Here is a 55,646-nt window from a genome sequence, read left to right as displayed (position 1 = left end):
CACGGAGCGCCTCTCTGCCGAGGTCGTTCGGCGCGTGCAGCTCGATGTGGATGGCACCGCCGGAGATGTGCGCCCGCACGGTCACGGGACCGAGGTTCTCGGGGGACACCGTCAGGGTGAGGCTGTGGTCGCCGTCCGGAGCCTGGGCGAGCGACACCACGGGCGCGGCGATTTGCGGGAGCAGCGCGGGCCGGGCGGTGGGGACCGCGACCGGAGCCGCCACGGAGGTCACGGGCGCAGGGGCAGGCGTGGTGCCCACGGGAGGGAGGGCCGCGTCACCCGGCGTCGCTGTCGGCGTGGCTGTCGGCGAGGGAGACGCCGTAGCGACGGGAGTCGAGGTCGCCGCAGCAGCGGATGTCGCGGCATCCGGGAAGCTGTCGCCGACGGTCGCGGACGTCTCCGACGTTCCTGTCCGGGTTGTCGGGATCGGGGCTCCGGGACCGTCGAGGACGGTCGGGGTCGGATTCCCACCGACGCTGATGCGGGGGACGCTCGGAAGAGCCGGGTTCGCCGACGGCGCTGCGTGGCCGGCCGTGCCGATCGCGGCCGTCACCGCAGGCGCGACGCCTCCCGGAACAGGAGCGACCGTGGGTCCGGGGGTGGAACTCTGCGACGTCGCGAGCGCGGGGGTCTGCGTGTTCGCGGGGGCCGCTGCCGGGGCCGCCGACGAAGAAACCGGAGCGCCGTTCGACACGGTGTGCGTGGCGAGCCCTGCGGCACCGGCCTCGTCCTCGAGTGTCCCCTCGGCGGTCGTCGTCGGATCCGCGCCGTCCGGCGCAGGCCCCGGCACGAGGGGGGCTCGGGCCGCAGAGCCGTCGATGCCGACCACGGCACCATCCGGAGACGCCGGGTGACTCGGCGTGGGCGCAGGGAGGACAGCCGGGGGAGACGGGATCGGCGCGTCCGACGCCGAACCGTCCGCCGATGATCCGCCGGCAGATGATCCGTCGGCAGACGACGCGGCAGACGACGCGGCAGACGACGCGGCGGATGATCCGGCGAGAGCATCGGTCGAGGCGCGCGAGGCATCCAGGATGACGTCGGCGAATGCCGCAGCTCCCGGCGTGACCTGCCGGGAGTGTACGGGTGTACCCGATGCGCGATTCGTCCGCGCGCCGAGCAGATCCACGATGCCGAGAGACGTCATGCCTGGCCCTCCCTGTCCGTCTGGGCGCGCGCGCCGATCTCGTCGAGTTCGGCCTGCTCCGCGTGCAGCTCGGCGGCCCGCACCTGCAGTGCGTGCGCCTGGGCGAGCCTGTCGAGTCCGCGCATCGCTCGCCGCGCGTCCGCGTGCTCGGTTCGTGCCTGATCGACCGTCTGCTCCTGCATCTCCGAAAGCGTCGCGAGGTCGGCGAGCAGGGTCCGGCCGGCCACACGGGCGGCAGCGAGGGCGGCGAGGGAGCGCACGTCGACGGCCTCGCTCCCGACGCCCGACAGGTGCGCGCGCAGCGAGCGGTCGCGGGCCTCGGTGTGCTGGGCGTCGATCACGGCGCGCGAGAGCCGCTGAGCCGCCGCGCGCTCCTGGATCTCGCGTACGCGCAGCAGACCGGCCAGGGAGAAGGACCGCGTCATGAGACTCCTCCGAACGCCGTGACGAGTTCGTCCAGCCGCCGCCATGATTCGCCGATCTCGCTCGTCTCGTCGAGGGACTGGGTGAGGAAGGCGCTGATGGCCTTCTCGTGGGCGACCGCCGCGTCGATGCGGGCGTCCGCCCCGGCCTGGTACGCGCCGATGTCGATGAGATCGTTCGCGCGCCGCCGCGCCGCGAGCACGGCGCGCAGCGTGGCCGCATGCGCCCGGCGTTCGGGAGCGGTGACCTTGCCGGCCACCCGTGACACCGAGCCGAGCACGTCGATCGCGGGATGGTGACCGGAGAGAGCGAGGGCGCGATCGAGCACCACGTGACCGTCGAGGATCGACCGGACGGCGTCGGCGATGGGCTCGTTGTGGTCGTCGCCGTCGACGAGCACGGTGTAGATGCCGGTGATCGAGCCGCGGGTGTCGGTGCCCGCCCGCTCGAGCAGGCCGGCGAGGAGGGAGAACGTCGAAGGCGGATAGCCCCGGGTGGCGGGAGGCTCCCCGGCTGAGAGGCCGATCTCCCGCTGCGCCATCGCCACGCGGGTGAGCGAGTCCATCATCAGGATCGCGTGGGCGCCGTCGTCGCGGAACGCCTCGGCGATCCGCGTGGCGGTGTAGGCCGCACGGATGCGCGCCATGGCAGGCTGGTCCGAGGTCGAGACGACGACGACCGAGCGGGCGAGCCCGTCGGGTCCCAGATCGTCTTCGATGAACTCGCGCACCTCGCGACCGCGCTCGCCGACGAGGGCGATCACGGTGACTTCCGCCTCGGTGCCGCGCGCGATCATCGACAGCAGCGAGGACTTGCCCACACCGGAGCCGGCGAAGAGGCCGACACGCTGCCCGCGTCCGACGCTCACGAGCGTGTCGAGCGCGCGTACGCCGAGGGGAAGAGGCGAGTCGATCCGGTCGCGCCCCATGATCGAGGGCGGAGCATGGTCGAGGCTCACGGGGACGGCACCGGTCAGGGGCCCCTTCCCGTCGATCGGGCGCCCCAGCCCGTCGAGGACCCGTCCGAGCAGCGCGGTACCGGTCGGTACACGCAGCGCCCCTCCGCGTGCGCGCGCCGGAGCGCCGACCGTGAGGCCGGCGACGGGGGCGAGCGGCATGCATCGCAGTCCGCCCTCGCCGATCGCAACGACCTCGGCATCGATGCCGTCGAGGGCCACGACGTCGCCGACCGCTCCCTCGAGTCCGCGCACCTGCACACTCAGCCCGCGCACCTGGGAGACCTCCCCGACACGCTCCGGTCGCACCGCTTCGCGCACCGCGTCCCAGGCGTTCATGCACCGGCCTCGGCGAGGGCGCGGCGGGCGCGCTCGAGCGCACGGGCGACGCGGGCGTCGATGTGCCCGTGGGGCAGGGTCGCGATGGCGTCACCCCGGGCGAGCGTGTCGTCGGCGATGAGCGCGATGCCGGCCGGTTCGGCTGCCGATCCTCGAAGCGTCCGGAGGTCGTCCGGGTGCAGGCGCACCTCGCGGATCTCCGACGGGTCGACACCGCTGACGGCTCGTCGCGCGGCGGCTGCGGCGGAGGCGCCGGCATCGGAGAGCTCCCCGGCGACGATCAGCTCCGCGAGCTCGATCGCGCACCGCAGCACGTGGTCCTGCGCGGCCGTGGTCAGTTCGCGTTCGCGCTCGTTCAGCGACCGAGCGGCGGCGTGGAGCACGGCGACCGCGCGCGCGACCTCTCCGGCTTCGACCGCCTCACGGGCGGCCCATGCCTCCTCCGCCACGCGCTGTGCCGCCTCCGCCTCGGCGCGGCCGGCGCGAAAGCCTTCCGCGTGTCCGTCGGCATAGCCGCGCATTTTCGCCCTGGCATGCTCCTCTCCGCTCCCGCGTCCGTCGAGACGCGGGAACAGCACCGGAGAGAAGGCGTCAGTAGACATACTCGTCCTCGTCCGCGCGCTGCACGGTGATGTCGCCGGCCGCCTCGAGCGCGCGGATCGTGCGCACGATCTCGGCTCTGGCCTCCTCCACCTGGGACACACGCACCGGGCCGAGGGTGCGGGCTTCCTCGTCGAGGTTCTCCCTGTTCCGTTCGGAGACGTTGCGCCGGATGAGGTCGGCGATGGGCTGGTGCGCACCCTTCAGCGCGAGGGCGAGCGAGCGGATGTCCATGCCCCGCAGCACGCGCTGCGTGTCGCGGTCGTCGAGCTTGACGATGTCGGCGAAGGTGAACATGCGCGAGCGGATGTCCTCCGCGAGGGCACTGTCCCTGTCCTCGATGCTCGCCAGGAGGGCCTTCTCGACCGTCGCCCCGGAGCGGGCGATGATCTCGACGAGCGGTTCCACACCGCCGAGCACTTCGGGGGTGTCGCGTGCGGCGAACGTCCCGGTCCGCGCCTTGAGCGCATCCGCCACGATCGCGATGGCCTCCTGCGATGCGGTTCCCATCGTCGCGATCGCATGCGCGACATCGGTGCGGGTGGGGTCGGGAAGGGCGGCCAGCACCGCGGCGGCGCGGTCGGTCGGCAGGTGGGCGAGCACCAGGGCGACGGTCTGCGGGAGCTCGCCGTCCAGAAGGGTCGCCAGCTGCGCGGGGTCGGCGGATCCGAGGAACTCGAAGGACGACGTCATCGAGGAGGAACCGACTCTGCCGAGCACGGCGGCGGCACGTTCGGCGCCGAACGTCGCCTCCAGCAGTCCTGCGGCGATGTCGCGGCCGCCACGGGCGGGCGGCAGGTGGCCCGAGGCGATCCGGTGGAACTGTCCGAGAGCCTGCGCTGTGGTCGCCGCATCGAGGTTCTGCAGGTCGATGATCTCGGCGGCGACGGCCTCCGCCTCGGATTCGGAGAGGTGCTTCATCACCTCGATCGCCTGCGCGCGATCGAGGTTCATCAGCACGACCGCCGCCGTCTGCCTGTCGGTCAGTCCGGTCATACCTGCTGCCTGTCGTCGATGAGGGTCCGCAGCAGGTCGGCCGTGCGCTTCGGGTCCTGCCGGGTGAGGGAGTCGATCTCGGCGCGGCGGCGCTCGAGGCTGACCTGCGCGGGTTCCGGGTCGGGCTCCGGCTCCGGGTCGGGAGTCGTCTCGAGGAAGGCGAGCGGAGTGGTCGGCGCCTGGTCGATCGCCGCGGTGGCACCGGCATCGAGGACGGTGAGCGCGGGCGGGCGCTCGCCGAAGAGCTGGTCGAACTCGGTGTCGGCGCTGCTGCGTCGGCGTGCACGGATGATGAGGGCGGCGAGGCCGGCGAGCAGGGGGATGGCGATGGCGGCGGCGATGATGATCGTGTTCAGCAGCGCGGCCTGACGTGCGGCCCCCTCGGCGTCCTTCGCGGCCTGGAGCGCGGCCTGCGCCGCTTCGGAGCTGGTCTGGTTGAACGAGACGAGCTCGACCGCGATCGAGTCTCCGCGTTCGGTGTCGATACCGGCGGCGCTCTCGACGAGGTCGCTCAGCTGAGCGGTGCTCAGGTCACCGCCCGCCCCCGCGTCGACCGCGACCGAAACCGACTGGCGCAGCAGCGATCCGGCGGGAGTGGACGTGCTCTGCGTGCTCTTGTTGACGGCGTTGGTCTTCGAGGTCTCGGTGGACTCGGAGGTTCCGTCGCCGTCGGCCGACGGGACGGCGATGTTGTCGGGGCCGAGCACGCCGGCGTTCGAGCTCGAGCCGTTCTGCCGGTCGGTCCTGGTCTGCTCCGTGAGCGGGGGAGCGCCTTCGGCCGGGGTGTAGGTCTCTTCGACGCGCTCGTTGACCGAGTGATCGATCTCGGCGACGACGGTCACCTTGGCGTTGCCGGGCCCGACGACGGTGTCGAGCATCTGCTGCACGTTCGCGGTGACCCGCGCCTCGTAGTCGCTGGCCTGCTGGTCGATGCCGCCGGTGGTTCCGACGCCCGCGGCGGAGAGGGTCTGCCCGCTCTGGTCCACGACGGCGACGTTCTCGGGCTTCATGCCGCTGACCGCGGCAGAGGTCAGGTGCACGATCGCCTCGACCTGCTTCGGCGACAGCGTCGAGCTGCCGGAGGTCTCCACGAAGACGGAGGCGGTGGGATCGACGATCTCCGAGACGAAGACGCTCTCCTCGGGGATCGCGAGCTGCACCGATGCGGCGGTCACACCCTTGATCGAGGAGATCGTCGCGGCGAGCTCGCCCTCGATGGCCCGCTTGAAGGTCACCGACTGCTGGAACTCGCTCGTCGTGACGCCCATCTTGTCCAGCAGCGAGTATCCGCTGGAGCTGGTGCCGGGGAGCCCTGCCGACGCGGCGGCGAGCCGCTGGTCGTAGACGTCCTTCTCGGGGACGAGGACGGTCGCTCCTCCGTCGGCGAGCTCGTACGGCACCGATGACGACCGCAGCTGTTCGACCACGGCGTTCGCGTCGGAGGCGCTCATGCCGGAGAACAGCGGCGTGTACGTCGGGCGGCTGAGCCAGCTGGAGAGCGCGACGATACCGAGGGCGAGCACGGCGACGCCGATGATCGCGATCGTGCGCTGGGCGAGCGAGAAGCCCGCGATCACGCGTCCGATGCGCTGGAACACGTTCGTGACGGCCTGGGGCATCAGGCTTGCATCCGCATGATCTCGTTGAACGCGTCGACACCCTTGTTGCGCACGGCGGCGACGAGTTCGAGGGTCACGGATGCGCGCGAGGACGCGATCATCGCGGAGTGGATGTCGTCGAGGTCGCCGGTGACGGCCGCGACTTTGAGCTTGTCGGACTCGGACTGCAGCGAACGCAGCTCGTCGATGGCCCCGGTCACGCTGCTCGCGAAGGCGGTGTCGTCGGCGGCCTTGGTCGTCGCGGGGGCGGGCGGGGCGAGCGTGAAACCGGAGGAGATGGCTTCGATGCCGGGGAGTGAGGCCATCAGCTGCGTCCGATCTGGAGGGCGGATTCGTAGGAGTTGCGTGCGCGGTCGACGATGGCCGCACTCGCCTGGTAGCCGCGCTGGGCGAGGATGAGCTGGCTCATCTGGTCACCCAGGTCGATGTCGGGGTAGCGCACGTAGCCGTCCGCGTCCGCGAGAGGATGGTCGGGCTGATGGACGAGGCGTCCCTGCGCGCTGCCCTGCGCGGTTCCGGCCACGTACACGCCCGGGGACTGATCGCTCGTCTGGGCGAGGATGTACCTGGCGCGGAAGGCCGCCCCGTTGCTGGGGGCGGCGGTGTTGATGTTGGCGATGTTGTCGCTGATGGCGTCGAGCCACTTGCGGTGCACGGTCAGGCCGGTGCCGGCGATGCCGATGGCGTCGAAGGTCATGAGGTCCTCATCGCGGTGCGCATCGACGTGAACGATCCGTTCACGGCCTGCGTCGCGAACTGATAGCGCAGCATCGTGTCGATGCTGGACAGGGTTTCGGTGTCGAGGTTGACGTTGTTGCCGTTGAGGCGCGTGGGCTCGAGCGAGGTGCCGACCGTCGCGCCGACCCGTCCGTCGCCGGCATCGATCGAGCGGGCGAGCGCCTCTTCGAACTGCACGCGCTTGGCGTGATAGTTCGGGGTGTTGATGTTGGCGATGTTGTCGGAGATCGCGCGCTGGCGCTGCGCGAGGCCGTCGAGCGCACTCGTCAGTGCGTTGATGGTCACAGAATCGAACACGAACCGGCTCCCCGTGTGTGGCTGGTATGGCCGATCCATGGCCGAGTCTTGCGAGCCATCCGTGCTCGCCCTGCTCTATCGGCAGGGTCGTCCGCGATGTTAGGAAGCGGTTTCACCCGTCGACGTCGAGGTAGGCGGGCTCTTCGGGACGGCGCGTGCTCGGGATGCGGCTCACGGCGCCGAGATGCCGACGCATGCCGTCGAGGTCGGAACGGGCACGGTCCATCGCTGAGCGCTGGAGGTCGATCACCCGCCGGGCGTGGTCGGCGAGAGAAGGGGGAAGCGGCGTGCGCGGCGGCGTCCATGGGGCGAGGGTGGCCTCGGCGGCGGCACCGGGGGCGGCGTCGAGGATCTGCTCGGCCTCCTGCTCGAGTCGGTCGAGCAGCGAGGTCCACTCTTCCACGCTCACGCCCGCGCCTCGGCCACCGTGCGCGCGGCCTCGTGCCAGGCGTCGCGCAGGGGGGAGATGATCTCGTGGCAGGCGTGCGTGCGCTCGGGATCGCGACCGATGTTGGCCCCGATGAGCGTCTGCGACAGGAACACGTACAGCGAGCGCAGACCCGCACTGCCGTTCCAGTCGTCGGTGAGCGACGAGGACAGTTCCGAGACGATCGCCTGCGCGTGCTGCAGCTGGGCGTTCGCCTCCTCCCAGTCCTCGGCGCGCTGGGCGACCTCTCCGCGTTCGATGTCGAGCAGGAGGCGGTCGTAGAGCATCGTGACGAGACGCTCGGGCGGTGCCGACAGCACGGCGTCGTCACGGTAGCGCTGCTGGGCGCGCAGGGCGGCGTTCATGCTCACTTCCCGGAGTTCGAGCTCGAGCCCGGCAGGGCGGCGATCTGGGACGACAGGTACGAGGACTGCGACTGCAGTTGCGACAGCATGACCTCGAGGCGGGCGTAGGTGCGCTCGAGAGTGGACTTGCGCTGCGCGAGGCGGACGTCCCAGCGTTCCATCTGCTCGCCGAGACCCTTCACCTCGCTCTCCTGGCCGGTGATGCGCGTGGTGAGCAGGCCGTCGTACTTGTCGGAGTAGACCTTCGAGGTGTCCTGCACCCGCGCGGCGATGTCGGAGAACAGCCCGGCGACCGCGTCGGGGTCCTTCGCGAGTGCCTCGGCGAACTTCTTCTCGTCGAAGCTGAGCACGCCGTACATGTCGGTCGAGATGCCGATAGACGACGGGGAGACGCCGTTCACGGGGTGCTGCACCGCGTCGGCGAGGGCCGTGCGGAGTCCTCGGACCGCGCTGTCGCCGGTGAAGACGCCCAGTGTGGTCTTGTCGCCCTGCTTGGCGGCGACGGTCGCCTTCGAGCCGTTGTCGATGCGGGTCAGGATGTCCTTGACGGCGGCGATGAAGTCGGCGGACGCCTTGGTGCGTGCCGCGGTGTCGACGGCGACGCCGATGGTGACGGGGGCCGCGGAGACGGCGGAGACGGTCACGTCGACGCCGTCGAACAGGTCGGTGAACGTGTTGCTCGACGACGTCAGCACCTGCTCGGCGCTGGTGCCCGCCCACAGCCGCACCTGCGCATCGGCGCCGACGTCGATGACGGCTGCTCCTGCTTCGGTGGAGATGTCGGAGGCGGTGCCCGCAGCGACCGCCGCGGTGTCTCCGCGATAGGCGCGGAACTGTCCGGCTTCCCCGGAATCGGCGGCACGCAGCTGCAGGCGGTGCATGGGGTTGCCGTCGGCGTCGCGTCCGGCGGGAACGGCCGCGGCGACGATGCCGAAGCCCGCTTCGTTCACGGCCCGCGCGACATCCTGCATGGACGAGGAGTCGGCCGTGACCTGCACGCGCTCGCCCTTCGCGTTCTCGAGGGTGATCACGGGCGGGTCGACGGGCCAGCCGTTGGAGGCGGCCGAGACGATGGTGTGGTTCTTGGCGACCTTGTCGACGACGATGTCGGCCGCGAGCGGCGCCGCACCCTCGCGGGTGGCGACCGTGACCGTGGGAGAGGACGACGTGGTGGTGAAGCGGGCCAGCCCGTCGCGCGTCGCGGCCTTCTCCGCCGCCGTGGCGAGGTTCTGCACGGCGGTGTTCAGCGTCCGCAGCTGGGTGACGATGCCGTTCTTGTCATCCATCTTCGCCTTGAGCAGCGAACGGGGGATGGCCGCGACATCCATCAGCGCCTTGATGACCTCGGTGGTCTTCAGGCCGGAGACGAGGCCGTCGAGCGAGAGGGACATGGTCGCCTTTCCAGGTCGGGAGCGGACAGGGTCCGGGCGCCGGTGGGCGCCCGGACCCTATGGCATGGTTCAGCGCAGGAGCTGGAGCACGCCCTGGTTGGCCTGGTTGGCCTGGGCCAGCATCGCCGTACCTGCCTGGGACAGGATGTTCTTCGACGTGAACTTGACCATCTCGGACGCCATGTCGGTGTCGCGGATACGGCTCTCGGCAGCGGCGAGGTTCTCCGCCGACACGTTGAGGCTGTTGATGGTCGACTCGAAGCGGTTCTGCAGCGCACCGTAGCCGGCACGTGCGGTCGAGACCGCCTGGATCTGCGTGTCGATGCCCGCCAGTGCGGTACCGTACGTCGCCGCGTCCGTCATGGTCGCCGCGAGCGTCTTGATGTCGGCACCGAGGGTGGCGAAGTCGGTCAGGGCGACCGAGATCTGGTCCTCGGCGGCGACGGAGCCCGCACCGACCTGGAACGTCAGCGTGTCGCCACCCGAGAGCAGCTTGATGCCGTTGAAGTTCGTGCTGCCGGCGATCCGGGTGAGCTCATCACCGAGGGTGTTGATCTCCTTCTGGATCGCGTCGCGCGACTTCGCGTTGTTCGAGTCGTTCGCACCCTGAGCGGTCAGGTCGCGAACGCGCTGCAGGATCGAGTGGACCTCGGTCAGGGCGCCTTCCGCGGTCTGGATGACCGAGATGCCGTCCTGGGCGTTGCGTGCCGCGACGTTCAGACCGTTGACCTGCGAACGCAGGCCCTCGGAGATCGCGAGGCCTGCAGCGTCGTCGGCCGCGCGGTTGATGCGGAAGCCGCTGGACAGCTTCTCGAGCGACTTCGACAGGTCGTTCTGGGTGTTGGACAGGTTGCGGTAGGCGTTGAGGGCCGACACGTTCGTGCTGATCTGCATACCCATAAGGGTTCTCCTCCGTGAATGGTGTTGTGCGGGAGACCATCCGTGGTCTCCCGGTCACACCTATCGGCGGAGGGGACGCGGGCGTTAGCCGTGCGTATGGGAATCGACTCAGGCGGGTGCCGGATCGCGGAAGACCCCGGCGATCCGGGAACCCGCGACGTCGGCGATCCGTGTGAAGTAGGCATCGCGGGCGCCGGCGGAGACCCGCGTCGTGGTGGTCGGTGCGGTCCCCTCGGCGAAGAACCGATCCAGGGCGTCGCGCAACAACCGGATCGCCTCCGACCGCTGCTGCGACACGGCCGAGTGCGTCACGCCCAGCTCTTCGGCGATCTCCTTGACCGGACGCTCGTCGAAGTAGACGGCCTGCACGATCCGGCGCATCCGTTCGGGAAGGGCGGCGACGGCCTGTTCGAGCACCTCGCGCCGTTCCCCGACCAGAGCGGATTCCTCGGGGAGGGGGATGTCGGCGGCGACGTCCCGGGCCGAGGGATCGTCGATGGTGGTGAGCGTCCTGGCGGCATCGCCGAGCGCTTCGATGACGACCTCTTTCGGAACGCCCATCGCCGTGGCGACCTCGGTCGCCGTGGCGGTCCGGCCGAGACCGGCGGTCAGGGTCTCGCGGACGGCGACGGTCTCCTTGATGCGTTTGCGGATGCCCCGGGAGGCCCAGTCCATCGAGCGCATCTCGTCGGCGAAGGCGCCGAGGATGCGACGACGGGCATAGGCGCCGAAGGGCACTCCGAGCTCGGGGTCGAAGGCCTCGGCCGCGGTCACGAGCGCGAGCGCTCCGACGGCGGCGAGCTCGTCGCGGGGGATGTGGGTGGCACGGGCATGGGTCTCGGCGGCGAGGTATCCGACCAGAGGGAGGTTGCTCTCGATGAGCAGATTGCGCTCAGCGCGCGACGACATGGGGGATGATCCACCTCTCTGGATGCACTCCGGAAGTTCCGAGGAGATGAACAGATGCACATATCACACTTCTCGTGATCTGTACATGGGGAGAACTGTCCATCGCCGTTCCACATAGTAACGTTAGGCGAGCGCTGGCCGATAGTGACCTTTGGCCGCGTTGTCAGGCGGGGCGATCACTGGGGAAAAGGGGATCATGGGAGCCAACGAACTATCGATACAGCTGTGGCGCGAGCGTGAACTGCTCGAGATGCTGCTCTTCAAACTCGATGAGCAGCAGTTGCTGCTCGCCGCCGGAAGATCCCAATGGATCCAGTTTGCCGCGCGCGAGATCGATCAGGTACTCGACAGGCTGCGTGGCGCGGGGCTCGCCCGCACCGTCGAGGTCGCGACCGTCGCCGAGGAGTGGGGAGCTCCCGACGCGACGACCATCCGCGAACTGATCGCGCACGCCCCCGAAGGCGCATGGCAGGAGGTGTTCGCCGACCACCTGCGCGCGCTCACGAAGCTCGCCGCCGAGGTCGAGCAGATGCGCGACGCCAATGCCGAGCAGCTCAGCGGCGTGCTCCGCGCGACGCAGGAGACCATCGCCGCACTCGGACACGACACCGGCGAGTACACGACCAAGGGTGACCGCGCACGCGACGACGCTGCGCGCATCATCGACACCGAGATGTGACCGAGAGGGGATCATGTCGACCTTCAGTGGACTGAACACGGCGGCCAGCGGATTGGCCGCCGCCCGGCGCGGCATGGACGTGGTCGGGCAGAACATCGCCAACCAGAAGACCGAGGGATACACGCGCCAGCGCGTGACGACCTCCGCGGTCGCCGCGATCGCGCAGACCGGCCGTTTCAGCGTCGGTGCCCTCCCGGGGCACGGCGTGTCCATCGACGGGGTGGCGCGACTGGGTGACGCTCTTCTCGACGCCAGGGTGCGTGACGCCCTCGGTGCCTCGGGGTACTGGTCCACCCGGGCCGTGGCCGCGACCACGATCGAGGCATCGCTGGCCGAGCCGACCGCGAACGGACTCGCGGCGCGGCTGTCGAAGTTCTGGTCCGGCTGGCAGGATCTCGCGAACACCCCGGATTCGGGTGCGGCGGCATCGAGCATCCTCGAATCGGCGAAGGAGCTCGCCTCGCACATCGCCGGCGGGTATCGCAACGTCGCCACGCAATGGAGCAACGCCCGCGACTCCGCCGATCGCACGGTCTCGCAGGTGAATGCGACCGCCGACCAGATCGCGGTGCTCAACGACGAGATCCGCGACGCGCTCGCCTCCGGTCGCTCGGCGAACGAGCTGATGGATCAGCGCAGCGTCCTCGCGCAGAACGTGGCGAGGATGTCCGGGGCAGCGGCCACGATCGAGGCCGACGGCACGATGACGGTCCGCCTCGGGGGCAACGCACTGGTCTCGGGTTCCGACGCCCGCCATCTCGTGTTGACGGGCCCGGCCTCGATCGACTCCGGTCAGCGCTTCAGCCTTTCCTGGGCGTCCGCGCCCGATCTCCCCGTGTCGATCGACGGCGGTGAGCTCGGCGCCTCGCTCTCGGTTCTGGCACCCGCGGCCGACGGCGGCATGCTCGCCGGACTCGCGGCCACCTACGACACGGTGGCGACGGCCCTCGCCGACGCGATGAACGCGCAGCACCGGGCGGGCGTCACCTCCACGGGCCAGGCCGGCGGCGACTTCTTCACCCTCCCCGCCACCGGATCCGCAGCGCTCGGTCTGAAGGTCGCGGTCGGATCCGCCTCCGAACTGGCGCTCGCCGCCCCGGGGTCGGGGGCGTTGGACGCGACGAACGCCGACCTGATCTCCCAGATCGGCCGGCGGGCCGGCTCTCCCGATGCGATCTGGTCCGATCAGGTCACCCGGTTCGGCGTCGCGACGGCCGCCGACGTGCAGCGCGCCAAGCTCTCCGATTCCGCTGCGGTCGCCGCGGTCGGCGCACAGCAGTCGGTCGCGGCTGTCGACGGCGACGAGGAGACGATCAGCCTGCTCACCTACCAGACCGCCTACCAGGCCGCAGCCCGCGTGATGACCGCGGTGGATGAGGCGCTCGACGTGCTCATCAACCGCACGGGTCTCGTCGGACGCTGAGCGAAGGAGCACCGTGATCTCTCGAGTGACGTCATCCGCGATGACGCAGACGGCCATGCGCCAGCTGCAGTCCAACCTCTCCGAGCTGGCGCGTCTGCAGGAGCAGGCGACGTCCCAGCGCGCGTTCGCCGCCCCATCCGACGATCCGGCAGCCGCGGCAGCCGCACTGGCACTGCATGCCGAGCAGCGCCGCACCGAGCAGTACGCCCGCAACATCGACGACGGCCTGGCATGGGTCACCGCCGCCGACACGGCCATCACCGCGAGCACGGCTCTGCTGGGGCGCGTCCGCGACCTCACCGCCCAGGGCGCGAACGACGGCGCGCTCGACGCCACCGCCAAGGAGGCCCTCGCCGTCGAGCTCGAGGGCATCCGCAAAGAGCTCCTCTCCCAGGCCAACACCCGGCTGCTCGGACGCTCCGTGTTCGCCGGTACCTCCGACACCGCGGCCTTCGCTGCCGATTACAGTCACAGCGGGGTGCCCGGAGCCGAGGTCACCCGACGGGTGTCGGACGCGGCATCCGTCCGCGTCGACACCGACGGCGCCGCCGTGTACGGCACCGGAGACCACTCGGTCTTCGCCCTCGTCGACAAGATCGTCGCCGACCTCCGATCCGGCACGAACGTCGGTCCCCGTCTCGGCGAGATCGACGGTCGCCGTACGGCCATGCTCGCGGTGCAGGGCTCCGTGGGCACCAGACAGGCTCAGATCGAACGCGCCAAGGAGGCGGCAGTGCAGAATTCCGTGTCCCTCGAGTCCCGCAGGACGGCGGTGGAGGACGTCGATTCGATCGAGGTGCTCGTGCGCCTGCAGGCACAGGAGCTCGTGTACCGCTCGGCGCTCGCCGTGAATGCGCGCGTCCTCCAGCCCTCGCTCATGGACTTCCTCCGATGACCGCCGCACTGACCTTCCTCGCCCCGCCGCCGGGACTCGCCCCCCACGTCGACTTCGCGCTCGCACCCGTCGACGGATCCGACGGGCTCTTCTCGATGCGCGCCGTCGACGACTCCGCCTTGCGCCTCTACCTCGTCGATCCCCGGAGCGTCCTGAGCGAGTACGCGCCGACCCTGACCGACGAGCAGGCGGAGGGGCTTGCGCTGGGATCGCCGGATGACGCGCTGATCCTCGTGGTCGCCCATCCGTCCGCTGAGGGGGTGAGCGTGAATCTCCTCGCCCCGGTGATCGTCAACCGGACGACGGGAGCCGCATCGCAGGTGATCCTCGAGGATCAAGACTACCCGCTGCGCGCCCCGCTCGGCTGACCCCGGACCTGGGCTCCCGTCGGCCGCTCTCCTCAGGCGGCGGCGGCTAATCTGGAGTCGTGATCCTTGCCGTCGATACTTCCCTGGGCACGGCTGTCGCCCTCATCGATGCCGACGGGACGCGCCGCGCCGAAGCCGGTGCCGTCGACCCGCTCGGCCATGCCGAGGTCATCGGCGACCTCCTCGTCCGTGCTCTCCACGAGGCGGGCGATGCCCAGATCACCCACGTGGTCGCGGGCATGGGACCCGGTCCCTTCACCGGGCTGCGCATCGGCATCGCCGCAGCGCGCATCTTCGCCCTCGGGCGCGGACTGCCGGTGATCCCCGTCCCCAGCCATCTCGCGGCAGCACTCACCGCTCTCGAGACCGACGCCGTGACCGCGCCGTTCGCGATCGTGACGGACGCCCGCCGCCGCGAGGTCGCCATCACCGTGTTCCACGGCCTCGACGACGACGGCATCCCGGTGACCGTCTCCGACACCGTGCTCGTGCGGGCCACAGAGGCCGACGCGCACCTCGACGGCATCCGACGTATCGATGTGGCGACGCTCTCGGGGACGGATCTGGCGCGGGTCGGCGCACGCGCGCTCGCGGCCGGTCGCACCCTCGCCGGCGACGAGCCTCTCTACATGCGTCACCCCGACGTCACGCTCCCCGGCGCCCCGAAGAAGGTGGGCACATGACGCTTCGCCACGCCACCGTCGAAGACCTCGACGCGATCATGGCGATCGAGAACCGCTCGTTCCCGTCCGACGCCTGGAGCTCGGAGACCATGGCCGCCGAGCTGGCGAGCCCGCACGGACGGTACCTGGTCGACGAGCATGAGGGGGCGGTGGTCGGGTACGGCGGGGTGCGCGCCCTGCAGGGAAGCGCCGACGCCGACGTCCAGACCATCGCGTTGCTCGCCGAGTACCGCGGCCAGGGGCGGGGCAGGACGCTGCTGCGGGCGCTGCTCGCGGCGGCCTCGGAGCGTGGTGCGCGCGAGATCTTCCTCGAGGTGAGGGCCGACAACCCCTCTGCCGAGGGGCTCTACCGGGCCGAGGGTTTCGAAGAGATCGCCCGCCGCCCGCATTACTATCAGCCCGACGACGTCGATGCGATCGTGATGCGTCGAGAACTGCCAGGTCACCCGGTGCCGGGCACCACGGCCGAGGAGGCGAAGTCATGAGCGAACCGCTGGTCCTCGGCATCGAGACGAGCTGCGACGAGACGGGCATCGGCATCGTACGCGGACGTACCCTGCTCTCGAACACCATCGCCTCGAGCATGGACGAGCACGCGCGATACGGCGGCGTCGTGCCCGAGGTCGCCGCGCGAGCGCACCTCGAGGCGCTGCAGCCGGCGATCGATGCGGCACTCGCCGAGGCCGATGTGCGCCTGGACGACCTCGACGCGGTCGCCGTCACGAGCGGCCCTGGGCTCGCCGGCGCCCTGATGGTCGGCGTCGGCGCGGCGAAGGGCCTGGCGGTCTCGCTCGACAAGCCCCTGTACGCGGTGAACCATCTGGTCGGGCACATCGCCGCCGACATCCTCACCGCCGACTCCGCTCCGCTCGAATATCCGACCGTCGCGCTGCTCGTGTCCGGTGGACACACCTCGCTGCTGCATGTGCGCGACCTCACCACCGACGTCGAGCTGCTGGGGGAGACGATGGACGACGCGGCGGGAGAGGCGTTCGACAAGGTCGCCCGTCTGCTGTCGCTGCCGTATCCCGGCGGACCGGAGATCGACCGGGCAGCGGCCGACGGCGACCCGAACGCGATCCGGTTCCCCCGCGGGCTGTCCCGTGCCTCCGACCTGGCGAAGCACCGCTACGACTTCTCGTTCTCGGGGCTGAAGACGGCGGTGGCCCGCTGGGTCGAGCGCTGTGAAGCCGAGGGGGTCGAGGTCCCGGTCGCCGATGTCGCTGCGAGCTTCCGGGAAGCGGTGGTGGACGTTCTGGTCACGAAGGCGCTGGCCGCCTGCGCCGACCTCGGTGTGCCGCGGCTGCTGCTCGGAGGCGGCGTGATCGCCAACCGGCGTCTGCGTGAGGTCGCTCTGGAACGGGCCGGAGCCGCGGGGGTCACGGTGCGCATTCCGCCACTGTCCCTGTGCACCGACAACGGCGCGATGATCGCGGCGCTCGCCGCCGAGCTGATCTCGTCCGGCCGCCGTCCGTCCACCCTGGACTTCGGTGCGGACTCGACGCTTCCCGTGACCGAGATCCAGATCGCGGAGGCGGTGTCGGCATGAGCGACGTTTCCGGCTCTCCCGAGGCGACACCCTCGACGACGCCGGCGGCGCGCATCGAACGTCCCAGCGGCGAGGTCGAGCATCCGGCCGGGAACGCTCGTCTGCCCGGCGCCCGCCGTGACGGCTACACCAAGATGCCGACCGGGCCTGTCGGCATCGAACCGGTCGTCGCGACCGGTCCGGACATCGATGCGCCCGATGACACGGAGTGGGAGCCGTCGACGGGATCCGTGCCGATCGACGACACCCGTCTCGCTCCCTGGGCGCTGTTGGCCGCGATCGTGGCTCTCGGGGCATCGTTCTTCGTCGGCTGGGGCATCCCCGTCGCGGTGGTCTCGGTGATCGCGGCGATCATGTCGCTGCGTCGCCCTGTCGAGAGCCGGGCGATCGCGCGGTGGGCGCTCGTGCTCGGTCTCTGCGCGACGGTCTACAGCCTGGGCTGGCTGGTCTGGGCCGGCATGCAGTTCGAGAGACTCGGCTGACCGGTGCTGGACGCGGCGGAGCTCGAGGAACTGCGCTCCCTGCAGGCGCGGGCTTATGGGCGTGAAGCGTCCCTCACCGACGCCGATGCCGTTCGACTGCGTGAGCTGGAGGAGCGCCGGGTCGCGCGTCCGATCGCGCCGCACGGCGAGGCGTCACCCGTCGATGCCGTGACCTCCGCCGCGTCGGAGGCGGCTGGACGATCCCCGGTCGATCTCCCGGACGCCGGAACCGAGCGCCAGGGCACGCACGCCGCCGAGGTGTCGGATGCGGAGACGTCTGTTGCGGAGGGGGCGTCGGCCGACGCAGCCTCGCACGACATCGCCCCGCGCGTCCTCCCACTGCTGCGCGTGCACTGGCGGGCGGCCGCGATCGCCGTCGCGGTGCTGCTGGTCGTCGGTGTGGGGTGCGGCTGGATGCTCTTCGGCAGATCCGGCACCGCATCGGTCGCCCTGAGCGCGCAGCAGCAGGAATGGCAGAGCGCCCTGATCGCGGGTGGGCGCTACGATCAGGGATCCCTGCGCGCCCTCGCGGTGGAACAGGGCGCGGTCATCTGGGCGGCGACCAAGGACGACGGAGAGAGCACGTGCCTGCTCGTGGCGACATCCCCGTCGGCCCTGCCCACCTGCGAGCGTACCGAGACGGTCGAGAGGACGGGGCTCTTCGGCGCGGTCACGCTGGAGTCGAAGGACGAGATCAGACGCGAGCTCAATGTGCAGCTGATGTTCGCCCCCTCCGGGGAGCCCGCCGTCGCCGTCCACACGTCGGAGTACGGTCCCGGCACCACCAACGGCGTCATCTACGAGAACGCCGAGGAGGCGGAGAAGGCGAAGCGGATCGCCGGGCAGGGGTTCGAGATCAACTCGCTCTGGGTCATCGGCTACGACGGAGAGGTGCCGGTGTGGACGGGGATGGAGCTCGAGGGCTTCCAGACCTGCCTGATCTACGACGGCTCGGACGACCGCTTCCCGCGCGTCTGCGCGGATGCACTCACGATGCAGGAGCAGGGTGCCACGCTGGTGCTGAACGTGCTCGACGATGCGAGCGGCGAGCTCGTGCGCCTCGAGCTTCCGACCGCGAGCAACGGGAACTCCTCTCTGACGATCAGGCGTGAGGGGGGTGCTGGCCGTGCAGGGGGAGGCTGACGCCGACGAGCTCCGCGCGCTCCGGCGCAGGGCCTACGCCCGCGACGGTGTGGTGACGGATGACGAGATCCGGCGGTTGCGCGAGCTCGAGGATGCTCGACGATCCGCGATGTCGACGAGCACGCCGACTCCTGCGGAGCCACTCGCGGTGAGCATCGGCCCGGAGCGTCCTCTGTCTGAGTCTGAGCCGGTGGATGCGCCTGAGCCTGAGCCTGAGCCGGTGCCGGTGCCTGTGCCGGTGCCGGTGCCGGTGCCTGAGTCGGTGCCTGTGCCTGCGCCTGAGTCTGAGCCGGTGGATGCGCCACGGTCATGGGGCGCGGTTCGCCGTGCCCTTCGGCGCTATCGGTGGGGCGTGTCGGCGCTCGCCGTCCTGCTTCTGGCGCTCGGTACCGCCATCGGTGGGGCCGTTTTCGCGCCACGAGACGGGAGCATCCCGCTCACGGCAGCGCAGCAGGAACGCCGAGAGGTGCTCGCCGCGGCCGACTTCGACCCCGGCTCGATCCGCGCCGTCGCTCGGGACGAAGAGGCCCTGGCGTGGTACGCGACCAAGGACGACGGCAGCATCGTGTGCGTGATCCTCGATGCGGGCGAACAGTCGCAGTCGAACTGTCTGCCGGTCGCCGACACCGGACGCGGCCTGAGCGTGTCGTTTCCCGTGCCGCTCGCCGCGCCGGACGACGACCCGGACGGCGACCCGCGTGGCGTAGGGGGTGTGAACGCCACGATGCTCGTCTCGACGACGGGGGAGCCGATGGTCGTGCTCCAGCACTGGTCGATGCCCTCCACCGCGCCGTCGCAGTTCGCGGGCGGCGAGCGCACGCGGGCAGAGGAACTGGTGGATGAGGGGTTCGCGTTCACGATCGAGATCGTGGGCTACTTCCGCACGGCCCCGGTGTGGGTCGGTGACCGTCTCTCTCACGAGGGCGAGATCGAGAAGTGCCTCGTCGTCGACGCCGTCGATCTGACGGCGTGCGCATCTCTCGACGCGGCAGCGGAATCCGGGATCGAAGCGCGGATCGATGACGTCGACGGGGCTTCCGGCGGGGTCGTCGGCTCGTCGGTGCTCGAGGCGCGGTTCACGAGGTGGCAGACGCCCTATCTGACCATCACCGACGCGCCGGTGACCGGCGCGGAGCCGGGGGATACCGTCCGGGTCGACGCGCCTCCCGGTGACCCCATCGTGGTCGAGCCGCCGGGTCGCGACGCGGAGCGTTGAGCGGGGGTCAGTTCGCTGCGGGCACCCGGTCGGCGAGGATCGCGCGGCGCTGATCGCCGATGCGGGCCAGGATGAGTGTCGCCTCCTGGTCCCCACGCAGCGTGAGCTTCTTGCGGAACGCGGCGGGATCGACGTCGACTCCGCGCTTCTTGATCTCCAGGCGCCCGATGCCCTGCGCCTGCAGGGCGGCGTTGATCGCCTTGGGATGGGCCGGGAGGGTCTCGCGCACCCGGAAGGACTGCACGAAAGGACTCGTCAACGCCGCGTCGGAGGTCAGATAGGCGATGTGCTCGTCGAGCATCCCCGCCTCCAGGCTCCGGGCGACCTCGCCGATCAGCCGCGCACGGATCACGGCGCCGTCCGGTTCGTGCACGAATGCGCCGAGCTCGCGCACGGGTTCATCGGGGGCGTCCGCCGGCGCCGTCAGCTCGTGCGAGCGCTCGTCGCGGATCACGAGGGCCGCACGCCGCACCCCTTCCCGGGCGAGCGCGCCGCTCCAGACGACCAGTTCGACCACGCTGCCGTCGGCGCTGACCCACTGTGCCTCGGCGTCGTCCGGCAGGGCGTCGCGGTCGTGCGCCGGTCCGAGCTTGATACCGGTCGGATGGTGAGCCGCCACCTCGAATGCCCAGTCCAGCGAGGGGGAGTAGTCGTCGGCCGAGACGCGTCGGGTCTCGCTGTGACCCGAAGTGCGTCTGGCCGGGTCCATCCAGACCGCGCCCCCCGGGTCCAGCGACGAGAAGGCGTCTTCGGCCGTGCGATGGTCGACGACCGCGCTGTCGCCGAACGGGGCCAGGTTGTAGGCGGCGATCGCCGAGGTCACCTCGTCGGCGTCGACGGCGCGCACATCGAGTCCGGCGCCGGCGAAGGCCAGGGCGTCACCGCCGATTCCGCAGCCGAGGTCGGCGACACGGGTGAAACCGGCGTGACGGATCCGCTGCGCATGCCGGGCTGCGACGCCCAGCCTCGTCGCCTGCTCCAGCCCCGCGCGGGTGAACAGCATGCGTGCGGCGAAGGGCCCGAACTTCGCGGTGGCCCTGGAGCGCAGGCGGGCCTGGCCGACGACGGCGGAGACCAGCTCGGGGGAGTGGTCGCCCGCGCGCAGCCGCGAGACGGTGCGGGCGACATCGGCGGTCGATTCGATGGGCCCGACCGCGTCGAGCAGTTCGAGACCGGCGGGGGTCAGCAGGGCGCGCAGCTCGGACATCTCCACCCGCTCAGCCTAATTGCCCGTGCGAGTCGTCGAACTGCGGCGCGCACTGGCACTCGCATTGCGTGAGTGCCAGCCGAGCGCCTAGACTGGATTAGCACTCTCGGGTTGAGAGTGCGAACAAGTCTTTCGTGTCAGCGTCAAGAAAGAAGAGGTAGACCGTGTCGGTTTCCATCAAGCCGCTCGAGGACCGCATCGTCATCAAGCAGGTCGAGGCCGAGCAGACCACCGCGAGTGGCCTGGTCATCCCCGACACCGCCAAGGAGAAGCCCCAGGAGGGCGAGGTCGTGGCGGTCGGCCCCGGCCGCATCGACGACAACGGCAACCGTGTTCCGCTCGACGTCGCTGTCGGCGACCGCGTGCTCTACAGCAAGTACGGCGGCACCGAGGTGAAGTTCGGCGCAGACGAGTTCCTCGTCCTGTCGGCTCGCGACGTCCTGGCGGTCGTCGTCCGCTGATCTGCGGAACCTGATTCCCGTCTCTCCTGAGGGGCGGGCAAGGCCATCGAAGGGGCCCGGATGCGTATCGCATCCGGGCCCCTTCTGCATCCGCCAGCGAGCGTCCGATTCCTGCCGAACTGCGATCGACGGGCCGGCGGCGCCGTTCGCGACGCCGCCGCGGGCATAGGGTTGTGCGGTGCCACCACAGACCACCCGCGCCGCGCAGACCGCCGGCGTCGCCTATGCCGGTGGGGCCTACCTCCTCTGGGGTGTGCTTCCCCTCTATTTCCTCCTTCTGGTGCCGACGGGGCCGTGGGAGGTCGTCGCCTGGCGCGTCCTGCTGTCGTTCGTCTTCTGCCTCCTGCTGCTCACGGTCATGCGCGGCTGGGCGGCGTTCGGCGTCATCATCCGGCAACCCCGGCTGCTGGGCTGGACGGCGCTCGCGGGGCTGCTGATCTACGTCAACTGGCAGGTGTTCCTGATCGGAACCCTCAGCGGCAACGTCGTCGAGACGAGTCTGGGCTACTTCATCAACCCGATCACGACCGTCCTGCTCGGCGTCTTCGTGCTGAAGGAGCGCATCCGCCGATTGCAGTGGGCGGCGATCGGCATCGCCGCGATCGCCGTCATCGTGATCGTCGTCGCCTACGGGGAGTTCCCGTGGATCGCGCTGTCACTCACCGCGTCCTTCGGGGTCTACGGACTCATCAAGAAGAAGATCGGCCCTGCCGTCGATGCGGTCAGCGGTCTGACACTGGAGTCGTTCTGGCTGATCCCCATCGCGGTGGTGCAGCTGATCGTCGTCGCACAGACCACGGGGATCACGATGGGGACGAACGGTTGGGCGCATGCGCTGCTGCTGGCCTTCGCCGGTGTCGCCACGGCCGTCCCGCTGCTGCTCTTCGCCGCGGGGACCCGACGCATCAACCTCACCGTGATCGGCATGATCCAGTTCATCACCCCCGTGATGCAGTTCCTCATCGGCGTCCTGGTGCTGCATGAGCCGATGCCGGCCGAACGCTGGGCGGGCTTCATCATCGTGTGGATCGCGATCGGCGTCTTCATCGTCGACCTGCTGCTCGCCGCGCGTCGGGGGCGCAGGATTCCCCGGGCCGAACCCGCCTGATCCCCGGATTCATCCGCAGAGGGACCGGGTGTCGGATCGTTAACGCACCGAGATACTTGCGACCCCTGTGCGCGGGACTCACGCCCTAGTGTTAGAGCACCCGATTGTGGCCACAATCCACGTTCAGTTACGCAAGGGAGCATCATGAACGCATTGAAGGGCTCGCGCACAGCGAAGGTCTTCGCCGGGATCGCACTGATCAGTGCATCCGCCATCGTCATCGCCGGCTGCAGCAGCACTCCGAGCTCGGAGAGCGGCGGCAGCGACAAGCCCGCCGCCGATCTGACGCTCAAGCTCGGTTCGCTGCTTCCGCAGACGGGTTCGCTGGCGTTTCTCGGCCCGCCCATGGAGTCCGGTGTCGGGCTCGCCGTCCAGGAGGTCAACGACGCCGCCGCCGGCGTCACGATCGACCTGACGGCCGAAGACGAGGGCGACACCGACACCAAGGCCTACGAGACGTCGATCACCAAGCTGCAGGGCGCGGGCGTCTCCGCCATCGTCGGCGCCGCGGCGTCGGGCGTCTCCAAGCTCATCCTCGACGGCAACGTGAGCGCAGGCATCCTGCAGATCTCGGCGTCGAACACGTCGCCCGACTTCACCACGTGGGATGACAACGGCCTGTACTTCCGCACCGCCCCCAGCGACCTGCTGCAGGGCGAGGTGCTCGGCAACCTGATCGCCGAGGACGGCGCGAAGACGCTCGGCATCATCTACCAGAACGACGCGTACGGCACCGGCCTCAACGACGCCATCACGAAGACGTTCGAGAGCACCGGCGGCGAGGTCGTCGAGTCGGTCTCGTTCAACGTGGGCGACGCGCAGTTCGACGCGCAGGTCGAGTCGATCAAGGCGCAGAACCCCGACGCGGTCGCGATCGTGTCGTTCGACCAGTTCAAGACCATCGCACCGCTGCTGGTGAACGCCGGCATCTCGGCCGACAAGTTCTACATGGTCGACGGCAACCTGTCCGACTACGGCACGGAGATCCCGGTCTCGCTCGAGGGCGCGCAGGGAACCAAGGCCGGTCCTGCGCTCGCGGACGACTTCACCTCACGTCTGCAGGACTACTGGACCGGCGAGGGCAACCCCGAGGTCAAGGACTTCACCTACGCGGCTGAGGCGTACGACGCCGTCATCCTCGTGGCTCTGGCGTCGCTGGCGGCGGGCTCCACCGAGGGCGCGGACATCGCGGCCAAGATGCAGGAGGTCTCGGGCGGTTCCGGCGACGGCAAGAAGTGCACCAGCTTCGCCGAGTGCGCCAAGATCATCAACGACGGCGGCACGGCCGACTACGACGGCTACTCCGGCGACATCACGTTCGATGAGGCCGGCGACCCGCAGGGCGCATCGATCGGCATCTACAAGTACGGTGCCGACAACATGATCACCCGCACCAACTGATCAGACGATCACATGACGAAGGCCCCGGATCCGATCCGGGGCCTTTGTCGTGTGATGTCCTGTCGTGGTGTCGCCGCGTCGATGTCGGCGGTTCAGGCCGCGTCGGTGCCGAGCGTTCCGAGGTAGAGACCGATCACCTTCGGGTCGTTCAGCAGATCCCGCCCGGTGCCCTCGTGGGCATCCTTGCCCTGATCGAGCACATACCCGCGGTCGCAGATCTGCAGGCAGCGTCGGGCGTTCTGCTCCACCATGATCGTCGTGACGCCGGCCTTGTTGATGTCGGACACCCGGATGAACGCGTCATCCTGACGCACGGGGGAGAGGCCGGCCGACGGCTCGTCGAGCAGCAGCACCGACGGATCCATCATCAGCGCGCGCGACATCGCGACCATCTGCCGCTCGCCGCCGGAGAGGGAGCCTGCGCGCTGCTTGAGCCGCTTTCCCAGTTCGGCGAAGATGCCGGTCACGAACTCGAGCCGCTCCGTGTAGATCTTGGGGTTCTGGTAGAGCCCCATCTGCAGGTTCTCCTCGATCGAGAGAGAGGGGAAGACGTTGTTCGTCTGCGGCACGAAGGCGACCCCGCGCCGGACGAGCTTGTCGGCCTTCAGGCCCACGATGCTCTCGCCCTTCACCGTGATGTCGCCGCTGCGCACGTTCACCAGACCGAAGATGGCCTTCAGCAGGGTCGACTTGCCGGCGCCGTTCGGGCCGATGATCCCGATCAGTTCCCCCTGGCGGGCGATGAGGTTCGCACCGTTGAGGATGTTCACTCCGGGGAGGTACCCGGCATGGACATCGGTCAGCTCGACGACGACGTCGTCCTGCGGTATGGCCTGCGGTGCGTTCGTCGGCGTCTCCGCGCTCATGCGCTGCCCTTTCCCTCTGTCCCGGAGACCGGGTCGCTCGCTTCGAGCTCGGCCTCCGCTTCTGCTTCGATCTTCTCGCGGAGTCTGATCGCCGCGGCGTCCTCGAGCACGGGGATGCGCCCGGTGACCGCTCCCAGGTCGAGGTCCTGATGCGCACCGAGGTAGGCATCGACGACCGCCGGGTTCTCCATGACCTCGTCGGGAGGCCCCTCCGCGACGACGCGGCCCTCGGCCATCACGATCACCCAGTCCGCGATGTGGCGGACCATGTGCATGTCGTGCTCGACGAAGAGCACGGTCATCCCCTGCTCCTTCAAGTCGAGGATGTGGTCGAGGAGCGACTGTGTGAGGGCGGGATTGACGCCGGCCATCGGCTCGTCGAGCATCACCAGCGTCGGATCGCTCATCAGCGCTCTGGCCATCTCGAGGAGCTTGCGCTGACCTCCCGAGAGCGATGCGGCGAAGTCCTTCTCCTTGGCGTCGAGCTTGAAGCGTGTCAGCAGTTCCCGCGCCTTGCCCTCGATCTCGGTGTCCTGCGCGCGCCAGAGGAAGGGGAACAGGCTCGACCAGAAGCCCTCGCCGCGCTGATGCGGAGCGCCGAGCTTCATGTTCTCGAGGACGGTCAGCAGCGAGAGCGACTTGGTCAGCTGGAACGTGCGCACCTGCCCCATCCTGGCCACCTTGAACGACGGCACGCCGGAGAGGCTGGTGCCGTCGAACGACCAGGTGCCGCTGTTGGGCTTGTCGAATCCGCAGAGCAGGTTGAAGAGCGTCGTCTTGCCCGCGCCGTTCGGGCCGATCAGAGCGGTGATCGCGCCACGGGGCACTTCGAGGTGATCGACGTCGACGGCGGTCAGGCCACCGAAACGACGCTGGACCGCGTCGACGACGAGGATCGGATCCACCTTGGCGACGCCGGGCTTGACCTCTCCCTTGGTCAGGCCGGTCGTCTTCGGGCGGCGGATGCTCCCCGTGGACGGCGCAGCTGTCGCGGCGTCATCGCCGGGGCCGGGGACCTGTTCGGGGGTCAGTTCATTTGACAAAGGTCATCTCCCTCTTGTCGCCGAGGATGCCCTGGGGGCGGAAGATCACGAGCAGCATGAGCGCGATGCCGACGAAGACGAACACCAGCGTCGATGCCTGGCTGTCGGACATCGGCAGCAGCCCTGCTTTCGCCATCGAGGGGAGCAGGTTGGCCATGAAGGCGAACACCACCCAGAACAGCACCGCACCCAGCGTGGGCCCGAACACCGTGGCCGCGCCGCCGAGAAGGAGGATGGTCCACAGGAAGAACGTCAGCGACGTCGAGTAGCTGCCGGGGACGACCGCGGAAGGGAGCACGAAGATGATCCCGCCCGCGGCGCCGATCACACCACCCACCACGAGCGCCTGCATCTTGTAGGCGAAGACGTTCTTGCCGAGCGAGCGCACCGCGTCCTCGTCCTCGCGGATGCCCTTGAGCACACGACCCCACGGGCTGCGCATCAGCGCCCACACCAGGAGGATGGCGACCGCCAGGACGATCACGCCGAAGACGCGGTTCCAGAGATCGTTCGCGCTGTACATCCAGGGGCCGAACCCGTAGGTGCCCGTGGGGATGGGGTTCGCATCGCGGAATCCGCCGTTGTACTGCGCGAGGCCGTCGGCGCTGTTGGTCCATTCGTCGAACAGCTGCGTCGTGAACAGGAGGCGGACGATCTCACCGGCCGCGATCGTCGCGATCGCGAGATAGTCGGCACGCAGGCGCAGCGTCGGGATGCCCAGGAGGACGGCGAAGAACGCGCCGCCGAGCAGACCGATGAGCATGCCGATCCACCAGGGCAGGCCGAAGCTCAGCACCGAGATGGCGTAGCCGTAGCCGCCGATGGCCATGAAGGCGGCCATGCCGAAGTTGAGCAGACCCGCGTATCCGAAGTGCACGGCGAGGCCGGTCGCCGCGAGGGCGTAGGCGATCGTGACCGGGCTGAACAGGTAGACGGCCGTGTTCGAGAAGATGCTTCCGAAGTCCATGGTGATCAGCCCAGCCTTTCCCTGCGTCCGAGCAGACCCTGCGGTCTCACGAGGAGGATGACGATGAGCACCACGAGGGCGCTCGCATACTTCAGGTCCGACGGGATCCAGAGGGTCGAGACCTCGACCGCGATGCCGACGATGAGGGAGCCGACGAGGGCGCCGAACGCCGTGCCGAGACCGCCCAGCGTGATGGCGGCGAAGATCAGCAGCAGCATCTGCATGCCCATGTCCCACTTCACACCCGGGCGGAAGTAGGCCCAGAGGATGCCGGAGATCGCGGCCAGTGTTCCGGAGAGGATCCAGACGTAGCGGATGACCCTGTCGACGTCGATGCCCGAGGCGGCGGCGAGCTGGGGGTTGTCGGAGATCGCTCGCGTCGCCTTGCCGATCCGCGTGCGTGTCAGGAAGAACGCCACCGCCAGGATCACGACGATGCTCACGCCCATCGCGATCATGTCGATGTACGACAGCGAGATCGGACCGAACTGGATCGGCGTGGGGCTGGCACCGGGGAGCTGGTACGTGCCTCCGCCGATGATGAACTGGAATGCGTAGCGGAGGGCCAGGGAGAGTCCGATGCTGACGATCATGAGCTGGACGACACCGAGCCCACGTCGCCGCAGCGGACGCCAGATCCCCGCATCCAGCGCCCAGCCGAACAGGCCACCGCCGATGACGGCCGCGACGATGCCGAGCCAGAGCGGGAGATGCCAGAACGTGGTCGTGACCAGGGCGACGAGACCGCCCCACGTCACCATCTCTGCGTGCGCGAAGTTCGACAACCGGGTGGTGCCGTAGATGAGCGCGGCACCCATCGAGGCGAGTGCGAGCAGGAGACCGAAGTTCAGTCCGCCGACCAGTCGCGAGAGCAGCTGGTCGATGAAGGAGACCGTGACCCGCTGGCCCTCGCCGAGGAACAGATTCATGATCTTGGTCCCGGTGAGACCGAACTCGACCTCGAAGGAGGCTGTCGTCCCCGCGATCGGCTGCGTTCCCTCCGGCAACTGGGTCGCGTCGACGATCACGCCCTCGGGCAGGGTCGACTCATCGACCGTCAGGGTGTACTTCTCCTTCTCGGGCACGTAGAGACGCCATTTGCCTTCGGCGTCGGTCTCGGTCTCACCCTTGAAGCCCTTGCCTTCGATGGACATGACGACGCCTTCGACAGGTTGATCGTCGAAGGTGACGACACCGGCGAAGTAGAACTCCGTGACCTCCTGCCCGTCGTCCGTCGTCTCGGCCGAAGCCGATGAGGGGGGTAGGAACACGAACGCGGTGAGCGCCATGAGGATAGCGAGCAGCGCGACCACCCAGGGGCGCTTTCGCTGCACGGCGATTGTTGTGGGTCCCACGCAACCTCCACTTTGAGTGCTGTGTCTCCGCGGTGTCGGGTCGACCGCGGGGATGGACGACGCACTTGAGCGTAATGCGCGATCGGCGATTCGCCTACGGTCCCTGCCAACAGTCCGGTAACGACGGGGCTCTGGGAATGTTCTCGGGCGTGTCTCGCTTAGAATCTTCATACGGGCCGCGGCCCCGCACCGGCCGACGTCGACCACCCCCTCGCACTCGGACATGCGCGACTCGCGCAGAAGGAGAATCCATGGAACAGCACGATCCCTTCGGCTTCGTCGGACTGACGTACGATGACGTGCTGCTGCTCCCCGGGCACACCGACGTGATCCCCAGCGAGGCCGACACCTCGTCGCGGATCACGCGCCGCATCTCGGTCGCCACCCCGCTGCTGTCGAGCGCGATGGACACGGTCACCGAATCCCGCATGGCGATCGCCATGGCCCGTGAGGGCGGCATCGGCATCCTGCACCGTAACCTCTCCATCGCCGACCAGGCCGCGCACGTCGACCGCGTCAAGCGCAGCGAGTCTGGCATGATCACCGACCCCATCACGACGACGCAGGATGCGACCGTCGAAGAAGTCGACAACCTCTGCGCGAAGTACCGCATCTCCGGTCTTCCGGTGGTCGACGACGAAGGAAAGCTGGTCGGCATCATCACGAACCGCGACATGCGGTTCGTCTCGGGCTTCGAGCGTCAGACCACCTTCGTCAAGGACGTCATGACGCGGGAGAACCTCGTGACCGCTCCCGTCGGCGTCGCCGCGGGCGAGGTCATCGCGCTGTTCGCCAAGCACCGTGTCGAGAAGCTGCCGCTCATCGACGGCGACGGCAAGCTCGCCGGCCTCATCACGATCAAGGACTTCGACAAGAGCGAGAAGTACCCGCTCGCCACCAAGGACGACCAGGGCCGCCTGCGCGTCGGTGCCGCCATCGGCTTCTTCGGCGATGCCTGGGAGCGTGCGGAGGCGCTGCGCGACGCCGGTGTCGACGTGCTCGTTGTCGACACCGCCAACGGGCAGTCGCAGGGCGTCATCGACCTCGTCCGCCGTCTCAAGGCCGACACCTCGTTCGAGCACATCGACATCATCGGCGGCAACGTCGCGACCCGCGAGGGCGCCCAAGCGCTGGTCGACGCGGGCGTCGACGCCGTCAAGGTCGGTGTCGGTCCCGGGTCCATCTGCACCACGCGCGTCGTCGCCGGTGTGGGCGTCCCGCAGGTCACCGCGGTCTACGAGGCGTCGCTCGCCGCGCGTCCCGCGGGGGTTCCGGTGATCGCCGACGGCGGACTGCAGTACTCGGGTGACATCGCCAAGGCCCTGGTCGCCGGTGCCGACGCCGTGATGCTCGGCTCGCTCCTGGCCGGAACCGACGAGTCCCCGGGCGAGATCGTCTTCCAGTCCGGCAAGCAGTTCAAGCAGTACCGCGGCATGGGCTCGCTGGGCGCCATGCAGACCCGTGGCAAGCAGACCTCGTACTCCAAGGACCGCTACTTCCAGGCCGACGTCCCCAGCGACGACAAGCTGATCCCCGAGGGCATCGAGGGGCAGGTGCCGTACCGCGGTCCGCTCTCCGCCGTGGCCTATCAGCTGGTCGGCGGACTGCGTCAGTCGATGTTCTACGTCGGCGCGCGCACCATCGAAGAGCTCAAGACGCGTGGCAAGTTCGTGCGCATCACCTCGGCGGGGCTCAAGGAGTCGCACCCGCACGACGTGCAGATCGTGGTCGAGGCGCCGAACTACAAGAAGTAGCCGCCACAGACGACGAGAGGGACCGGATGCGTGTCGCATCCGGTCCCTCTCGTCTTCTCGTCGGGGGAGGCTCAGCCGCACCGGTAGGTGACGCCGTCGACCTCCCATACGCCGGTGCCCAGCTCGGCACACATGCCGATGAGGCCGGCGATGACCGTCGCGAACAGGATGATCCCGATGATGCCGGCGATGGTCAGGATCGCGCCGATGATGATGCCGGCGAGCGCGAGTCCCTTCGGCTGCCCCGCCTTGCCGAGCTTCACGACGGCGACGATGCTCAGGATGAGGCCGATCGGTGCAGCCACGAACGCGAGGACGAGGCCGACGATGGACAGCACGCGTCCAGGAGGGGTCGGTTCCGGCTGCGGATACGCGGGTGCTGCGGGAGCCGGGTATCCAGCGGCGGGTGCCGCGCCCGGAGCGGTATCCCAGGTCGGTGCCAAGGCGGGCGGAGGCGGAGTGGGGGCGGCTGCGGGCGGCGGCACCGGGTTCGAGGAGTCGGGCGCTGGCGGTTCGGGGAACGGGGGGTTGGTCATGTGCTTTCCTGTCGACGAGGCGGGAGGGAACGCACGGGCGGTCCCGGTTGCCCCCGAGCGTAGCGACCGCCCCACGACCGCACCATCCCCTCCGCGCCGTGGACCTCCGGTCGGCCTCTTCCGTCTGCGTGCGGGGCGGCGTAGCGTTCCGGTATGTGTCGGAACATCGTCCCGTTGAACAACCTCGAACCCGCAGCGACCGATGAGGAATGCCACGACGCCGCCCTGCAGTTCGTGCGCAAGATCGCCGGGACCACGACCCCGTCGAGAGCCAACCAGCCGGCGTTCGACAGCGCCGTCGGTGAGATCGCCGTGGTCGTCAGCCGGCTCCTGAGCGAGCTCGTCACCACGGCGCCGCCGAAGAATCGCGAAGACGAAGCGGCGAAGAGGCGGGCCCGATCCGCTGAGCGGTACGAGGCGATCCGGGTCTTCCAGGAGGAGAAGCGCGCGGCCCGCGCCGGAGCGTAGGAGAGGCGCCGTCGCCAGGACGGTGCCGTATGCCAGAATCGACATACCCCGCTCGACTTTCCCTGCGGACCCGGTGTTGAAGGGCATCGAGATCGCGTGACCGACCCCCATCGGTCAGGGAACCTCCCCAAGGAGAGCTGTACATGGAGGAATCCCCTCGCGTTCTTGTCGTCGATGACGATCCGGACGTCGCCCTGCTCGTGAAGACCGTGCTCGAGCGGCGAGCCGGCTGCATCGTCGACGTCGCCGAAGACGGCCGTTCGGCTGTGGAGCGCGTCGCCGAAGTGCGTCCGGACGTCGTCGTCACCGACATCGAGATGCCGGGACTCAACGGGCTCGAACTGCTCGCCGAGTTGCGGAAGACGGTTCCCTCGGTTCCGGTCGTGGTGATGACCGCCCACGTCTCGGTGGAGTACGCCGTCTCTGCTCTGCGGGCGCAGGCGGATGAGTTCCTCACCAAGCCGCTCGACAACGGCAAGCTCGTGGAGGCGGTCACCCGTCTCGTCGAGGAGGGGCGGCGACGCCGTGAAGAGGCGCGCAAGCCCGAGCGGGTGCTCGCGATCGGTGCGCACCCCGACGACGTCGAGATCGGCGTCGGCGGGCTGCTCGCGGCGCACGCCGCGGCTCACGATGAGATCACCATCCTCACGCTCTCCCGCGGGGCCAGAGGGGGCGACGCCGACAGCCGTCAGAACGAATCCCTGGCCGCGGCCGACATGTTGGGCGCCCGTCTGTTCCTGAAGGACCTCGTCGACACGGAGATCTCCGGAGGCGGCTCCACGGTGCGGATCATCGAAGAGGTCGTGCAGGAGATCCAGCCGACGATCGTCTACACGCATTCGAGTCACGACCGCCATCAGGATCACCGCGCCGTGAGCGAGGCCACCATCGTCGCGACGCGGCGCGTGGGCACCGTTGCCTGCTACCAGAGCCCGTCCTCCACGATCGACTTCCGTCCCACGAGGTTCGTGCGCATCGACCACTACCTCGACGAGAAGCTGCGGCTGCTGGAGCGCTTCGGATCGCAGACCGCGAGCCGCGACTACCTGGCGCCCGAGTTCGTCACCGCAACGGCCCGGTACTGGTCGAGGTTCGGCGGAGGCACCGCGGTCGAACCTCTCGAAGTGGTCCGCGAGACCGCCGAGTTCATCGGCGCCCACGAACTCACGCGACGGGAGAGCTGATGACCAAGCGGGTGCTGGTGACCGGTGCCGGGGGACCGGCAGGAGTGGCGGTGATCCGGTCGCTGCTGCGCCGATCCGATCTGACCGTGTTCGCCGCCGACATGGACGGCTGGGCGAGCGGCATCTACCTGGTTCCACCGGTGCAGCGGCGTCTGGTGCCGCCGGGAAGGGACGCCGACTTCGTCTCGGCGATCGCTCGCATGGTCGCGGAAGACGGCCTCGACCTGGTGATCTCGACCGTCGACGTCGAGCTCATCGCGCTCGCCGAGCGTCGGGAGGAGCTGGCCCCCGCTGTCCTGGCCGCTCCGTCGGCGGACACCCTGAACACCGCGCTCGACAAGCTCGCGCTCGCCGAGCGCTGCGCGCCGACCGGACACACCCCGCGCACGGTTCTCGCCGGACGTGACGCCGAGGCCGTCGACTGGGAGTTCCCGGTCTTCGCCAAACCGCGTCAAGGCGCGGGAAGCCGTGGCGTGCGGCTCGTCCCCGATCGCGCGGCTCTCGAGGCGCTGCCGACGGACGAGGGACTCATCGTGCAGGACTTCCTCCCGGGGGAGGAGTACTCGGTCGACGTCATCGCGGATGCCGCCGGCAACGTCGTCGCGGCCGTGCCCCGCACCCGTGCCCGGGTCGATTCCGGCGTGGCGATCGCCGGGCGCACCGTCCGCGACCCGGAGCTCGAGGAGACGGCGGCATCGATCGCGCGTGCGATCGGACTGGTCGGCGTCGCAAACGTGCAGCTGCGGCGCGATCGCACCGGTCGTGCCGTGCTGCTCGAGGTCAATCCGCGCTTTCCCGGGGCCCTGCCGCTGACGATAGCCGCGGGCGTCGACATCCCGTCGCTCGTGGCCGACCTGTTCCTGGGGCGCGAGCTGCCGGTGCAGGTACCGTTCCGTGAGGTCGCTTCCGTGCGCTTCCTGGAGGACGTGATCGTCGAGATCGAAGACGTGCTGGTCTCCGCCCATGCAGGGCATCAGGAGGAGCTGTGAGCCACGCTCTGCTTCGCGGCGATCACCACGTCCACTCGACGTTCTCGGACGATGCCGTATCGACGCTCGCCCAGAACGTCGAGGCGGCAGCGGCCGCGGGACTCACCACCCTGCGTCTGGTCGATCACGTGCGACAGGGCACCACCTGGGTGCCGGAGTACCTCGCTGCGGTGCGGGCCCTCCGGGTGCCGGATGGTCTCGCGGTGCTCACGGGAGTGGAGGCGAAGATCCTCGACGCCGCGGGAACGCTGGACATCCCGACGCTCCCGGACGGGATCGACCGCATCCTCATCGCGGATCATCAGTTCCCCGGTGCGGCCGGTCCTCTCGGGCCCTCGGCGGTCCGGGAGCGGATCGCCGCCGGCTGGGCGACCGACGATGTGCTCGATCAGCTCGTCGAGGCGCTCGTCGCCACGATGCGCCGGTACCCGGGGAACCAGCTCGCGCACTGCTTCTCGATCCTGCCGAAGATCGGTTTGTCTGAAGACGATCTCGGCCCGGAGCGGACGGAAGCCTGGGCCCGGGCCGCCGCCGAGACCGACACCCTCGTCGAGGTCAACGAGAAGTGGGGGTGCCCCGGCGTCCCGGCACTGACCGCCCTGCGGCGCGTCGGCGGCGAGATCGTCGCCTCCACCGACAGTCATGACGCCTCGGAGGTCGGCCGATACTCCCGGGTGATCGCGTTGCTCGACGCGATGGAGGTGTCGTGATGACGGATCTCTCGGTGCTGGAGGCCGTGCTGGTCATCGTCCTCCTGCTCTGCGTGCTGGTGGGAACGCTGCCCGTGATCAATACCGGGCTGCAGTTCCTCGTGCTGCCGCTGCACGCGTTCCGCAATCACTACGGCAAGGCGGCGCCGTACCACCCGCACGTCGCCGTCATCATCCCGGCCTGGAACGAAGGCGCGGTGATCGGTCCGGCCATCGAACGACTGCTGCAGCTGGAGTATCCCGCCGAACGCCTCCGGGTCTTCGTCGTCGACGATGCGTCCACGGACGACACCCCGGCGATCGTCGGCGCGAAGGCGCAGGCCCATCCGGGTCGCGTCGTGCACCTGCGTCGCGAGAAGGGTGGCGAGGGCAAGGCGCACACGCTCAACCACGGTCTCGATGTGGTCCTCGCCGACTCGTGGACCGAAGCGGTGCTCATCATGGATGCGGACGTGATCTTCGCGCGCGACTCGCTGCGCAAGCTCACCAGGCACCTCGCCGACGAGAAGGTCGGCGCGGTGACGGCGTACATCGCTGAGGGCAGCCGCGACCGCAACTACCTCACCCGGTTCATCGCGATCGAGTACGTGATCGGCCAGCTCTCCGCCCGCCGGGTGCAGAACGTGGGCGGTGCGATCGCCTGCCTCGCCGGTGGCGCGCAGCTGCATTCGCGGGCGAACCTCGAGGCCATCGGGGGACGCATCCCGACGGGCACGCTCGCCGAAGACACCATGACGACCTTCGAGGGTCAGCTCAAGGGACGTCGGATGGTCTTCGAGCCGCACGCGGTCGTGCTGGCCGAGGAGCCGCGCACGATCGACAGCCTGTGGAAGCAGCGGTTGCGCTGGGCGCGGGGCAACGTGCAGCTGACCTCGATCTACCGCAAGCTCTGGTTCCGCCCGAGCCGCGAACACAACCTGGGCAGCTTCGGTTTCGGGCTGGCCTGGTTCACGATCCTGCTGCTGCCCGCCTTCATGCTGCTCGCGGCTGCGGGGATGCTCGCACTGCTCGTCCTGCACAGCGACATCGCCGAGTTCGTCTTCCGCTTCATGTGGATCTCCGCGGCCTGCATCTACCTCTTCTCGATGCTCTACTCCGTGCAGCTCGACCCGCGGACCGGCAGACATTCCTGGCGCGAGGCGATCATGTTCCCGGGGCTCGGCGCCCTGATCCTGATGGCGATCGCCCTCTTCCCTTGGGCGTTCGAATCGCTCCTGACCGCCCTCGGGCTGGGGCTGACGGATCAATCCCGCTTCGTCTGGGCCGTGATCTTCTACCTGTGGGGCCCGATCTCGATGCTCGGCATCTGGCTGGCGCGCGCGGTGGAGCCTCTGCCCGGTGGACGGTTCTTCGCCGGTCTGCTGCTGTACATCTGCGGCTACGGGTCGCTGCTGTGTGCGATCACCGTGGACTCCTACATCAAAGAATGGCGTCGAGCCGACGCCTCCTGGATCAAGACCGAGAAGATCGGACGTGTCGACTCATGACCGCAACCCCGTCGCACGATGCCGAAGTCGAGGAGATCGCCGCGGACGCCCGACGAGAGCGGCGACTGGTCCCTCAAGCCCTGCTCGCCCTGGCCGTCGTCGTCATCATCGTCGTCGTGCGAGAGCTGTTCCTTCGATGACCGGGAGGCCGCTGGCCCTCGTCGTCGAGGACGCTCCCGACCAGGCCGCCCTGCTGCGTCGATACCTCGATCGTGAGGGCTTCGACGTGTTCATCGCCCGCGACGCGGAGTCGGCGATCGCGGCGTTCCCCGAGATCGATCCCGTGCTGGCGGTGCTCGACCTCATCCTCCCCGGCATCTCGGGTCAGGAGTGCGCGCGGCTGGTCCAGGAGCGGTTCCCCGAGTGCTTCCTCGTGATCAGCTCCGTGCTCGACGCCGCCGACTATCCGCCGGCCGATGCCGCCCTGCCGAAGCCGATCACCGGCTCCGACCTGCACGCCATCGTGGGGACGGTGCGGCGATGAGGGCGACTCCGCTCGACCGGGCGGAGAACCGCTGGTATCAGGTCTTCGACAACCCGAGCCCGCTGCTCAAGCAGGCACCGACGGTCATCGCGACCGTCATCGCGGCGATCTTGACCTGGTGGGTCCCCGACCTGCCGATCACGCACGTCGCACCGGCCGTGGCGGGAATCGCGGTGGTCCTCGCGGCGACCGCGTTCGCCGCCGTGCTCACCGCGCGCGGCACGATCGACGGGTGGGCCGTCCTCCTCATCCCCATCGTCGACATCGCCGGGCTCGGCCTCTTCCGCACCGGCACCGGTGGCGCCACCTCGCTCTTCTCCTCGCTCGTGCTCCTCCCCGTGGTCTGGCTGGCCGCGGCGCCCGGAATCCGCTGGGTGTTCGTGGTCGGCGGGCTGACCTCGATCGCCCTGCTCATGCCGTACTTCACCGACCCGCCCGAGACCTCGGTCGAATGGCTGCGCGGCGTGGTCGGACCGCTCGTGTTCTCGGCGGTGGCGGCGGTCATCAACCAGCTCTCGAGACAGCAGCGCATGCGCGTGGAGCAGGCGGAGGAGCTCGTCGCCGAACGCACCAGGGCGCTGTCGGAGAACGTCGCGATGATCGTGCAGCTGCGCGACAAGGAGCGTCAGTACCGTGAGCTGCTCGACTCGTTCGAGAGCCTCTGGTCGTCCATCACGGCACAGGCGGTGATCGCCACGGATCGGCGCGGCATCGTGACGGCGTGGAACCCCGGCGCGGTGCGGCTTCTCGGGCTGCCGGTCGTCGAGGCGCTCCGCGACGTGCGCATCGATCGCTTCTTCTCCACCGCCGTGCTCTCGATGCTCGCCGCGGAGAACGCGCAGGACGCGCAGGTCGTGCGGGGGAATCCTCCGGGGGATGCCGAGCTCGCCGCCGGGATCGAAGCGCTGTTCGCGCAGGCCGATGCCGGGTCGACGGTGGACAGCGACATCGAGGTGGTCACGGCAGGGGGCACCACGGTTCCGGCGCGCGTGACGGTCAGCCCGCACAAGGACGGCGCCGGCGCACAGCAGGGCTACCTCTTCGTGCTGACCGACGAGACCAGGGCCGTCGAGGTCGCCCGCATGAAGGATGAGTTCGTGGGGATGATCTCGCACGAGCTCCGCACGCCTCTCAGCGCGATCATCGGCTTCCTCGATCTGCTCCAGAACGATCCGGGGCAGCCGCTCACCGATGACCAGCAGGAGTTCGTCGGCATCATCGAGCGCAACGCGCAGCGTCTGCTCACCCTCGTGGGCGATCTGCTCTTCACGGCGCAGGTCGAGTCGGGGCGGTTCCCGCTCGAGCGCGAGGAGACCGACGTCGCCGAGTTGGTGCGATCGGCCGTGACGTCGGCCGGGCCGCATGCGCAGCGCGAGGGCATCGATCTCGTGGCCGAAGTCGGGGCGGATGCGATCCCCGTCTTCGTCGACGCGGGTCGCATCGGGCAGGCCATCGACAATCTGCTCTCGAACGCCATCAAGTTCACGCCGCGAGGCGGTACGGTCACCGCTCGGGTGCGGACGCTCGACGGAGGCGTGGAGTTCTCGATCGCGGACACCGGAGTGGGCATTCCGGAGGACGAGCAGGGGATGCTCTTCACCCGCTTCTTCCGTGCATCGACCGCGACGCGCAACGCGGTACCGGGGGTGGGGCTCGGCCTCACGATCACCCGGGCCATCGTGCTGGCGCATGGGGGGACGATGGACGTGACGAGTCAGGAGGGTGTCGGGACGGAGTTCCGCTTCTTCCTGCCGGCAGCGCCTCGCACCGAAGTGCTGATGAGCCTGAGCCGGCCCGACTGAGTCCCTCATCGAGCCGGAGGGTACTCTCGGGGCATGGGGACCACATTCGTTGCACCGATGGGCGACCGTGGGCGCCTGGTGGTCCCCGCCGAGCTCCGTGCCCGTCAGCACTGGGAGCAGGGGGTTCCCCTGCTCATGATCGAGACGGCGGGAGGCGTGATTCTCGTCACCCGGGAGCAAGCCAAGGCGCTGGTGAGGTCGCAGCTGGAAGGGAAGGACGCTCTCGAGTCCCTTCTTGCAGAGCGACGCAGATCAGCGAACTCCGAGGACGCGGCTGCGTGATGGTGGTCGACGCGTCAGCGCTCCTCGCGTTCCTGCAGGGAGACCCGGGCGCCGATCGGGTCGAGGAAGTCCTCGATGAGTCGGTGATCGGAGCGGCGAACTGGTCGGAGGTCGCGCAGAAGGTGCGCGCAGCCGGTGCCGATTGGGGGGTCGCTTCCGGTTTGCTGCTCAGCTATCGAGTGCGGGTGGAACCCGTGTCTCAGCGCGACGCCGAAGCCGCCGCGGAGTCATGGGAACGCGGGAGCGGGCTCTCACTGGGAGATCGGTTGTGTCTCGCACTCGCGCGACGTCTCGACATGCCCGTTCTCACGGCGGACCGCGCGTGGGGCGAGTCCGAGCGCATCGAGCAGCTGCGACGCTGACCCGAGCGGAGAACATCTCGGCGTCGTGACGCTGCGTGTCCCGGTGTGAAGCCGGATGACGAATTGCCGGCAGCGCACGCGGGATGGTCGCTACCGTCGGGCCATGACTCTTCTCCAGGACCAGCTCGCCGGTGTCGCCGATGTCACAACTCCCGAGCGCGCGCAGCGCCTCACCGACGCCGGATCGGCGTGGAACGACCGGATCGCGGCGGACGACGCCAATGCCCGGCTGACGTATCGGGTCAGTGGGCGCGGCATCGGCTCCGTGGCGACCGAGATCCGCGCAGGCAAGCACCGCTTCATCGTCGACGAGCCGGGCGCGCTCGCGGGGGACGACGTGGCGGCCAGCCCGGTCGAGTATGCGCTGGGTGCGCTCGTCTCGTGTCAGGTGGTCGTGTACCGGCTCTACGCCCAGGCTCTCGGGCTCACGATCGACGGGATCGAGATCACTGCGGAGGGTGACCTCGACGTGCGCAAGCTGTTCGGCATCGACGAGTCGGGGCGTGCAGGATTCCACGACGTGCGGGTGGCGGTCGACATCACCGGCCCGAACACCCCCGAGGAGTACGAGAACCTGCGTACCGTCGTCGACGCGCACTGCCCCGTGCTCGATCTCTTCGCCGCTCCCGTGCCGACGTCGAGCGTTCTGGTCTGACCGTTCGGAGCATCTCCGGACGCGGTGTGGAGCATGCCCGCTCCTGCTGATAGCCTGGTCGGCTCGGCATGCGCGGGCGGAAGGACGGCCACGCACCGTGGGCTCTATCGATGTATCCAGCGTCTCCTTGACGCTCCCCGACGGCAGACCTCTTCTCGACGAGGCGAGTTTTCGCGTCGGCGCCGGCTCGACGAGCGCGCTGATCGGCCCGAACGGCGCGGGCAAGACCACCCTGCTCCGCATCATCCGCGGCGATCAGACGGCCGATGACGGCGTGGTGACGATCGACGGCGGACTCGGCGTGATGGACCAGTTCGTCGGTCACGGCGAGGCGGGCGAGACCGTCCAGCAGCTCCTGGTGCGGGTCGCTCCTGCACGCATCCGCACGGCGGCCGAAGGGCTCGAGGCGGCGGAGAACGCGCTGATCGAACGCGATGAGCACGACACGCAGATGGCCTACGCGTCGGCGATCGCCGAGTACGCGGATGCCGGAGGCTACGAGCACGAGACCGTCTGGGACCAGTGCACGATCGCTGCCCTCGGGGTGCCGTACGAGCGGGCGCGGTATCGCGAGCTCACCACGCTCTCCGGGGGTGAGCAGAAGCGGCTCGCGCTCGAGGCGCTGCTGCGGGGGCCCGACGAGGTGCTGCTGCTCGACGAGCCGGACAACTACCTCGACGTGCCCACCAAGCGCTGGCTCGAGGAACAACTGCGTCAGACGCCCAAGACCGTGCTGCTGGTGTCGCACGACCGCGAGCTGCTCGCTCGTGCGGCCGATCGGCTCATCACCCTCGAACCCGGGGGAGCCGGCGCGACGGCCTGGGTGCACGGTGGCGGCTTCGGCACCTACCAGCAGGCGAGGATCGACCGGATGGACCGGCTCGACGAGCTGCGCCGGCGCTGGGACGAGCAGCACGAGAAGCTGCGCACCCTGGTGGCGAACCTCAAGGTGAAAGCCTCGGCGAACGACGGTTTCGCGTCGCGGTATCAGGCGGCGCAGACCCGTCTGCGCAAGTTCGAGGAAGCCGGCCCGCCCGAGGAGCGGCCGCCCGCGCAGGAGTTCGACATGCGACTGCGCGGCGCGCGCACGGGCAAGCGGGCGGTGGTCGCGCAGCGGCTGGAGCTGACCGGGCTCATGCGTCCGTTCGATGCCGAGGTCTGGTACGGCGACCGGGTCGCCGTGCTGGGCTCGAACGGATCGGGGAAGTCGCACTTCCTGCGGCTGTTGGCGCGCGGCGGCAGCGATCCCGATGCGACGCTCGGCCATGTCACCGCGACCGGCGAGCAGCTGAGCGCGGTGGAGCACACCGGCACAGCCGCCCTCGGTGCGCGCGTGGTACCCGGCCTGTTCGCGCAGACGCATGCGCATCCGGAGTTCGTCGGACGCACGCTGCTCGAGATCCTGCACCGCGGCGACGATCGACGCGCCGGGATGCCGCGTGATGCCGCGAGCTCGGCGCTCGACCGGTACGGCCTCGTGCGGCAGGCTCAGCAGACGTTCGATTCGCTCTCGGGTGGACAGCAGGCGCGGTTCCAGGTGCTGCTGCTGGAGCTCTCCGGGGCGACGCTGCTGCTGTTGGACGAGCCGACAGACAACCTCGACCTGGAGTCGGCCGAGGCGCTCGAACAGGCGCTCGCACGATTCGAGGGCACCGTGCTCGCCGTCACTCACGACCGCTGGTTCGCGCGGTCGTTCGACCGGTTCCTGGTGTTCGGATCGGACGGGGACGTGTACGAATCCGACGAGCCCGTGTGGGACGAGAAGCGGGTGGCGCGCACACGCTGACTTTCGGCGCGGATCAGGGCAGCCGGAAGGGCGCAGCGGCGCGCGCGGTGGGATCTATCGTGAGGTCGGCGAGGATCCCGCCGACGCCCGGGGCGAACTTGAAGCCATGACCGGAGAATCCGGCGCCCACCACGATCCGGCCTCGGCGATCCAGCACGAACGTCCCGTCGTCGGTCGAGGTGTACGTGCAGCTGATCGGCGCGGCGGATGCGGCGTCGAGCCCCGGCATCCACTCGCGCACGTAGTCCGCCAGCGCGCGTTGATGCGTGGGCAGGTGCGGTCGGGCGTCCGGGTCGACCTCATCTCCCACGCGGTGGAAACCCACCTTCACGCCTTCGCCTGGCGTCGGCATGCCGTAGACGGTGGCAGGGTATGCCGCGGGATCGACGTAGTGATTGAACGAGGGCCAGGTCGCGTCGGTCAGCGGCCGGAAGTGCGCCGGCGTCTCTTCGGTGACGGCGAGTCGCGGCAGGCCGAAGCGGGCGAGGAGCTTCTGCGTCCACGCGCCGGCGGTCACGATGACGATCTCCGCACGCAGCCGGCTGCCGTCGGCGAGATCGACCGCGGCGCCGTCCCGGTGCTCGTCGATGTGCGCGACCGGCATGTTCCAGCGCACCTCTGCGCCCCCGGCGACGATCCGCCGTTCCAGCTCGCGGAGTGTTTCCTTCGCGCGCACGACCCCGGCGTCGGAGGACCACAGCACGTCGCCGTCGAAGCGCATCCCCGGCCACCGGGCGCTCGCCTCGGCGGGGGAGAGTACCGCGCTCGGGATGCCGCGGGCGTCGAGCCCCACGTGCACCGCGGCGAGGTCGGGGTGGCCATGGGTGACGAGTCCGTGCAGGCGCAGGAGCGGCTCGCCGTCGACGTCGCCCAGTGCATCCCACCCGGCGCGGGCGCTCACGAGCAGATCGAGGTAGTGATCCTCGTCGTACGCGTTGTTGAAGTTGCGGGTCGCCCCGTGCGAGGCGCCCTCATGATGGCCGCGTGCGAACCGGTCGACCACGACGGGACGACGTCCTCGTCGCACCAGCTCCCACGCCGTCGCCAGCCCCATCACGCCGCCGCCCACCACAACGACGTCCACGGTCTCGGTCCTCATGTCGTCCTCCCGGTCTCGGAGCCAGTCTTCCAGCACGGGCCCGTCCGGCCGCCGGGTAGGCTGGTGGGGTGACCATGGAGATCGAGCTCGGCCGAGGAAAGCGTGCACGCCGCGCGTACACGTTCGATGACATCGCGGTGGTGCCCTCGCGGCGCACGCGCAACCCGGAGGACGTGTCCACCGCCTGGACGATCGACGCCTTCGGCTTCGAGATCCCGGTGCTCGGCGCGCCGATGGACTCGGTCGTGAGCCCGCAGACCGCGATCATGCTCGGTCAGCTCGGCGGACTCGGGGTCCTCGACCTCGAGGGCCTGTGGACGCGTTACGAGAACCCCGAGCCGCTGCTCGCGGAGATCGCGGGTCTCGACGATGCCGGGGCCACGGTGCGGATGCAGGAGCTGTACTCCGAGCCGATCAAGCCCGAGCTCATCACCCGTCGCCTCGCCGAGGTCCGCGAAGCGGGCGTCACGGTCGCAGGGTCCCTCACCCCGCAGCGCACTCAGGAGTACTACGACACCGTCGCCGCCGCCGGCGTCGACCTCTTCGTGATCCGCGGCACCACGGTGTCGGCCGAGCACGTGTCGAGTGTCGCAGAGCCCCTCAACCTCAAGAAGTTCATCTACGACCTCGACGTGCCCGTCATCGTCGGCGGTGCCGCGACCTACACCGCGGCCCTCCACCTGATGCGCACGGGCGCCGCCGGTGTGCTCGTCGGCTTCGGCGGGGGAGCGGCGTCGACCACGCGCGCCACCCTCGGCATCCACGCGCCGATGGCGACGGCAGTCTCCGACGTCGCCGCCGCTCGCCGTGACTACCTCGACGAGTCCGGCGGACGCTACGTGCACGTGATCGCCGACGGCGGCGTGGGCACGTCCGGCGACATCGTCAAGGCTCTCGCGATGGGCGCCGACGCGGTCATGCTCGGCGTCGCGCTCGCCCGTGCCACCGACGCACCGGGCCACGGTTTCCACTGGGGGCCCGAGGCGCATCACCCCAAGCTGCCGCGCGGCCACCGTGTCGAGGTCGGCGGCATCGGCACGCTCGAAGAGATCCTCTACGGCCCGGCGCCCGTGGCAGACGGCACCGCGAACCTCATCGGTGCGCTGCGCAAGTCGATGGCGACCACCGGATACTCCGACCTCAAGGAGTTCCAGCGGGTCGAGGTCGTGCTCGCACCGTACGAGGCCTGAGGGTCCTGCGCTCCACCGTGACCACTCCTGCTCTGTTCCCCCCGACTCTCCGCGAGGTCATGCTGCGGGGACGCTGGATCGGGATGCTCCTGCTCTGCCTCCTCGTGGCCGGGGTCTTCGCCTGGCTCGGACAGTGGCAGCTGGAGCGCGCGATCGAGACCGATCCGCCCGCTCCCGGTGCCACCGAGCAGGTCCAGCAGCTCACCGACGTCCTCGAGCCGGGCGCCTATCTGCCCGAGCCGCTCGTGGGTCAGCGGGTCGAGACCACCGGCACCTGGGTTCCCGGGGACTTCATCGTGGTGTCGAGCCGCTTCAACGACGATGTCGAGGGCTACTGGGTCACCGGTCAGCTGCGGGTCGCCGAGCGCACCTCCATCGCCGTCGCGATCGGCTGGGCTCCCGATCAGCAGACGGCTGACGCGGCCGTGGAAGAACTGGAAGCCGGCGCCGACGGCTCCGAGGTCGACGTCACCGGACGCATCATCTCGGACGAGGGTCCCCGTGTACCGCCGCACTCCGATCCGCAGCGGCTGGATCGCATGTCGCCGGCCGCGCTCCTCAGCCGTTGGCACGATGTCGAGGAACTCGACGTCTACCGTCCCTACCTCGCCTCGACCACGGCGACGGCAGGATTGGTCGACATCTCCTCGCCGGCACCCGATGAGATGTCTCCCGTCAACTGGCTCAACGTCTTCTACGCGGTCGAGTGGGCCATCTTCGCCGGCTTCGCGTTCTATCTCTGGTATCGCCTCGCGAAGGATGCCTGGGAGCGCGAGGTCGAGGAGTTCGAGGACGAGGCGCAGGGCCACACCACCGCCTGATCTCACGCGCATCCGCGCGCGTTCTGATGCGCAATTGTGCGCCATCGTGTGTGGGTAGTGACCTTCGTCAGGGGTCGTTCCGGCCATCCGGTGATCGCTCGATGACGAATCGGAAAACTCCGTTGAGGATGTCCGGACCGCTCCGTATGCTCGCAACCATGTGAGCACGCTGGGAGTTTCCCCTGTGTGCCGTGACAGTCCTGAGAAGTGTCGAACCCGACCGAGGAGACCGCACCGATGATGTCCGCTCCAGACGAGGGGAACCGCATGGCTCCCGTCTCGCACCGTAGAAGTCGAGGGCGCATCGGCGCTCTCGCCGTGACCTGTGTCGCCGCGCTGAGCCTCGGCTCGCTGGCCGCCGTTCCCGCCACCGCCGACACCTCGGGCACAGGGGTGGTGATCAACGAGGCGTATCTCTCCGGCGGCAGCGCGGGAGCGGCGTTCAAGAACAAGTTCGTCGAGCTGTACAACCCCACCTCGGCTCCGATCACCCTCGACGGCATGTCGCTGCAGTACCGCTCGGCGAACGGGACGGCCGCGTTCAACGGCGTGGCTCCGCTCACCGGCGTCATCCCCGCCGGCGGCTACTACCTGGTGCAGGGCAACAGCAACGGCGCGAACGGTGCCGAGCTGCCCGCACCGGATGCCGTCAGCACCCTGACCCCGAGCGGTACCAACGGTACGCTCGCGCTCGTCGAGGGCACCGCGGCCGTGAGCCTCACGCCGGGCTCGGCCGTCGGCGTCGACGGCGTCGTCGACCTGCTGGGCTACGGCACCTCGAACACCTTCGAGGGCACGGCGGCCACCGCGCCCTCCGGCAACACCGACGTCAAGTCGCTCAACCGCACGGGCGGCGTCGACACCGACGTCAACAGCGCCGACTTCACGCTCTCGCCCACGATCACCCCGCAGAACTCCGGCGACACCGACCCTGGCACCGGTCCGGGCACGGATCCGACCACGGCCACCATCGCCGAGGTCCAGGGCACGACCGACGTCTCGCCGCTGAACGGGCAGACCGTGCAGGTCGAGGGCGTGGTCACTGCCGACTACCGCACCGGCGGTTACAAGGGCATCGTCATCCAGACCCAGGGCTCCGGCGGCGCGACCGACGCGACGCCCGGTGCCTCGGATGGCGTCTTCGTCTTCCTGAACGCGCTGAACCCCACCCTCGCGATCGGCGACCTCGTCTCGGTGACGGGCTCTGTGAGCGAGTACTTCGGACAGACGCAGATCAACCCGGCCGCGGCCGCCGACGTCTCCGTCGTCACGGCAGGCGTCGGTGTTCCCGCCGTCACACCGCTGCCCGCCGCGGTGCAGGGAGCCGACCGCGAGCAGTTCGAGAACATGTACGTGGCTCCGGAGGGGACCTACCGTCTCGCCTCCAGCCACCAGCTCTTCAACTTCGGCACGCTCTGGCTGAATGCCGGTGACGCACTCGCCGTGAAGAGCACCGAGACCACGCGTCCCGGCGCCGAGGCTGCCGCGATCGCCGCGGCGAACCGGGCGAACCGCATCCTGCTGGACGACGGCTGGTCGATCCAGGTGTCCAACAGCGGCCACCCCGGCGAGCAGCCCTACTTCACGAAGGACACGGTGGTCCGCAACGGCGACACCGTCGACTTCGGCGACAACGGCTACGTGCTGCAGTGGGGCTTCAACGATTGGCGCCTGCAGCCGGTCGTGCCGATCGACGACTCCTCGTCGGCCGACCTCAAGGTCGGCTTCGAGGCGACGAACCCGCGCACCGACAGCGCGCCGTCCGTGGGCGGCGACGTCCAGGTCGCGTCCTTCAACGTCTACAACTACTTCACGACGTTGAAGAGCGAGAACTCCAACGCCCGAGGCGCGGCGAACGCGGCGCAGTTCGCGATCCAGAAGTCCAAGATCGTCGCGGCGATCAACGGGCTCGACGCCGAGATCGTCTCGCTCATGGAGATCGAGAACTCGGTCAAGCTGGGCAAGCCCGTCGACACCGCCCTCAAGGACCTCGTCGCCGGCCTCAACGCCGACGCCGGCAGCGACGTGTGGGGCTACGTGCCCACTCCCGCCGCCTTGAACAACGCGGCGACGACCGACTTCATCACCAACGCGATCATCTACAAGAAGGATGCGGTCAAGCGGGTCGGAGACAGCGTCACCGTCACCGACGAGACCGTGTGGGGCAACGCCCGCGAGCCGATCGCGCAGGCGTTCGACATCGACGGCCGCGTCGTCACCGTCGTCGCGAACCATCTGAAGTCGAAGTCGCCGCCCGAGGGAGCAGGAGCGGAGCCGGCCGACGGACAGGGCTTCTTCAACGCCGACCGCGTGAAGCAGGCGAACGCCATCCTCGCCTTCACCGACCAGCTCGAGCAGACGACCGGCAGCGGTGACATGCTGCTGATCGGCGACTTCAACGCCTATGGCAAGGAAGATCCGATCGACGTGTTCACCTCGAACGGGTGGAGCGACCTGGTCGCCGACAAGGCCTCCGGCCAGTACACGTACTCGTTCGACGGCGAGCTCGGCTCGCTCGACCACGTGATCGCGTCGCCGTCGCTCGCCTCGTCGATCACCGGTGCGGGCGTGTGGGGCATCAACTCCCCGGAATGGAGCGACCGCGGCTACGCGTTCGGCGCCACCGAGCAGGGAACGCCCTACCGCTCCAGCGACCACGACCCCATCATCGTCGGCGTCTCCTCGGAGATCCCGCCGGTGAGCATCGACGTCGTCACGGTCAACGACTTCCACGGTCGGATCGAGGCCGACGGCGCTGCGGCGGGTGCGGCGGTCCTGGCCGGTGCGGTCAAGCAGTTCCGTGAGGCGAACCCGAACACGATCTTCGCCGGTGCCGGCGACCTGATCGGCGCGTCGACGTTCACCTCGTTCATCAACGACGACAACCCCACGATCGACGCGCTCAACGCGGCCGGCCTCGATGTCAGTGCGGCGGGCAACCACGAGTTCGATCAGGGCTGGGAAGACCTGCGTGATCGCGTGCAGGAGCGCGCGGACTGGGAGTACATCTCCTCGAACGTGTTCGTCACGGAGACCGGCGAGCCCGCGCTCGCACCGGCCTGGGTGAAGGAGCTCGACGGCGTGCGGGTCGGCTTCGTCGGCGCGGTCACCGAAGACCTCGATTCGCTCGTCTCGCCCGAGGGCATCAAGGACCTCGAGGTCCGCAGCATCGTCGATTCCGTGAACGCGGTGGCCGACGACCTGCGCGACGGCGATGAGTCCAACGGCGAGGCGGATGTCGTCATCCTGCTCGTGCACGAAGGCGCGTCCAGCGTCGAGCTCTCCAGCATCACGCCGGACTCGCCCCTCGGCGAGATCGTCTACGGGGTCGATGACGACGTGGACGCCATCGTGTCGGCGCACACCCACCTCGCCTACAACCACGTGATCGACGGCCGCCCGGTCGTCTCCGCGGGGCAGTACGGCGAGAACCTGGGCCTGATGAACATCAAGGTCGACCCGAAGACGAAGGACCTGATCTCGATCACCAACGAGATCAAGCCCCTCACCGCTGCGGGCAAGCCGCTCTACCCGGCCGTCCCCGAGGTCGCGGACATCGTGGCCAAGGCGAAGGCCGAGGCCGATGTGCTGGGTGCGATCAAGGTCGGCGACATCACGGCCGACTTCAACCGCGCGCGTCAGACGAACGGATCCGAGAACCGCGGTGGCGAGTCCACCATAGGAAACTTCGTCGCCGATGTGCAGAAGTGGTCCACGGGCGCTGATGTGGCGATCATGAACCCGGGCGGCATCCGGGCGAACCTCACGTACGCATCGGCCGGCGCGTCCGACCCCGACGGCAACGTCACCTACCGTGAGGCGGCGACGGTCCAGCCGTTCGCCAACACGCTCGTGACGCTGACGCTCACGGGGGCGCAGCTGAAGGGCGTGCTCGAGGAGCAGTGGCAGCCGGCAGGCTCGGCTCGTCCGTTCCTGAAGCTCGGAGTCTCGAAGGGATTGGTCTACACCTACGATCCCGCCGCAGCTCAGGGTTCGCGGATCACCTCGATCACCCTCGACGGTGCCCCGCTCGATCCGGCGAAGAACTACACGGTCGCCGCCAACTCGTTCCTCGCGGCCGGTGGAGACAACTTCTTCACCTTCAAGGAGGGCACGGGCAAGCGCGACACCGGCAAGGTCGACCTGCAGTCCATGGTCGACTGGTTCGACGCGAACAAGACCGCGAGCCCCGACTACGCCCAGCGCGCGGTCGGCGTGGCGGTCAGCCCCGCGGATGCCGACGGCTACAGCGCCGGCGACCAGGTGACCGTGTCGCTCTCCTCGCTGGCCTTCAGCGCGGGCGAGCCGGCTCCGGGTGAGGTGTCGCTGTCGCTCGGCGACACGCAGCTCGCGGCCGGTGCGGTCGACCCGGCGGTCGTCGACACCACCGACGAGGGCGGGCGCGCCAGCCTGACCTTCACGGTTCCGTCCGGTGTCTTCGGCGAGCAGGTGCTCACCGTGAACGTCGCCGGTACCGGAACCACGGTGCAGGTGCCGTTCACGATCGCGGGAGAAGCCGAGTTCGCCGGCACGATCGCCCTCGGCTCGTCCAAGGTGACCGCGGGCAAGAGCCTCAAGGTCACCGGTGAGGGCTACGTGCCCGGCGAGACCGTGTCGATCGAGCTGCGCCCAAAGAAGGGCAAGCCGGTGCAGGTCGGCACCGTCCAGGTCGGCGCCGACGGCACGTTCAGCACCTCGGTCACCGTGCCGAAGAGCGCCCCGTCGGGCAAGTACACCGTGGCGGCGTCGCAGGCCGATGGAGACGCGGCGACCGCCACGGTCACCGTCAACCGTGCCGGCGGCATCATCGGTGCGATCCTCGACTGGCTCTGGGAGCTGCTGACCCGGTGGTTCTGATCGGGTAGGGGATGACACAGGCGAAGGCCGTCGGGACTCTCCCGGCGGCCTTCGCCACGTCGTCCGGGATTCAGGCGTCGACTGCGACGGGAGCCCACACGAATCCGTCGGGGTCGACCGCAGCGCCGAGCACGCCGTTGACCGTGATCCGATGCGAGCCGGATCCTTCGGCGGGCACGCCCGCGTCCTTCGCGAGGGATGCGTGCCGGTACAGGCCGAGGCCGATCGGGCCGGCTCCGGTGTCGAACTGCACATAGCTGCGGCCGAAGCTCTTGCCGACCGGGATGCCGCGCTCCGTGTAGAAGGTCTTCGATGCGACGACGTCGTCCGCTCCGAGCAGGAGGATGATCTCGTCGACCGTCCGGCTCGGGGGAGCGGTGTCCTTCTTCGCCGAGGTCGCGACCTTCCAGATAGCGCCGTCCGGGGCCTGGATCGTGCCGCCGACGCCCCACAGCGACTTCGACACGGGCTTGATCACCGTGGCGCCGGCGGTGACCGCGGCATCCACGAGTGCACGCACATTCGCAGGCTGGGAGACGACGAGCGACAGGGTGTAGCCGCGGAAGCCGGTGGTGTCGGCATCCGCGGTGCGGAATCGCAGGCGATCGCCGAGGTCGAACGCGTGCGCGTAGAACGAGCGGGCGGCGTCCACGTCGGGGACGTCGAGGGTGAGGGAATCGATCGTGGTGTTCATGTCGACGACGCTACGAGCGCGTCTTCCCGCGTGCTTCTCGATTCCTGACCGATGCGCAGCGCTCTCTCCGCACGATGGTGCCCGGATTCGACACGATTTCCCGGCGGCTAGACTGGACGCATGCCCGAACCGAAAGTCGCCAGCTTTCCGGCGATCCGCGGTGCGCTGAAGTTCTACCAGATCGCGTCGATCATCACAGGAGTCATGCTGCTCCTGCTGCTGACCGAGATGGTGCTCAAGTACACGCCGATCCACCTCGAGCTCTTCATGGGAGGCTCCGGAGGACCGCTCTGGTTCGCCGGCGTGCTCGCCGGGCCCGACTGCCAGTGGTGGTCGCTGTTCGCCCCGATGACCAACTCCTGCGAGATGACCTCGCTGGGCGACGGATTCAACCTGTCGCTGTTCATCCTCGTGGCGCACGGTTGGTTCTACGTCGTCTACCTCTTCGCGTGCTTCCGCATGTGGAGCCTGATGCGCTGGCGGTTCCCGCGCTTCATCCTGCTCGCGCTCGGCGGCGTCGTGCCGCTGCTGTCGTTCTTCATGGAGGCCGTCGTCGCCCGTGAAGTCAAGACCTATCTCGCCACCAGAGAGGCCGCCGAGGCCTCCGCCCCCGCCCCGGAAGGTGTCCGTTGACCGAACAGTCCGAGACCCAGCAGCGTCCTGCGCTCGTCGTCGACTTCGGCGCGCAGTACGCGCAGCTGATCGCCCGCCGCGTCCGCGAGGCGGGTGTGTACAGCGAGATCGTGCCGCACACCGCCACGGCTGAGGAGATCGCCGCCAAGAACCCGGTCGCGATCATCCTCTCCGGAGGCCCCTCGTCGGTGTACGAGGAGGGAGCGCCGAAGCTGGACCCGGCGGTCTTCGACCTCGGGGTGCCGACCCTCGGCATCTGCTACGGCTTCCAGTACATGGCCCAGACGCTGGGCGGCGAGGTCGCGAACACCGGTCTGCGCGAGTACGGCGCCACGGATGCCGTGATCACCGGCGACGGCGGGACGCTGCTCGGCGGTCAGCCGGCCGAGCAGAACGTCTGGATGAGCCACGGCGACCAGGTCGCCAAGGCCCCCGAGGGCTTCGACGTGCTCGCGACGACGGATGCGACCAAGGTCGCGGCGTTCGCGAACGAGGAGCGCGGCTTCTACGGCGTGCAGTGGCACCCCGAGGTCAAGCACTCGGACCACGGTCAGCGCGTGCTCGAGAACTTCCTGCACAAGGGTGCGGGCCTCGCGTCCGACTGGAACAGCGGCAACGTGATCGCCGAGCAGATCGAGCGCATCCGCGAGCAGGTGGGTGACGCCCGCGTCATCTCCGCGCTCTCCGGCGGTGTCGACTCCGCCGTCTCCACGGCACTGGTGCACAAGGCCATCGGCGACCAGCTCACCGCGGTCTTCGTCGATCACGGCCTCCTCCGCAAGGGCGAGCGCGAGCAGGTCGAGAAGGATTACGTCGAGTCCACCGGCGTGCGTCTGATCACGGTCGACGCGGCAGAGACCTTCCTCGGCCACCTCCAGGGGGTGACCGACCCGGAAGAGAAGCGCAAGATCATCGGACGCGAGTTCATTCGTGCGTTCGAGAAGGTGCAGCTCGACCTGGTCGCCGAGGCCAAGGCTTCGGGCGGCGCTCCCGTGAAGTTCCTCGTGCAGGGCACGCTCTACCCCGACGTCGTCGAGTCCGGCGGTGGTGCGGGCACGGCGAACATCAAGTCGCACCACAACGTGGGCGGCCTTCCCGACGACCTCGACTTCGAGCTGATCGAGCCGCTGCGCGCCCTGTTCAAGGACGAGGTCCGCGCGATCGGTCGCGAGCTCGGCATCCCCGAGGCGATCGTCGGACGCCAGCCGTTTCCGGGGCCCGGCCTCGGTATCCGGATCATCGGTGAGGTCACCGCTGACCGTCTCGAGATTCTGCGTGAGGCCGACGCCATCGCCCGCGAGGAGCTGACCAAGGCCGGCCTCGATCAGGAGATCTGGCAGTGCCCCGTCGTGCTGCTCGCCGACGTGCGCTCGGTGGGTGTGCAGGGCGACGGCCGCACCTACGGCCACCCGATCGTGCTGCGCCCGGTGTCGAGCGAAGACGCCATGACCGCCGACTGGACGCGTCTGCCGTATGACGTGCTGTCGAAGATCTCGAACCGCATCACGAACGGCGTGCGCGACGTCAACCGCGTCGTGCTCGATGTCACGTCGAAGCCGCCGGGAACGATCGAGTGGGAGTAGGGAGCGCCATGCTCCCCGATGCGGCGCCGGTGCTTCCCGACGCCGAGTACGTGGTGCTGTCCAGTCGGTTGATCCCGGGCATGGACGGCGGCTACACGATCGCGACGCTCACACGTGCCCGGCAGCTCGCCGAGGCCGGGGTCGCGAAGGGGGCGGGTCCGCAGCTGCTCACGTTCGACCCGGGGGCAGCTGCCGATCATGCCGCGCACCGTCGGACCTTCGCGGAGCAGGGGGCGCTCGTCGACCCCTCACGCATGCGCAACCTGTTCGACGAGGCCACGGATTCCGGTGGGGGAGCGGCCGATTGGCTGCGCGCTGCCGCCGACCCCGCGGTGACCGCCGACCCCGACGTCGAGTACCGCGTGCTGACGGATGACGACGGCCGGCCGTTCGCCGCGCTACCGGTCATCCCCGGCAATCCGGACTGGCATCTGACCGAGGAACCCGTTCTCGTCTACGACGCCGCAGGCGAGGTGGTCGGGGCGCTGCACGGGTTCCGCGGGCTCTACCGGGCCTGGCTCGAGCACGTCGCGGACGCGTTCGGTGATCGCCTCATCGTCGTGATCTGCGAATCCCGGCAGCTCGGCGAGCTCATCGCCGACTGGTCCGATCCGCGTGTGCGCATCGTCCACCCGATCCACACCATGCACGTGGAGGCGCCGTACACCCCGGATGCTCCGATGAACACGCTCTGGACGCGCTGGTTCCGGCTGACCGGCCGTTTCGACGCCGTCATCTGGCCGACCACCACCCAGCGCGACGATGTCGTGGCGCGTTTCGGCTCCGCGGCTTCTCATGTCGTGGTGCCGAACCCGATCGCCCCGGTGGAGCATCGGGACGACCTCCGCGAAGACGGGCTCGTCGTCGTGCTCGGTCGTCTCGCGCCAGGCAAGCGCATCGATCAGGCGATCCGGGCGTTCCTCGCCGCGGACGTCGCCGGGACCCGGATGGAGATCTGGGGCGGCGGGCCCGAAGAGGATCGGCTGCGCGCGCTGATCGAGGAGCTCGGCGCGGGGGACCGCGTGCTGCTCGCGGGTTACACAGATTCGCCCGGCACCGTGCTCGATCGGGCGTCGATGATCGTCACGGCCACCGCCTTCGAGGGCCAGCCGTTGTCGATCGTCGAGGCACTCCTGCATGGGACCCCTGTCGTGTCATACGACGCCCGCTACGGCATCCGTGACGTGCTGGAACAGGGCGGTGGCGTCCTGGTCCCGAGCGGCGACGTCGAGGCGCTGGGCGAGGCGATCCGCGCGCTGCTGACCGACCCCGATCGGCTCGCGGCGCTGAGCGCCGAGGCCCCGTCGGTCGCTGCGGCCTGGAGCCCGCAGCGTTCGCTCGACGCCCTGACCGCGGCGATCGCCGACGTCGCCGCGCGCCCGTCCCGTCGCGTCTGACCGCGTCGCCTGACCGCGTCGCCTGACCGCGTCGGCTGACCGCGTCGCCTGACCGCTCCGGTCGCACTTTCTGTCGCCTCGCGGCGGCCCGCGCGGCAGGAACTGCGACCGGAGCGTGATCTAGAGCAGCTTGAGCGCCTCGCGGCGGGAGAGCGGCGACAGCTCGTGCGACTCGACGAAGGCTCGCACCCACGCCGGGTCGGTCTTGCCGAGCTCGCGCAGTGCCCAACCGATGGCCTTGCGGATGAAGAACTCGGTGTCGGCGAGGTTCGGTTCGATCACAGTGGCGAGCAGCTCGCGATCGGTGGCACCTCTGCGTCCGAGCTGGGAGATGATGCTCGCCCGGCGCACCCAGAAGTCGTCGTCGCGCGACCACGTCCGCAGCACCGGCGTCATCTCGGCAGGGTGCGCATCGAGCGTCTCGGTGAGCCGATGCGAGACCTCGTCGACGTGATCCCACCACGCTCCTGTGCGGATCATCTCCTCATGCACATCGAGCATGTCGAGTCGGGCTCGCACCGGACGCAGAGCCATCAGAGCACTGGCGGCGTAGCGCTCCTCGCGAAACGCCGCCTCCCGCCACAGCACGAGTGCCGTACCGCGCAACACCGCCGTATCCGTCACCTCGCGCGCGAGCCCACGCGCCACGGCTCGCACCCCGGGAACACGTACGCCGAGGAAGGGCAGCGCCGACTTCATGTACGCCTGCTGCGCGGGTGCCAGCTCCGGATCGGCCTCATCACGGAGCGCGGATCGGATGCTCTGCACGAGGTCTGCGGCGGTCACGGGAGCGAGTCTACGACCGCCCCGAGAAGTTCTTCAGAAAGAATTCCGAGATGATGTCGATCCGGGCCGTTCCCGTTCGACGTCATTGATGAGAGGGTCGAGAGACGGCCCTTCGAACAAGGAGAACATCATGAAGTTCATGCTCATCATGCGCGCGACCGACGAGGCCGTCGAGGCCTACAAGGACATGCCCTTCGAGCAGGTCATCGAGGCCATGGGCAAGTACAACGAGTCGATGATCAAGGCCGGAGTGCTCGTCGCGGGCGAGGGCCTGACCGATGCGGCCGAGGGTTTCGTGGTCGACTTCAGCGCCGAGAAGCCGCTCATCACCGACGGCCCCTACGGCGAGACGAAGGAGTTGTTCAACGGCTTCTGGATCATCGAGGTCCCCACGCGCGAGGAGGCAGCCGAGTGGGCCAGCCGTGCGCCTCTCGGCGCCGGCTCGTTCCTCGAAGTGCGTCGCGTGACCGGCGTCGAGGACTTCCCGGCGGACAACGAGTGGATCCAGAAGGAAGAGGGCTGGCGCGAGGAAGCAGCTCAGCGCGCGGCACAGCAGTGATGGCACAGCAGTGATGGCACAGCAGTGATGGACTCTTCCCCACACAGCGAGACGGCGCGTTCCACTCCCGATACCGGGTCTGCGGAGCGCGCCGTCGCCGCCGTGTGGCGGATCGAGTCCGCCCGCATCGTCGGAGCTCTGACGCGCATGGTCGGTGACTTCGGCCTCGCGGAGGACCTGGCTCAGGAGGCGCTGGTGGATGCGTTGCGGCAGTGGCCGGTCGACGGCGTCCCGCGCAACGCCGGGGCCTGGCTGACCGCGGTCGCGAAACGCAAGGCCATCGATCGGTGGCGTCGACAGGAGCGTCTGGACGAGCGGGTCGCCCTTCTCGCACACGACCTGGAGCAGGAGCAGCGGGAGGGGCGAGACCTGCTGTGGGATCCGGACGCCGTCGATGATGACGTGCTGCGCCTGATCTTCATCTCCTGCCGCCCCGTGCTCTCGAAAGAGGCGCAGGTCGCCCTGACGCTGCGGGTGGTGGGTGGGCTTTCCAGCGAGGAGATCGCCCGCGCGTTCCTCGTGCCGACCGCCACCGTGCAGCAGCGCATCGTGCGGGCGAAGAAGACGCTCTCCGCCGCCAACGTCCCGTTCGAGGTGCCTTCGCGCGAGGAGCGTGCGCCGCGCATCGGTGCGATCCTCGGCGTGCTGTATCTGATCTTCAACGAGGCCCACGCCGCGAGCAGCGGACCCGACTGGATGCGCCCCGAGCTGAGTGACGAGGCCATCCGTCTCGGGCGCGTGCTCGCCGCGCTGATGCCGCAGGAACCCGAGGTGCACGGCCTGCTGGCGCTGATGGAGCTGACGGCCGCGCGATTCGGGGCGCGCGTTGATCGACACGGCGACCCGGTGCTGCTTGCCGATCAGGACCGTCGGCGCTGGGATCGTGGCCGCATCTCGCGTGGACGTGCATCGCTGGCGACCGCCGATGCTCTCGGACGCGGGCGCGGTGCCTATGGGCTGCAGGCGGCGATCGCCGAGTGCCATGCCGTGGCGGCGTCTGTCGAGGAGACCGACTGGGAACGGATCGTGCTGCTCTACGAGGCGCTCGGGCGGCTCGCTCCGTCGCCGGTGGTCGAGCTCAACCGAGCGGCTGCGGTGGCGATGGGGACCGGGCCGGCGTCCGCTCTGCTCATCATCGACCAGCTGTCGAGTTCGGGCGCCTTGCGCGGCTACCACCTGCTGCCCGCGACGCGCGGCGAACTGTTGCGTCGGCTCGGGCGCGAGGAGGAAGCCCGGAGCGAGTTCACCGTCGCCGCCGGACTCGCCGGCAATGATCGGGAGAGATCGCTGCTGGAGCGGAAGGCACGAGGGGCACAGAAATGACCCGCCCCCTTCGGGTGCGCGAGGCATCCGAAGGGGACGGGCATCAGGGTGACGCGCGTGGCGTCGACGGCGGATGCCGTCAGCTGCGCGCCTTCTGGCCGCGACCGGCGATCAGGCCGTAGATCAGGAGCACGATGATGGAACCGGCGATGGCGAGGAGCCAGGTGCCGAGGTCCCAGAACTCGGTGAGCGGACGGTTGAGGATCAGACTGCCGAGCCAGCCGCCGAGCAGTGCGCCCACGACGCCGAGGAG

The 55,646-nt window shown here is 69.2% G+C and carries 58 protein-coding genes (2 of these 58 cut by a window edge); 34 read left to right on the top strand and 24 right to left on the bottom strand.

Annotation, left to right across the window (positions count from 1 at the left end; translation table 11 throughout):
* From GZ64_RS0113150 to GZ64_RS0113085, 14 genes are all read right to left on the bottom strand, one after another.
* Window positions 1-1,147, bottom strand: partial view of a flagellar hook-length control protein FliK gene (locus tag GZ64_RS0113150; protein WP_029267015.1) — the 5' portion only. It extends 344 nt beyond the left edge of the window; the window shows 1,147 of its 1,491 coding nt (coding positions 1-1,147); the start codon lies at window positions 1,145-1,147; its stop codon lies beyond the left edge, outside the window.
* A complete protein-coding gene (locus GZ64_RS0113145; protein WP_029267013.1) occupies window positions 1,144-1,572 on the bottom strand; it encodes a hypothetical protein in 429 nt (142 codons plus the stop codon). Before GZ64_RS0113145 ends, GZ64_RS0113150 begins: the two co-directional genes overlap by 4 nt.
* On the bottom strand, window positions 1,569-2,864 hold the full coding sequence (locus GZ64_RS0113140) for a FliI/YscN family ATPase (RefSeq protein ID WP_029258624.1): 1,296 nt from the start codon (window positions 2,862-2,864) through the stop codon (window positions 1,569-1,571). The genes GZ64_RS0113145 and GZ64_RS0113140 overlap by 4 nt, the downstream gene beginning before the upstream one ends.
* Window positions 2,861-3,466, bottom strand: coding sequence for a FliH/SctL family protein (locus tag GZ64_RS0113135; RefSeq protein WP_081859756.1), 606 nt, complete (start codon window positions 3,464-3,466; stop codon window positions 2,861-2,863). The genes GZ64_RS0113140 and GZ64_RS0113135 overlap by 4 nt, the downstream gene beginning before the upstream one ends.
* Window positions 3,456-4,460 carry a flagellar motor switch protein FliG gene (gene fliG, locus GZ64_RS0113130; protein WP_029258622.1) on the bottom strand — a complete coding sequence of 335 codons (1,005 nt, stop codon included), beginning with the start codon at window positions 4,458-4,460 and terminating at the stop codon, window positions 3,456-3,458. The genes GZ64_RS0113135 and fliG overlap by 11 nt, the downstream gene beginning before the upstream one ends.
* Window positions 4,457-6,079, bottom strand: a complete 1,623-nt coding sequence (gene fliF, locus GZ64_RS0113125; protein WP_029267009.1) for a flagellar basal-body MS-ring/collar protein FliF — start codon at window positions 6,077-6,079, stop codon at window positions 4,457-4,459. The genes fliG and fliF overlap by 4 nt, the downstream gene beginning before the upstream one ends.
* Window positions 6,079-6,384: a flagellar hook-basal body complex protein FliE gene (gene fliE, locus GZ64_RS0113120; protein WP_029258621.1), complete on the bottom strand. Its 306-nt coding sequence runs from the start codon at window positions 6,382-6,384 to the stop codon at window positions 6,079-6,081. Before fliE ends, fliF begins: the two co-directional genes overlap by 1 nt.
* Complete coding sequence (locus tag GZ64_RS0113115; RefSeq protein WP_021198933.1) at window positions 6,384-6,776, bottom strand: flagellar basal body rod protein FlgC; 393 nt, start codon at window positions 6,774-6,776, stop codon at window positions 6,384-6,386. The genes fliE and GZ64_RS0113115 overlap by 1 nt, the downstream gene beginning before the upstream one ends.
* Window positions 6,773-7,114 (bottom strand): flagellar basal body rod protein FlgB, encoded by a 342-nt coding sequence (locus GZ64_RS0113110; protein ID WP_021198932.1) that lies wholly within the window; start codon window positions 7,112-7,114, stop codon window positions 6,773-6,775. The genes GZ64_RS0113115 and GZ64_RS0113110 overlap by 4 nt, the downstream gene beginning before the upstream one ends.
* Before the next feature lie 112 nt (window positions 7,115-7,226).
* Entirely contained in the window at window positions 7,227-7,523 is a 297-nt protein-coding gene (locus GZ64_RS0113105; protein ID WP_029258620.1) for a hypothetical protein, read from the bottom strand.
* Window positions 7,520-7,906, bottom strand: coding sequence for a flagellar export chaperone FliS (gene fliS, locus GZ64_RS0113100; protein ID WP_029258619.1), 387 nt, complete (start codon window positions 7,904-7,906; stop codon window positions 7,520-7,522). The genes GZ64_RS0113105 and fliS overlap by 4 nt, the downstream gene beginning before the upstream one ends.
* 2 nt (window positions 7,907-7,908) lie before the next feature.
* A complete protein-coding gene (fliD, locus tag GZ64_RS0113095; protein WP_029267008.1) occupies window positions 7,909-9,297 on the bottom strand; it encodes a flagellar filament capping protein FliD in 1,389 nt (462 codons plus the stop codon).
* A 69-nt stretch (window positions 9,298-9,366) separates the two neighbouring features.
* Window positions 9,367-10,197, bottom strand: coding sequence for a flagellin N-terminal helical domain-containing protein (locus tag GZ64_RS0113090; protein WP_021198928.1), 831 nt, complete (start codon window positions 10,195-10,197; stop codon window positions 9,367-9,369).
* Between the two features lie 108 nt (window positions 10,198-10,305).
* On the bottom strand, window positions 10,306-11,106 hold the full coding sequence (locus tag GZ64_RS0113085) for a sigma-70 family RNA polymerase sigma factor (protein ID WP_029267007.1): 801 nt from the start codon (window positions 11,104-11,106) through the stop codon (window positions 10,306-10,308).
* Window positions 11,107-11,302: 196 nt separating this feature from the next.
* Between GZ64_RS0113085 and GZ64_RS0113080 the strand changes: the two genes are divergently transcribed.
* The 10 genes from GZ64_RS0113080 to GZ64_RS19180 are packed head-to-tail and all read left to right on the top strand — an operon-like array spanning window position 11,303 to window position 19,544.
* On the top strand, window positions 11,303-11,785 hold the full coding sequence (locus tag GZ64_RS0113080; protein ID WP_021198926.1) for a flagellar protein FlgN: 483 nt from the start codon (window positions 11,303-11,305) through the stop codon (window positions 11,783-11,785).
* 13 nt (window positions 11,786-11,798) lie between these two features.
* Window positions 11,799-13,208, top strand: a complete 1,410-nt coding sequence (gene flgK / locus GZ64_RS0113075; RefSeq protein WP_021198925.1) for a flagellar hook-associated protein FlgK — start codon at window positions 11,799-11,801, stop codon at window positions 13,206-13,208.
* 13 nt (window positions 13,209-13,221) lie between these two features.
* The gene (locus GZ64_RS0113070) at window positions 13,222-14,103 is read left to right on the top strand and encodes a flagellin N-terminal helical domain-containing protein (RefSeq protein ID WP_029267006.1); all 882 of its coding nucleotides are present in this window, start codon (window positions 13,222-13,224) and stop codon (window positions 14,101-14,103) included.
* The gene (locus tag GZ64_RS0113065) at window positions 14,100-14,471 is read left to right on the top strand and encodes a flagellar assembly protein FliW (protein ID WP_021198923.1); all 372 of its coding nucleotides are present in this window, start codon (window positions 14,100-14,102) and stop codon (window positions 14,469-14,471) included. Before GZ64_RS0113070 ends, GZ64_RS0113065 begins: the two co-directional genes overlap by 4 nt.
* Before the next feature lie 59 nt (window positions 14,472-14,530).
* Window positions 14,531-15,154: a tRNA (adenosine(37)-N6)-threonylcarbamoyltransferase complex dimerization subunit type 1 TsaB gene (gene tsaB, locus GZ64_RS0113060; RefSeq protein WP_029267004.1), complete on the top strand. Its 624-nt coding sequence runs from the start codon at window positions 14,531-14,533 to the stop codon at window positions 15,152-15,154.
* Window positions 15,151-15,639, top strand: coding sequence for a ribosomal protein S18-alanine N-acetyltransferase (gene rimI, locus GZ64_RS0113055; protein WP_029258613.1), 489 nt, complete (start codon window positions 15,151-15,153; stop codon window positions 15,637-15,639). Before tsaB ends, rimI begins: the two co-directional genes overlap by 4 nt.
* Window positions 15,636-16,703, top strand: coding sequence for a tRNA (adenosine(37)-N6)-threonylcarbamoyltransferase complex transferase subunit TsaD (tsaD, locus tag GZ64_RS0113050; RefSeq protein WP_021198920.1), 1,068 nt, complete (start codon window positions 15,636-15,638; stop codon window positions 16,701-16,703). The genes rimI and tsaD overlap by 4 nt, the downstream gene beginning before the upstream one ends.
* Window positions 16,700-17,185 carry a hypothetical protein gene (locus GZ64_RS0113045; protein ID WP_029258611.1) on the top strand — a complete coding sequence of 162 codons (486 nt, stop codon included), beginning with the start codon at window positions 16,700-16,702 and terminating at the stop codon, window positions 17,183-17,185. Before tsaD ends, GZ64_RS0113045 begins: the two co-directional genes overlap by 4 nt.
* Before the next feature lie 3 nt (window positions 17,186-17,188).
* Window positions 17,189-18,328 (top strand): hypothetical protein, encoded by a 1,140-nt coding sequence (locus GZ64_RS0113040; protein WP_029267002.1) that lies wholly within the window; start codon window positions 17,189-17,191, stop codon window positions 18,326-18,328.
* A complete protein-coding gene (locus tag GZ64_RS19180) occupies window positions 18,294-19,544 on the top strand; it encodes a hypothetical protein (protein WP_156040320.1) in 1,251 nt (416 codons plus the stop codon). Before GZ64_RS0113040 ends, GZ64_RS19180 begins: the two co-directional genes overlap by 35 nt.
* Window positions 19,545-19,551: 7 nt before the next feature.
* Here the strand turns inward: GZ64_RS19180 and GZ64_RS0113030 are convergent, their stop codons facing one another.
* Complete coding sequence (locus tag GZ64_RS0113030; protein WP_029266998.1) at window positions 19,552-20,757, bottom strand: class I SAM-dependent methyltransferase; 1,206 nt, start codon at window positions 20,755-20,757, stop codon at window positions 19,552-19,554.
* Between the two features lie 158 nt (window positions 20,758-20,915).
* Between GZ64_RS0113030 and groES the strand changes: the two genes are divergently transcribed.
* The 3 genes from groES (at window position 20,916) to GZ64_RS0113015 (ending at window position 23,721) form a co-directional block, all read left to right on the top strand.
* Window positions 20,916-21,212: a co-chaperone GroES gene (gene groES, locus GZ64_RS0113025; protein ID WP_017203655.1), complete on the top strand. Its 297-nt coding sequence runs from the start codon at window positions 20,916-20,918 to the stop codon at window positions 21,210-21,212.
* Window positions 21,213-21,390: 178 nt separating this feature from the next.
* Window positions 21,391-22,320, top strand: a complete 930-nt coding sequence (gene rarD / locus GZ64_RS0113020) for an EamA family transporter RarD (protein WP_029266996.1) — start codon at window positions 21,391-21,393, stop codon at window positions 22,318-22,320.
* A gap of 144 nt (window positions 22,321-22,464) precedes the next feature.
* Window positions 22,465-23,721, top strand: a complete 1,257-nt coding sequence (locus GZ64_RS0113015) for an ABC transporter substrate-binding protein (protein WP_021198914.1) — start codon at window positions 22,465-22,467, stop codon at window positions 23,719-23,721.
* A gap of 92 nt (window positions 23,722-23,813) precedes the next feature.
* On the opposite strand, the gene GZ64_RS0113010 is transcribed toward GZ64_RS0113015, so the two are convergent.
* The 4 genes from GZ64_RS0113010 to GZ64_RS0112995 form a co-directional block, all read right to left on the bottom strand.
* The gene (locus GZ64_RS0113010) at window positions 23,814-24,587 is read right to left on the bottom strand and encodes an ABC transporter ATP-binding protein (RefSeq protein ID WP_029258607.1); all 774 of its coding nucleotides are present in this window, start codon (window positions 24,585-24,587) and stop codon (window positions 23,814-23,816) included.
* Window positions 24,584-25,552 carry an ABC transporter ATP-binding protein gene (locus tag GZ64_RS0113005; protein WP_051668050.1) on the bottom strand — a complete coding sequence of 323 codons (969 nt, stop codon included), beginning with the start codon at window positions 25,550-25,552 and terminating at the stop codon, window positions 24,584-24,586. The genes GZ64_RS0113010 and GZ64_RS0113005 overlap by 4 nt, the downstream gene beginning before the upstream one ends.
* Before the next feature lie 67 nt (window positions 25,553-25,619).
* Window positions 25,620-26,597, bottom strand: a complete 978-nt coding sequence (locus tag GZ64_RS0113000) for a branched-chain amino acid ABC transporter permease (RefSeq protein ID WP_021198911.1) — start codon at window positions 26,595-26,597, stop codon at window positions 25,620-25,622.
* Between the two features lie 5 nt (window positions 26,598-26,602).
* Complete coding sequence (locus tag GZ64_RS0112995; protein ID WP_036331559.1) at window positions 26,603-27,886, bottom strand: branched-chain amino acid ABC transporter permease; 1,284 nt, start codon at window positions 27,884-27,886, stop codon at window positions 26,603-26,605.
* Window positions 27,887-28,203: 317 nt separating this feature from the next.
* Here GZ64_RS0112995 and guaB point away from each other — a divergent pair, with 317 nt between their 5' ends.
* Window positions 28,204-29,706, top strand: coding sequence for an IMP dehydrogenase (guaB, locus tag GZ64_RS0112990; RefSeq protein ID WP_021198909.1), 1,503 nt, complete (start codon window positions 28,204-28,206; stop codon window positions 29,704-29,706).
* A gap of 71 nt (window positions 29,707-29,777) precedes the next feature.
* Here the strand turns inward: guaB and GZ64_RS19735 are convergent, their stop codons facing one another.
* A complete protein-coding gene (locus GZ64_RS19735) occupies window positions 29,778-30,242 on the bottom strand; it encodes a DUF4190 domain-containing protein (RefSeq protein ID WP_081859754.1) in 465 nt (154 codons plus the stop codon).
* Between the two features lie 153 nt (window positions 30,243-30,395).
* Between GZ64_RS19735 and GZ64_RS0112980 the strand changes: the two genes are divergently transcribed.
* The 12 genes from GZ64_RS0112980 (at window position 30,396) to GZ64_RS0112925 (ending at window position 40,451) form a co-directional block, all read left to right on the top strand.
* Complete coding sequence (locus GZ64_RS0112980) at window positions 30,396-30,710, top strand: DUF2277 domain-containing protein (RefSeq protein WP_029258604.1); 315 nt, start codon at window positions 30,396-30,398, stop codon at window positions 30,708-30,710.
* Between the two features lie 143 nt (window positions 30,711-30,853).
* Entirely contained in the window at window positions 30,854-31,894 is a 1,041-nt protein-coding gene (locus GZ64_RS0112975) for a response regulator (protein ID WP_029258603.1), read from the top strand.
* Window positions 31,894-32,883 carry an ATP-grasp domain-containing protein gene (locus tag GZ64_RS0112970; protein WP_029266992.1) on the top strand — a complete coding sequence of 330 codons (990 nt, stop codon included), beginning with the start codon at window positions 31,894-31,896 and terminating at the stop codon, window positions 32,881-32,883. Before GZ64_RS0112975 ends, GZ64_RS0112970 begins: the two co-directional genes overlap by 1 nt.
* Window positions 32,880-33,593, top strand: a complete 714-nt coding sequence (locus GZ64_RS0112965) for a PHP domain-containing protein (protein WP_021198904.1) — start codon at window positions 32,880-32,882, stop codon at window positions 33,591-33,593. Before GZ64_RS0112970 ends, GZ64_RS0112965 begins: the two co-directional genes overlap by 4 nt.
* Entirely contained in the window at window positions 33,593-35,080 is a 1,488-nt protein-coding gene (locus tag GZ64_RS0112960) for a glycosyltransferase family 2 protein (RefSeq protein ID WP_029266990.1), read from the top strand. Before GZ64_RS0112965 ends, GZ64_RS0112960 begins: the two co-directional genes overlap by 1 nt.
* On the top strand, window positions 35,077-35,220 hold the full coding sequence (locus tag GZ64_RS20060) for a hypothetical protein (RefSeq protein ID WP_168441079.1): 144 nt from the start codon (window positions 35,077-35,079) through the stop codon (window positions 35,218-35,220). Before GZ64_RS0112960 ends, GZ64_RS20060 begins: the two co-directional genes overlap by 4 nt.
* Window positions 35,217-35,564: a response regulator gene (locus GZ64_RS0112950; RefSeq protein ID WP_021198901.1), complete on the top strand. Its 348-nt coding sequence runs from the start codon at window positions 35,217-35,219 to the stop codon at window positions 35,562-35,564. Before GZ64_RS20060 ends, GZ64_RS0112950 begins: the two co-directional genes overlap by 4 nt.
* A complete protein-coding gene (locus GZ64_RS0112945; RefSeq protein ID WP_029266989.1) occupies window positions 35,561-37,366 on the top strand; it encodes an ATP-binding protein in 1,806 nt (601 codons plus the stop codon). The genes GZ64_RS0112950 and GZ64_RS0112945 overlap by 4 nt, the downstream gene beginning before the upstream one ends.
* A 33-nt stretch (window positions 37,367-37,399) precedes the next feature.
* Window positions 37,400-37,648: an AbrB/MazE/SpoVT family DNA-binding domain-containing protein gene (locus GZ64_RS0112940; protein ID WP_021198899.1), complete on the top strand. Its 249-nt coding sequence runs from the start codon at window positions 37,400-37,402 to the stop codon at window positions 37,646-37,648.
* Window positions 37,648-38,010, top strand: a complete 363-nt coding sequence (locus GZ64_RS0112935; RefSeq protein WP_036331535.1) for a type II toxin-antitoxin system VapC family toxin — start codon at window positions 37,648-37,650, stop codon at window positions 38,008-38,010. The genes GZ64_RS0112940 and GZ64_RS0112935 overlap by 1 nt, the downstream gene beginning before the upstream one ends.
* A gap of 103 nt (window positions 38,011-38,113) precedes the next feature.
* Window positions 38,114-38,665: an OsmC family protein gene (locus tag GZ64_RS0112930; protein ID WP_029266987.1), complete on the top strand. Its 552-nt coding sequence runs from the start codon at window positions 38,114-38,116 to the stop codon at window positions 38,663-38,665.
* Window positions 38,666-38,762: 97 nt separating this feature from the next.
* On the top strand, window positions 38,763-40,451 hold the full coding sequence (locus tag GZ64_RS0112925) for an ABC-F family ATP-binding cassette domain-containing protein (protein WP_029258597.1): 1,689 nt from the start codon (window positions 38,763-38,765) through the stop codon (window positions 40,449-40,451).
* 13 nt (window positions 40,452-40,464) lie between these two features.
* Here the strand turns inward: GZ64_RS0112925 and GZ64_RS0112920 are convergent, their stop codons facing one another.
* On the bottom strand, window positions 40,465-41,550 hold the full coding sequence (locus GZ64_RS0112920) for an FAD-dependent oxidoreductase (RefSeq protein ID WP_029266986.1): 1,086 nt from the start codon (window positions 41,548-41,550) through the stop codon (window positions 40,465-40,467).
* A 74-nt stretch (window positions 41,551-41,624) separates the two neighbouring features.
* Between GZ64_RS0112920 and GZ64_RS0112915 the strand changes: the two genes are divergently transcribed.
* The 3 genes from GZ64_RS0112915 to GZ64_RS0112905 all read left to right on the top strand — a co-directional run bounded on the left by GZ64_RS0112915 (window position 41,625) and on the right by GZ64_RS0112905 (window position 48,418).
* On the top strand, window positions 41,625-42,740 hold the full coding sequence (locus tag GZ64_RS0112915) for a GuaB3 family IMP dehydrogenase-related protein (protein WP_021198895.1): 1,116 nt from the start codon (window positions 41,625-41,627) through the stop codon (window positions 42,738-42,740).
* 59 nt (window positions 42,741-42,799) lie between these two features.
* Complete coding sequence (locus tag GZ64_RS0112910) at window positions 42,800-43,561, top strand: SURF1 family protein (protein WP_051668045.1); 762 nt, start codon at window positions 42,800-42,802, stop codon at window positions 43,559-43,561.
* Window positions 43,562-43,828: 267 nt separating this feature from the next.
* Entirely contained in the window at window positions 43,829-48,418 is a 4,590-nt protein-coding gene (locus GZ64_RS0112905; protein WP_231479898.1) for an ExeM/NucH family extracellular endonuclease, read from the top strand.
* Between the two features lie 70 nt (window positions 48,419-48,488).
* On the opposite strand, the gene GZ64_RS0112900 is transcribed toward GZ64_RS0112905, so the two are convergent.
* On the bottom strand, window positions 48,489-49,112 hold the full coding sequence (locus tag GZ64_RS0112900) for a glyoxalase (RefSeq protein ID WP_029266983.1): 624 nt from the start codon (window positions 49,110-49,112) through the stop codon (window positions 48,489-48,491).
* Window positions 49,113-49,232: 120 nt separating this feature from the next.
* Between GZ64_RS0112900 and GZ64_RS0112895 the strand changes: the two genes are divergently transcribed.
* The 3 genes from GZ64_RS0112895 to GZ64_RS0112885 are packed head-to-tail and all read left to right on the top strand — an operon-like array spanning window position 49,233 to window position 52,725.
* On the top strand, window positions 49,233-49,745 hold the full coding sequence (locus GZ64_RS0112895; RefSeq protein WP_021198891.1) for a DUF3817 domain-containing protein: 513 nt from the start codon (window positions 49,233-49,235) through the stop codon (window positions 49,743-49,745).
* Window positions 49,742-51,328, top strand: a complete 1,587-nt coding sequence (guaA, locus tag GZ64_RS0112890) for a glutamine-hydrolyzing GMP synthase (RefSeq protein ID WP_021198890.1) — start codon at window positions 49,742-49,744, stop codon at window positions 51,326-51,328. The genes GZ64_RS0112895 and guaA overlap by 4 nt, the downstream gene beginning before the upstream one ends.
* 8 nt (window positions 51,329-51,336) lie before the next feature.
* Window positions 51,337-52,725: a glycosyltransferase gene (locus tag GZ64_RS0112885; protein ID WP_029266982.1), complete on the top strand. Its 1,389-nt coding sequence runs from the start codon at window positions 51,337-51,339 to the stop codon at window positions 52,723-52,725.
* A 120-nt stretch (window positions 52,726-52,845) separates the two neighbouring features.
* Here GZ64_RS0112885 and GZ64_RS0112880 read toward each other — a convergent pair whose 3' ends face one another.
* Window positions 52,846-53,511, bottom strand: coding sequence for a DNA alkylation repair protein (locus tag GZ64_RS0112880; RefSeq protein WP_029266981.1), 666 nt, complete (start codon window positions 53,509-53,511; stop codon window positions 52,846-52,848).
* 130 nt (window positions 53,512-53,641) lie between these two features.
* Here GZ64_RS0112880 and GZ64_RS0112875 point away from each other — a divergent pair, with 130 nt between their 5' ends.
* Together GZ64_RS0112875 and GZ64_RS0112870 are read left to right on the top strand one after the other, a co-directional pair.
* The gene (locus tag GZ64_RS0112875) at window positions 53,642-54,070 is read left to right on the top strand and encodes a YciI family protein (protein WP_029266980.1); all 429 of its coding nucleotides are present in this window, start codon (window positions 53,642-53,644) and stop codon (window positions 54,068-54,070) included.
* A gap of 27 nt (window positions 54,071-54,097) precedes the next feature.
* The gene (locus tag GZ64_RS0112870) at window positions 54,098-55,393 is read left to right on the top strand and encodes an RNA polymerase sigma factor (protein ID WP_036331533.1); all 1,296 of its coding nucleotides are present in this window, start codon (window positions 54,098-54,100) and stop codon (window positions 55,391-55,393) included.
* 79 nt (window positions 55,394-55,472) lie between these two features.
* Here the strand turns inward: GZ64_RS0112870 and GZ64_RS0112865 are convergent, their stop codons facing one another.
* Window positions 55,473-55,646 carry the 3' portion of a GlsB/YeaQ/YmgE family stress response membrane protein gene (locus GZ64_RS0112865; RefSeq protein ID WP_021198885.1) on the bottom strand. Its footprint extends 99 nt past the window's final position, so only the last 174 of its 273 coding nucleotides appear in the window; its start codon lies off the right edge, out of view; the stop codon is at window positions 55,473-55,475.

This window comes from Microbacterium sp. Cr-K32 (assembly GCF_000708345.1).
Lineage (GTDB): Bacteria > Actinomycetota > Actinomycetes > Actinomycetales > Microbacteriaceae > Microbacterium > Microbacterium maritypicum_A.
Note: the sequence above shows the minus strand (reverse complement) of the source record. Positions and strands in the feature narration are given on the sequence as shown.

Bases quoted from the DNA above. Each gene is read 5' to 3' on its own strand.
- GZ64_RS0113145 (WP_029267013.1), bottom strand. From the start codon at position 1,572: ATGACGCGGTCCTTCTCCCTGGCCGGTCTGCTGCGCGTACGCGAGATC.
- GZ64_RS0113140 (WP_029258624.1), bottom strand. From the start codon at position 2,864: ATGAACGCCTGGGACGCGGTGCGCGAAGCGGTGCGACCGGAGCGTGTC.
- GZ64_RS0113135 (WP_081859756.1), bottom strand. From the start codon at position 3,466: ATGTCTACTGACGCCTTCTCTCCGGTGCTGTTCCCGCGTCTCGACGGA.
- fliG (WP_029258622.1), bottom strand. From the start codon at position 4,460: ATGACCGGACTGACCGACAGGCAGACGGCGGCGGTCGTGCTGATGAAC.
- fliF (WP_029267009.1), bottom strand. From the start codon at position 6,079: ATGCCCCAGGCCGTCACGAACGTGTTCCAGCGCATCGGACGCGTGATC.
- fliE (WP_029258621.1), bottom strand. From the start codon at position 6,384: ATGGCCTCACTCCCCGGCATCGAAGCCATCTCCTCCGGTTTCACGCTC.
- GZ64_RS0113115 (WP_021198933.1), bottom strand. From the start codon at position 6,776: ATGACCTTCGACGCCATCGGCATCGCCGGCACCGGCCTGACCGTGCAC.
- fliS (WP_029258619.1), bottom strand. From the start codon at position 7,906: ATGAACGCCGCCCTGCGCGCCCAGCAGCGCTACCGTGACGACGCCGTG.
- fliD (WP_029267008.1), bottom strand. From the start codon at position 9,297: ATGTCCCTCTCGCTCGACGGCCTCGTCTCCGGCCTGAAGACCACCGAG.
- GZ64_RS0113090 (WP_021198928.1), bottom strand. From the start codon at position 10,197: ATGGGTATGCAGATCAGCACGAACGTGTCGGCCCTCAACGCCTACCGC.
- GZ64_RS0113085 (WP_029267007.1), bottom strand. From the start codon at position 11,106: ATGTCGTCGCGCGCTGAGCGCAATCTGCTCATCGAGAGCAACCTCCCT.
- GZ64_RS0113080 (WP_021198926.1), top strand. From the start codon at position 11,303: ATGGGAGCCAACGAACTATCGATACAGCTGTGGCGCGAGCGTGAACTG.
- flgK (WP_021198925.1), top strand. From the start codon at position 11,799: ATGTCGACCTTCAGTGGACTGAACACGGCGGCCAGCGGATTGGCCGCC.
- GZ64_RS0113065 (WP_021198923.1), top strand. From the start codon at position 14,100: ATGACCGCCGCACTGACCTTCCTCGCCCCGCCGCCGGGACTCGCCCCC.
- rimI (WP_029258613.1), top strand. From the start codon at position 15,151: ATGACGCTTCGCCACGCCACCGTCGAAGACCTCGACGCGATCATGGCG.
- tsaD (WP_021198920.1), top strand. From the start codon at position 15,636: ATGAGCGAACCGCTGGTCCTCGGCATCGAGACGAGCTGCGACGAGACG.
- GZ64_RS0113045 (WP_029258611.1), top strand. From the start codon at position 16,700: ATGAGCGACGTTTCCGGCTCTCCCGAGGCGACACCCTCGACGACGCCG.
- GZ64_RS0113015 (WP_021198914.1), top strand. From the start codon at position 22,465: ATGAACGCATTGAAGGGCTCGCGCACAGCGAAGGTCTTCGCCGGGATC.
- GZ64_RS0113010 (WP_029258607.1), bottom strand. From the start codon at position 24,587: ATGAGCGCGGAGACGCCGACGAACGCACCGCAGGCCATACCGCAGGAC.
- GZ64_RS0113000 (WP_021198911.1), bottom strand. From the start codon at position 26,597: ATGGACTTCGGAAGCATCTTCTCGAACACGGCCGTCTACCTGTTCAGC.
- GZ64_RS0112995 (WP_036331559.1), bottom strand. From the start codon at position 27,886: ATGGCGCTCACCGCGTTCGTGTTCCTACCCCCCTCATCGGCTTCGGCC.
- guaB (WP_021198909.1), top strand. From the start codon at position 28,204: ATGGAACAGCACGATCCCTTCGGCTTCGTCGGACTGACGTACGATGAC.
- GZ64_RS19735 (WP_081859754.1), bottom strand. From the start codon at position 30,242: ATGACCAACCCCCCGTTCCCCGAACCGCCAGCGCCCGACTCCTCGAAC.
- GZ64_RS0112980 (WP_029258604.1), top strand. From the start codon at position 30,396: ATGTGTCGGAACATCGTCCCGTTGAACAACCTCGAACCCGCAGCGACC.
- GZ64_RS0112975 (WP_029258603.1), top strand. From the start codon at position 30,854: ATGGAGGAATCCCCTCGCGTTCTTGTCGTCGATGACGATCCGGACGTC.
- GZ64_RS0112970 (WP_029266992.1), top strand. From the start codon at position 31,894: ATGACCAAGCGGGTGCTGGTGACCGGTGCCGGGGGACCGGCAGGAGTG.
- GZ64_RS0112960 (WP_029266990.1), top strand. From the start codon at position 33,593: ATGACGGATCTCTCGGTGCTGGAGGCCGTGCTGGTCATCGTCCTCCTG.
- GZ64_RS20060 (WP_168441079.1), top strand. From the start codon at position 35,077: ATGACCGCAACCCCGTCGCACGATGCCGAAGTCGAGGAGATCGCCGCG.
- GZ64_RS0112950 (WP_021198901.1), top strand. From the start codon at position 35,217: ATGACCGGGAGGCCGCTGGCCCTCGTCGTCGAGGACGCTCCCGACCAG.
- GZ64_RS0112945 (WP_029266989.1), top strand. From the start codon at position 35,561: ATGAGGGCGACTCCGCTCGACCGGGCGGAGAACCGCTGGTATCAGGTC.
- GZ64_RS0112940 (WP_021198899.1), top strand. From the start codon at position 37,400: ATGGGGACCACATTCGTTGCACCGATGGGCGACCGTGGGCGCCTGGTG.
- GZ64_RS0112935 (WP_036331535.1), top strand. From the start codon at position 37,648: ATGGTGGTCGACGCGTCAGCGCTCCTCGCGTTCCTGCAGGGAGACCCG.
- GZ64_RS0112930 (WP_029266987.1), top strand. From the start codon at position 38,114: ATGACTCTTCTCCAGGACCAGCTCGCCGGTGTCGCCGATGTCACAACT.
- GZ64_RS0112920 (WP_029266986.1), bottom strand. From the start codon at position 41,550: ATGAGGACCGAGACCGTGGACGTCGTTGTGGTGGGCGGCGGCGTGATG.
- GZ64_RS0112915 (WP_021198895.1), top strand. From the start codon at position 41,625: ATGGAGATCGAGCTCGGCCGAGGAAAGCGTGCACGCCGCGCGTACACG.
- GZ64_RS0112910 (WP_051668045.1), top strand. From the start codon at position 42,800: ATGCTGCGGGGACGCTGGATCGGGATGCTCCTGCTCTGCCTCCTCGTG.
- GZ64_RS0112905 (WP_231479898.1), top strand. From the start codon at position 43,829: ATGGCTCCCGTCTCGCACCGTAGAAGTCGAGGGCGCATCGGCGCTCTC.
- GZ64_RS0112900 (WP_029266983.1), bottom strand. From the start codon at position 49,112: ATGAACACCACGATCGATTCCCTCACCCTCGACGTCCCCGACGTGGAC.
- GZ64_RS0112895 (WP_021198891.1), top strand. From the start codon at position 49,233: ATGCCCGAACCGAAAGTCGCCAGCTTTCCGGCGATCCGCGGTGCGCTG.
- GZ64_RS0112885 (WP_029266982.1), top strand. From the start codon at position 51,337: ATGCTCCCCGATGCGGCGCCGGTGCTTCCCGACGCCGAGTACGTGGTG.
- GZ64_RS0112875 (WP_029266980.1), top strand. From the start codon at position 53,642: ATGAAGTTCATGCTCATCATGCGCGCGACCGACGAGGCCGTCGAGGCC.
- GZ64_RS0112870 (WP_036331533.1), top strand. From the start codon at position 54,098: ATGGACTCTTCCCCACACAGCGAGACGGCGCGTTCCACTCCCGATACC.